The organism is Salinicola sp. 4072, assembly GCF_036663415.1.
Lineage (GTDB): Bacteria > Pseudomonadota > Gammaproteobacteria > Pseudomonadales > Halomonadaceae > Salinicola > Salinicola salarius_A.
Genome location: NZ_JAXOVV010000005.1, coordinates 1 through 57,671 on the forward strand (window position 1 = coordinate 1; position 57,671 = coordinate 57,671).

Genomic DNA, 57,671 nt, shown 5'->3' on the forward strand with positions numbered 1-57,671 from the left:
CTGCTCGAACGTCTCCAGGCGTACGAGGACGACGTGCTGCGTTTCCTCGACGACCCCGCCGCGCCCTTCACCAATAACCAAGGGGAGCGTGACCTGCGGATGACCAAGGTCCAGCAGAAGATTTCAGGCTGTTTCCGCTCCTGGGAAGGTGCCGAGATCTTCTGCCGGATGCGCAGCTTCCTCTCGACGGCGGTCAAGCAGGGCCTGGCAGCGCACACCGCACTGGAACAGTTGTTTGCCGGTGAAGTGCCCGAATTCATGCGTCGGGACGGCCTGGATCAGGCAGCGTGACCTGAATAGTTACCATGAATTTTTCATGACGCATCCAGATGCAATCATTATACTGACGCCGCCACTTCCAACGCATCCAGGCCACGTTATGGTGAGTACCAATCCGTTCTCGGCGCTGTTTGGACGATCGCCGTTCCAGCCGCTTCTGGCTCATATCGTCAAGACCAGCGAGTGCGCCAGCCAGCTGTTGCCCTTTTTCGATGCCGCGCTGGGTGGTGATTGGGAAGAAGCGCGAAAGCACCGCGAAGCGATCACCCGTCTCGAGCACGATGCGGATGAGCTCAAGACGCAGCTGCGCCTCAATCTGCCCAATACCATGTTTCTGCCTGTCTCGCGCTCCGATCTGCTGGAACTGATCAGCGTCCAGGACAAGATCGCCAACAAGGCCCGGGATATCACCGGCATCATGTTGGGGCGGAACATGATCATTCCCGAGCCGCTGGCGGAACCGATGCGCGACTATCTGCGTACCGCCGTGGCCACCGTCGACCAGGCGCGCAAGGCGCTCGAGGAGCTCGAGGACCTGCTCGAGTCCGGCTTTGGCCGCAACGTCTCCGATGTCATGCAGGAACTGATCAAGGAACTGCACGATCTCGAGCATCAGGCCGATGAACAGCAGATCGACATTCGTCGTCAGCTGTTCCAGCTCGAGGCGCAATTACCGCCGGTCGATGTCATCTTTCTCTATAAAATCATCGAATGGATCGGCGAGCTGTCCGACCGCGCCGAGCGCGTGGGCAGCCGCCTGCAGATACTGACGGCCCGCTGATCGCGGGCTTCGTCATTCTACGCCTTCGTCACGCCACTCAAGCGAATAAAAGCCTATGTCCATCATTGCGCAATACGGTGATGTCTTCATCATTCTTGCCTGTGTCTTCGGTTTCTTCATGGCATGGGGGGTTGGAGCGAACGACGTCGCCAACGCCATGGGAACCTCGGTCGGCTCCAAGGCGATCACGATCAAGCAGGCGATCATCATTGCGGTGATCTTCGAATTCCTCGGCGCCTGGCTGGCCGGCGGACAGGTCACCGAAACGATCCGCAAAGGCATCATCGATCCGGCCCTGCTCGAGAACGACCCGCAGATGCTGGTCTACGGCATGCTGGCTTCGCTGCTTGCTGCCGGCTCCTGGTTGCTGATCGCCTCGCTGAAGGGGTGGCCGGTTTCCACCACGCACTCGATCGTCGGCGCCATCGTCGGTTTCGCGGTGGCCGGGCTGGGCGTGCAATCGGTCAGCTGGGGCGCGGTGGGAACGATCGCGCTCAGTTGGGTAACGTCGCCGCTGATCGCTGGCGTGTTCTCCTTCATGCTGTTCCGTTCCGTGCAGGTGCTGATCTTCGACAACCCCGATCCGTTCGCGGCGGCCAAGCGCTATGTGCCGGGCTATATCTTCCTGGTCGGCTTCATCGTCTCGATGGTGACGCTGGTCAAGGGGCTCTCCCACGTTGGCCTGCATCTGACGTTCGGTGAAAGCCTGCTGCTGGCGGTGGCGTTCGGCGTGATCATCATGATGTTCGGCCTGCTGCTGGAAAACCGCATCAACCGTGGTGACCGCCGTGCCCGCAGCAACTATGACTTCTCCAGCGTGGAGCGCATCTTCGGCGTGCTGATGATGTTCACCGCCTGCGCCATGGCCTTCGCCCACGGCTCGAACGACGTCGCCAACGCGGTCGGCCCGCTGGCGGCGGTGATCAGCGTGGTCGAGAACGGCGGCGGCGTTTCCGGCGCTGCCGCCATGCCGTGGTGGGTGCTGGTGCTCGGCGGCGGCGGGATCGTGGTCGGCCTGGTGACCTACGGCCACAAGGTCATCGCCACCGTCGGTACCGGCATCACCGAGCTGACCCCGAGTCGCGGTTTCGCCGCGACGCTCTCTGCCGCGTCGACCGTGGTGCTGGCCTCCGGTACCGGGCTGCCGATCTCGACCACGCACACCCTGGTCGGCGCCGTGCTCGGCGTGGGGCTGGCTCGCGGCATGGCGGCGCTCAATCTGCGCGTGCTCGGCACGATCGTCCTCTCCTGGCTGATCACGCTGCCGGCTGGCGCGGTGCTTTCCATCGCCTTCTTTTTCATGTTCAAGGGCATGTTCGGCTAGGATCTGAAAACTGTCTGCGCTCGGTAATACCGCGTTCAAAATCGGCTTAGAATGCTCATTTACAGCTTGTAAGCTCCGCTTCTGCGCCGATTTCCGCCTTGTCTTGCCTTCGCTCGCCGACTTTTCAGGAAGCAGGATTCTGGGCCAGTGCGTAAAGCTGGTCATGGCTCATGGACGCTCTGGTATAGTTCGAGGCAGGCCCCACGCGGGTCATGCCTCATAGCCAACAGCCGGAGCGTCTAATCCTTGGACTCGCGTTTTCCCTTCGTCGACTGGTTTCGCCATTCATCGCCCTACGTCAACGCCCACCGTGGCAAGACCTTCGTCATCCTGGTGGAAGGCGAAGCGATGGCGTCGTCGCGACGCAGCCAGCTGCTGCAGGATCTGGCGCTGCTGCATACGCTCGGCGTTCGGGTCGTGCTGGTCTACGGCATCCGGCCGCAGGTCGGTGCCTCGCTGGAAGCCGCCGGTATCACGCCGGTGCGCATCGAGGGGCGCTGGGTCGCCGATCGCCAGATCATGGATCACGTCGAACGCATCGCCGCGGTAAACCGTCTCGATCTCGAAGCCCAGCTCTCGCTGGGGTTGCCCAACACGCCGCTGCATGGTGTCGAGCTTACCGCCGTCTCCGGCAATCTGGTGACGGCGAAACCGCTGGGCGTGCGCGGCGGGGTGGATTTCGATCACAGCGGTGAAGTTCGCCGCGTGCGCAGCCAGGCGATCGAGAGCCTGCTCGCCGGCGGCAATCTGGTGATCCTGCCGCCGCTGGGATACTCCCGCACCGGCGAGGTCTTCGATCTCGACGCCTCGGAGATCGCCCAGCATGTCGCGGTGTCGCTCAAGGCGGATAAATTGATTCTGCTGGGAGAGTCGGCCGGGCTGCACGACGACAGCGGCCAGCTCCAGCGCCAGCTGACACCTGATGAAGCCGACGCCCTGCGCGAACGGGAGGCGCCCGGCAGCGAGCTCGCCCGCCATCTGGGCGCGGCCTGCGGCGCGGCCCGCCACGGTGTCGGCCGTACGCACCTGCTTTCCTGGCACGACCACGACGCGCTGCTTGGCGAGCTGTTCACCCGCGACGGGGTCGGCACCATGATCACCCAGAATCGCTACGAGCAGTTGCGGCAGGCGGTACTGGATGACGTCGGCGGCCTGCTCGCGCTGCTCAAGCCGCTCGAGGCCAGCGGCATGCTGGTCGCCCGAACCCGGGAGCGGCTGGAGCACGAGATCGAGGATTACGTCGTGATCGACCGCGACGGCATGGCGATCGGCTGCGCGGCGCTGCATGGCTACGCCGACGCCAGAATGGGTGAGCTGGCCTGCCTGGCGGTGCATGACGACTATCGGCGTGGCGCCCGGGGAGAGATGCTGCTCGCCGAGATCGAGCGTCGTGCCCGGCGACAAGGGCTGACGCAGCTGTTCGCCCTGACCACGCATACCACGCACTGGTTCGTCGAACGCGGCTTCTCCCTGGCCACGCCGGACGCGCTCCCCGCGCTGAAGCGCGAGACCTATAACCAGGCCCGACGCTCCAAGGTCCTGCTGAAGTCGCTCTAGAGCGACACCTCTGACAGCGTATATCGCGCTTTGGCGTATCCAAATGGAGACGCTGTAAACCTCTGATTTTTGGATTTTATTCTGAATTGGGCGAAAAAGTGTCTGCTTATGGAGACATTTTTGAGCCCGTTTTTCCGTTTTTCCGGGGCAGAGACTGGCGGCAACCCGACGTCGAATAATGGTGCGTTTTTAAGTTATTGATTTTATGTGTTTTTAATAAAACTGGCACGCCTGTCGCAATACTGTTTATCGAGAGCGACGAGATGGCCTCTCCGGAAGTCATCTCGCCGGATCTTCTCAGGCCCCCAACTACCCTGTGCAGGGCCTGGCAAGATTCGACAGCGTCTGCTCCACGCGATGTGTGACTTAGGTTGCGATGAGACGGGTGCGGCCCATCGGGCAAGGAGATGCACCATTAGGGCAAGGATGCCCCGGCAAGGATGCCTTCCCCCTCGAAAGAGGGGACCCATTGCGGCCGGGCGCAGCGTTTTCCGAAACGTTTTTCGTAACACGTTTTCGGAAAGCAGGCGACCGGTTCAGACACGAAGCAGGCGGCTCGCCGCCACGGTATTCGAGAGCCCCTGAATGGCCGAATCGAGTACCGGCTTCGGGGCCTTCGGGGCTTTTTAGCCCTTCGGGGCTCTCGGGCCCTTCGGGCCACGGGAGCGATCTCGAATGACTGATTCAGGCAGTGTTTCAAGGTCGTTCTCGACCCTTCAGTTCCCTGCGTACCTTGGGCCGGCTCTGCCGGCCTTCTTTTTTTTGTACGGGTTTCCAGAACCTGCCACTTATGGCCCGAATGGGCATTCAATAATAATGCTATTCTTGCGGAACGATCCATGACCCCGATGGGCATCCTGCATAGAGCCATTTTCATGACCACCAAGCTCTCCCGACGCTGGCGTCCTCGCTCGCTACTGCAACTCGTGTTGCTGGCTTTCGTTGTCGTCATGTTGCCGATAGCGGTGCTGATGTTTCAGGCCGGGCAGGCGCTGTCACAGCTTTCGACGCTTGCCGACCAGAGCGCCCGGGAAGCCGTCGAAGAGACGCGTCGGGCGCGCATGTTGAGTACGCTGGCGCTGCAGATGGAGCGCAGCGCCCGCCAGTACGCAGTCATCGAGGAAGAAGGGCTGCGCGACATCTACGACCAGAAGGTTCGACAGTTCGGCGAGCTGCTGCAACAGCATGAGTCGTTGATGCGCAATAACCCGGATTTCCAGTCGCTGGCCGAGCGCTACCAGCAGTTGCGCTATCTGCCCCAGGCCTCGGTGGAGGATATGAGCGCGTTTCTGGAGCGCTTCTCCGGTTTTGCCTCGGAGTCCGATGCGGTCAGGAAAGCCACCAACGATCTGATCGACACGCGCATCGCCAATATTCGCGAGCAGGCGGATGCGGTCAAGGCGCGGCTGTGGATGCAGACCGCAGCACTGGTTTCCGCCAGCCTGATGCTGATGCTGTTCTTCACCTGGTTGATCACGCGTCCCATCCGCCAGCTCGAACGGCGTATCTTCGGTTTGGGCAGCGGCGAATGCAGCGACACGCCGATCCGTATCCAGGGGCCGGCGGAGCTGGTCCAACTGGGTGACCGGCTAACCTGGCTGTCCGGGCGGCTTTCGGAGCTGGAAGCCCAGAAACAGCAGTTTCTGCGCCATATGTCGCATGAGCTGAAAACACCGCTGACCAGCGTCCGGGAAGGGACCTCGCTGCTGTCCGACGGTGTGGCCGGCGAGCTCAACGAGCGCCAGAGCGAAGTCGTCAGGCTGATCGACGAGAACGGGCAGGAACTGCAGACGTTGATCGAGCAGTTGCTGGACTACAATCTGTTGCAGAACAGCCGCCGAATGAAAGTCACCGCGTTCGATGTCGCGACGGTGATCCAGGAAGTGCTGTCCAAGCACCGGCTGGCGCTCGACAACAAGGGGATGCGCATCAAGAGCCCGCATCATCCGCTGAAATGGCAGGCGGACCGTGAGCGAACGGCGCGCGTGCTGGACAACCTGATCTCGAATGCCATCGCCTATGGCGACGACGGTGGTCAATTGGTGATTCGTGTCTCGAACCAGCATGATTGGTTGGTACTGGATGTCGCCAACAGCGGCGAGCCCATTGCCGAAGCCGATCGCGAGCATCTGTTCGAAGCCTTCTACCAGGGCAGCGTGAGGCGCAAGGGCCCGTTGAAGGGATCGGGCATCGGGCTTTCGGTCGCCGCGGACTGCGCCAAGTTGCAGGATGGCCAATTGGCGCTGGTGGACGATGCCGAACTGCCGGTCTGCTTCCGTCTTACCCTGCCGTGGGCGGATTTCCCGACGCATGGAACGCAATACGAAAATGACGCCGCACCGGACGAGACGCTGCCGGGCGGTGATTCAAGGAAGGAAACATGGTCAGTCAAATGAGAACGACGCTTGCCCTGTTCGGCGTGATGGCGCTGGCAGGCTGTCAGTCCCTTACCAGTGAGCCCGTGCCCTACGGTTGCGGCGAGATCCCGACCTACGCCGATAACGTATGTCTGGTCGATACCTGGGTCGAGTTCGGCCTGCAAGCGCAGCGCGGGGATGACGACTGGCGCGAAGAGACCCTGGCCAGGGTCGGCCAGGGCCGCATGGACCAGAAGGCCGTGCGCGCCGTGGTGCTCTCCTGGGATGGCCCTGGCGAATGGCGGGAAGCCTCCGATCTCTACAAGGCCTCCATTGACGCCGCACCTTCCCGATTGCAGCCGCTGCTTCGGCAATGGCTTAACGGTCTGGAAGCGCGGCGACAGCTCTATGCGCAGCGGGGCGCGAGCCAGGGCGGCCGGCGCGACGACACGCAGGCACTGAAAGACGAAAACGAGAAACTAAAACAACAACTCCAGGAGATGTCGGACAAGCTGGATGCATTGACCGACATCGAGCGGACCATCAACGCACGCGATTGATCTCCGAGGACGCTCGCGACCGATCTTCAAGACAAGATCCCCGCGAATATCAACACACACGTAAAACCAGGCCATCCGTGCGACCCAGGCGATACCGGCGTCGCACGACCGCGTCACATCGAGCGTGACACGCCTTTATCGGCATCGATAAGGTGAAGCGGTGGCAGGAGGTGCCCATCCCATGTCATTGAATATCGAAACACCCAAGACCCGACCGGTGAGAACCCCGGCCATGCAGCCGGGCAAGAGCAGCAACACCGCCCACATTCTCCTGGTCGACGACGACACCAGCCTGCTCAAGCTGCTGGGCATGCGTCTGGAAAGCCGCGGCTTCCGGGTGACCACGGCGGAGAGCGGTCGCGAAGCGCTGACCCACATCGAAGAGACCTCGCCGGATCTGGTGCTTTCCGATCTGCGCATGGACGAAATGGATGGGCTGACCCTGTTCCACGAGCTGCAGCGGCGGGTGCCGGGTATTCCGGTGATCATCCTCACTGCCCACGGTTCGATACCGGATGCCGTCAGCGCCACCCGTCAGGGCGTGTTCAGCTTCCTGACCAAGCCGGTCGATCGCGACGAACTGTTCGAAGCGATCGACGAAGCGCTCAAGCAGACTCCGACCACGCGAGGCGAGGGTGGCGAAGCGTGGCGTTCGAAGATCATTACCCGCAGCCCGCAGATGGAGCGCGTGCTCGAACAGGCCTACATGGTCGCCGCCTCCGATGTCAGCGTGCTGGTGACTGGCCCCAGTGGTACAGGCAAGGAGCTTCTCGCCAACGCCATGCATCAGGCCAGCTCGCGTGCCGACAAGCCGTTCGTGGCGATCAACTGCGGCGCACTGCCCGAGCAATTGCTGGAAAGCGAGCTGTTCGGTCACGCCCGCGGCGCCTTCACCGGCGCGGTCAGCCAGCATGAAGGGCTGTTCCTGGCTGCCGACGGCGGCACCCTGTTCCTCGACGAGATCGGCGACATGCCGCTACCGCTGCAGGTCAAGCTGCTGCGCGTCTTGCAGGAGCGCCAGGTTCGCCCGCTGGGCAGCACCAAGTCGTTTCCGATCGACGTGCGGATCATCTCCGCCACCCACCGCGATCTCGACCGCGCCATGCACGAAGGCGACTTCCGCGAGGATCTCTACTACCGCCTCAACGTGGTCAATCTCAAGCTGCCGCCGCTGCGCGAGCGGGCCGAGGATATCCCGCTGCTGGCCAAGCACATGGTTTCCCAGGTGTCGGCGCGGCATAAACCGTTTGTCAAAGGCTTCTCGCCGGAAGCGCTCAACCTGCTCGCCTCCAGCGGCTGGCCCGGCAACGTGCGCCAGCTCGTCAACGTGGTCGAGCAGTGCGTCGCCCTGACCAGCACGCCGATGATTCCGGAAGCGCTGGTGTCGCAGGCGCTGGCCGCCGAGGAGAACGCGCTGCCCTCGTTCAGCGAGGCGCGCGCCGGGTTCGAACGCAGCTACCTGATCAAAGTGCTCAAGATCACCGAAGGCAACGTCACCCAGGCAGCGCGCATCGCCGGACGCAACCGCACCGACTTCTACAAGCTGCTCGCGCGTCACGATCTCGATCCCGGCTCTTTCAAGCCGAGCGCGATGCCGGATCCGGCTGGCTGACGCCGCTCGCAATCGAGTGCAGGAAAGTCGAAAGCCACCGCCGGCGATGAATGAATTGCCGGCGGTGGCTTTTTGCCGATGGCCTGTCGTCGATTACCGAGCGGCAACCGCGCTGTCTTCTCGATGTATCAGCGCTTCAGCCGCCGCTTCACTTCCAGCTTCAGGCGGCCTTCGCCGAGGCGGGCCGTCAGCGTCTGGCCGGGCTGGGTCTGGCTGGCGGCGCGGACAACCTGGCCGCTGTCGTCCTGCAGGATCGAATAGCCCCGGCCCAGCACGGCCAGCGGACTGACCGCATTGAGCTCGCGGGCGATTCCCTGCAGGTTCTGGCGCTCCTGCTGCAGTTTCCGCCGCTGGCCGGCCTCCAGCCGTTGCCGGAGCTGTTCGACCCGCTCGCGAGCCTGGCGCAGCGTCCGGCTCGGGTCATGCAGCGTGAAGCGTCGGGTGGCGGCATCCAGCCGTTGGCGATCCCGTTGCAGGCGCTGGCGCATCGCCAGTTGCAGCCGGCGATCCAGCCCCGCCAGATGCTGACGCTGCTGGGCGAGGCGTTCGCCGGGATGACGCAGCCGCGCACGCAGATGATCGAGCCGCTGGGACTCGGCATTGGCCCGATGCTGCCAGGCGCGAGCCAGACGCTGGCGCTGCTGGGCGAGGGTCGCTTGCAGATCGCGGCGATCTGGCACCAGCCGCTCGGCGGCGGCGGAGGGCGTCGGCGCCCGGACATCGGCGGCGAACTCGGCCAGGGTCACGTCGACCTCGTGGCCGATGGCGGCCATCACCGGCAACTTCGAATGGAAGATCGCCCGCGCCAGATGCTCGTCGTTGAACGCCCACAGATCTTCCAGGCTGCCGCCACCGCGGGTGATCAGGATCGCATCGAACGGATCTGTCGTCGGATGTTTAATGTCTTTATGAGTCTCGGCATCCTTTCGCGCCTGACGATTGACCAGGGCCAGCGCCCGGATCAGCGCCGGCGGTGCCTCGCGACCCTGAACCGGCGACGGGAACATGCTGACGCGCACCATCGGCCAGCGCGCCCGCAGCACCGCCAGCACATCGCGAATCGCCGCGCCGGTGGGCGAAGTGATCAGCGCCAAATGCCGGGGCGGGTAGGGCAGCGGCCGGGCGTTGGCGAATACGCCCTCGGCGCTCAACTGTCGCTTCAGCCGCTCGTAGGCCGCCATCAGCTCGCCCTCGCCGCTGGGCTGCACGGCATCGACGATCAACTGGTAATCGCCCCGCGGCTCGAAGATCGACACCCGCCCGCGCACCTTGATCCGGTCGCCATCCTTCAACGGCGTGCGGGAAAGGCTCGCCCGGTTGCGGAAGAACGCGCACCTGAGCTGCGCCCTGGCATCCTTCAGCGTGAAGTAGATGTGGCCGGAAGCGGGCCGCGCCAGCCCGGAAATCTCCCCCTCGACCCAGCAGTCGCCGAAGCCTCGCTCCAGCATCTGGCGGGCCTGGCGGTTGAGATCGCTGACGGATAGCGTCGTTCTGCCCGGTTTGTCCATCGCGGACCTCGTTAGATAGAAAGTGCGGCCAGTCTAGCATTCCGCTTCAGCGCCTTGCGTCGAGGCAGACTTCAGCAGCCAGCTCACGAAGATTGCCCCGGCGAGCAGCGCGCCGCCGAAAAGCTGCAGGGCAATCGTGTGTCCAAAGCTATCGATCAGCGCGCCAGTGGTGACGACGGGCAGACTGAAGCCAACGTAGGCGAGCAGAAAAAAGCCGGCGCTGGCACTGGATTGTCGCTCGCTGGTGATAGCGAGGACGCCACTCAAACCGCCCAGGTAGACGAAGCCGTAGCAGGCACTGCTGGCGGCGACGGTGCCGATGAGCACTGCAGACAGTGTCCCGGTGAGTGCCCCCCAGGCGATCACCGCATACGCCAGGGGCAGAATGACCAGGCCCAGTTGGGTCGCGGTGTGGGGCGAGAGCCTCCGCGCCCATGGCTGGAACAGTACGCCACAACTGCAGATGCCGAAAGTGGCGAAACCGGACCAGGCGGTGAGCCCGTGTCGCGCCAGCGTCGACGGTAGAATCGCGATGACTAGCCCGACCGTGGCCCAGGCCAGCAGGATCGCCAGCCCGAACGGGAGCGCTCCGGCCGGGAAGGCCGGCAACCGGAGCATGGTGGCATGCCCTTGGCGTGGCGTTTCATCGGCTAGGCCGATCGTCAGCAGCAAGGCCAGACTTGCAGCACCCAGATACAGCCAGAGACTGGGCGGGGTCAGACTAGGGGCGTTCAGGACGAAGAGACTGGTCACCGCGGCTCCGAGGCCGAAACCCAGTGACGTACTGGCCGTGACCCAGTTCGCCGGCACACGCTTGTCGCGGCCTTGGAACAGCTCGAGCATGTAGGCCGGTGCGACGGCCGAGGTCAGCGCGGTGCCCAGGCCCATCAGGAAGCGAGCAATGCCCAAGGTGACCAGCCCGGGAGACACCAGTGTCAGTGACGTTGCCGCCAGGCAAAGACACAGCGCCGCAACGATCAGCGGGCGCCGCCCGACGCGTTCCGGCAGGCCGTTCAATGTCAGCAGGACCGGCATGATGCCTAGCACGTAGCAGGCGAAAGCCACGCTGGTAGCGCCGACGCCCAACCCGTCTTGCGCGGCCAGAGCGTCGTAGAGCGGCGCCTGCAGATTGACCGCTGTGGTGATCATGCAAAGTGCGAACGCGAGGCGGAGAGGAGAAAGTCCTGTCATGCGATGGCTGCCCGAGTCAGTAAAGGGGTTCCAGCCTGGCACCGGCGCACGGGACCGGTAAGGTACAATGCCGGCGGATAATTCACGCACTGTTCGCGATTATCACAGAACGGTTGCTACCCGGGGGTGTTACCGCGGTGAAGTGGGAAATCGATCAAGATTCGAGCCTGCCTGTGGTGGCTCAGGTGGCCGAAGGCATGCGCGACTGGATTGCCCGGCACGGCGTGGGCAGCCGTCTCCCCTCGATTCGTCGTCTGTCAAACGACATGGGGATCAGCCGCAACACTGCCATCGAAGCCTATGAGCGGCTGGTGGCGCAAGGATTGGTGTGCTCCAGGCCGGGATCGGGGTTCTATGTGACCGATGGCGCGTCCCGGGCGCTCGGCAGAAAGGATCGAGAGGCGCCAAGCCTGGACGACGTTACCGATGAAATGTGGCGTTTGTTTCAGGTTCACGAGCAGACCCTGAAGCTCGGCTGTGGGTGGTTGCCCACGCATTGGCGCGAGGGTGACGACCTGGCCTACGCCATCCGTCATGTGACTCGGCAGAGCCGCTCGGGCCTTTTCGACTACAGCACACCGCTGGGCACTCCGGAGTTGCGCTCGCTAATCCGGGAAAGAATGCGATTGCTGGACATCGAAGCGGATGCCAACCAGATCCTGCTGACGGGCGGTGGCAGTCATGCCCTCGACCTGCTCGTGCGGCTGACTCTCGAGCCGGGTGATACGGTTTTCGTGGAATCGCCGGGCTATTACAACCTGTTCGGCCTGTTGCGACTTCAACGGGTCAAAGTGATCGGCGTACCGCGCCTGAGCGGGGGGCCGGATGTCGAGCGAATGGAATCTCTGCTGAAAACGCATAAGCCCAGGCTGCTGTTCACCAACAGCGTGTTCCAGAACCCGACAGGGACGACGCTGGTGCCAACCGTGGCGCATCGCGTTTTACAACTCGCCGAGAAACACGACTTCCAGATCGTCGAGGATGATATCTACGCGGATTTCCAGCATGCCCCTACGATTCGGCTGGCGGCACTCGATGGCCTGCGAAGGGTGATCTATCTCGGCAGCTTCTCGAAGAGTCTCTCCTGTTCGCTGCGCGTGGGGTTCATCGCCGCCGGGCCGAGGCTGATCAAGCAGTTGGTGGACGTCAAGATGCTTACCAGCATCGCCTCGTCGCGCTTTGCCGAGCAGGTAGTGAAAACCATGCTGGAGAACGGCAGCTACCGAAAGCTGGCCGAGCGCCTGAGCACCAGACTCTCGGAGCAGATGGCCTCGACCCTCGAGCTGGTCGGGACAGCGGGCTGGGAGGTCTTCGCCGAGCCGGCTGGAGGCATGTTCCTGTGGATACGCCACCCTGCCGTGGCGTCCTCCGGCCGGCTTGTCGAACTTGCTCAGCGCGCGGGCATCAGCCTGTCGCCGGGCGATGTCTTTCTGCCTGAAGGCGGGCATTCGCCCTGGACCCGCATCAACGTGGCCTACGCGCGCGACCCCCGAGCGTTGCGCTTTCTCTCTTGTCCTGATGATGATGAACCCGTTGGCGGCGGATAAGCTGGCGTATGCATGGCAGGGAGGACTTAAAACCACCATGCCGCCCCGACCACGCGACCCGCGACCCGCGACCCGCGACTGCCATTGAGCAGCGTCGGCCAAGCGACTATAATGCGCGATTAACTTTTCGCGGCTCCCGGTTCATTGCCGAGTCCACACTGCAAGAACGGTCCCCAGGGGCTTGTCCCAGGGCATTCACCTTCAAGGACCATCGCGGTGCCGCAGGCTGTCACAGGCTCCCCACCACCTGCCAAATTGGGTTTCCGACCATGCTACGTATAGCGCAAGAAGCTCTTACGTTCGATGACGTATTACTCGTACCCCGCTACTCGGATGTCCTGCCCAGAGACGTCGACCTCAAATCCCGCCTGACCCGCAACCTGACCTTGAACATTCCGCTGCTCTCTTCGGCCATGGATACCGTGACCGAAGCGCGTCTGGCGATTGCGATGGCGCAGGAAGGCGGCATCGGCATCATTCACAAGAGCATGTCGATCAACCAGCAGGCCGCCGAGGTCCGCAAGGTCAAGAAGCACGAGAGCGTCATCGTCAAGGACCCGGTCACCGTCGGTCCCAACGCCAAGCTGCAGGACCTGCTGGAGATGGCCTCCGAGTACGGCTATTCCGGCTTCCCGGTGGTCGAGGGCGAGACCCTGGTCGGTATCGTCACCGGGCGTGACATGCGCTTCCAGCCGGATCACAGCGACAGCGTCGAAGCGATCATGACCCCGCGCGACAAGCTGGTCACCGTGCTCGAAGGCACCCCGCTGGACGTGATCAAGTCCAAGCTGCAGGAAAACCGCATCGAGAAGATCCTGGTCGTCGACAAGGACTTCCACCTGCGCGGCCTGGTCACCGTGCGTGACATCGAAAAGGCCCGCACCTACCCGAACGCCGCCAAGGATGCCGATGGCCGCCTGCTGGTCGGTGCCGCCGTCGGCACCGGCCCGGAAACCCCGGATCGTATTGCCGCGCTGGTCGAAGCTGGCGTCGACGTGCTGGTCGTCGATACCGCTCACGGCCACTCCAAGGGCGTGATCGACCGCGTGCGCTGGGTCAAGGAACACTATCCAGATCTGCAGGTGATCGGCGGCAACATCGCCACCGGCGACGCCGCCGTGGCACTGGCCGAAGCCGGCGCCGACGCGGTCAAGGTCGGCATCGGCCCCGGTTCCATCTGCACCACCCGCGTCGTCACCGGCGTCGGCGTGCTGCAGATCACCGCCGTCGCCAACGTCGCCGAAGCGCTGAAGCCGTTCGACATTCCGCTGATCGCCGATGGCGGCGTGCGCTACTCCGGTGATATCGCCAAGGCGATCGTAGCCGGTGCCAGCACCGTGATGCTCGGCAGCATGCTCGCCGGCACCGAAGAGTCGCCGGGTGAAGTCGAACTGTTCCAGGGCCGGACCTACAAGGCCTATCGCGGCATGGGCTCCATGGGTGCGATGTCCCAGACCCAGGGCTCCTCGGATCGCTACTTCCAGAGCAAGGACGAAGGCGTCGAGAAGCTGGTGCCGGAAGGGATCGAAGGCCGCGTGCCCTACAAGGGCCAGATGAGCGCCATCGTTCACCAGATGATGGGCGGCCTGCGCGCCTCCATGGGCTACACCGGCTGCCACAACATCGACGAGATGCGCACCCAGCCGGAGTTCGTCAAGATCACCGGCGCGGGCATTACCGAGTCGCATGTGCATGACGTACAGATTACGAAAGAAGCGCCGAATTACCGCGGCGCTTGATTGACCCGTTAGTCGGAAGAGGGAAGGGAGAAGTGGGAAGTGCATCTTTCCTCTTCGCTCTTTCCTCTTCATTCATTTCCGGCCGTGCTTTTGTCTCGGCAATTGAAACCATTACGGCGGTGGCCCCTTCATGACCGACATCCATTCGCACAAGATCCTGATCCTCGACTTCGGCTCCCAGTACACGCAGCTGATCGCCCGTCGCGTGCGCGAGATCGGCGTTTATTCCGAGATCCGCGCCTTCGATATCACCGAAGAAGAGATCCGCGAATACAACCCCAACGGCATCATCCTCTCCGGCGGGCCGGAGTCGGTCTCCGAGCTGGGCTCGCCGCGGGCGCCCGAGTGCGTGTTCGAGATGGGCCTGCCGGTGTTCGGCATCTGCTATGGCATGCAGACCATGGCCGAGCAGCTCGGCGGCGCCACCGAAGGCTCCAACAAGCGCGAGTTCGGCTACGCCCAGATCAACGTGTCTGGTGAAGACGACCTGCTCGGCGGGATCATGGATCATGTCGGCCACGACGGCGGGGCGCTGCTGGACGTGTGGATGAGCCACGGCGACAAGGTCGCCCGCGCTCCGGCGGAATTCACCGTCACCGCCTCCACGCCGAGCTGCCCGATCGCCGCCATGACCTGGCCGGAAAAGCGCTTCTATGGCGTGCAGTTCCACCCGGAAGTGACCCACACCCTGCAGGGCCAGCGCATTCTCGAGCGCTTCGTGCTGGATATCTGCAAGGCCGAACGCCTGTGGACCCCGGCGCAGATCATCGAAGACCTGACCGAGCGCGTCCGCGAACAGGTCGGCGACCGCCACGTGCTGCTCGGCCTCTCCGGCGGGGTGGATTCCTCCGTCGTCGCCGCGCTGCTGCACAAGGCGATCGGCGATCAGCTCACCTGCGTGTTCGTCGACAACGGCCTGCTGCGCAAGCAGGAAGGCGATCAGGTGATGGAAACCTTCGCCAGCCACATGGGCGTCAAGGTGATCCGCGTCGACGCAGAAGAGGAATTCCTCACCAAGCTGGGTGGCGAGAACGACCCCGAAGCCAAGCGCAAGATCATCGGCAACACCTTCATCGACGTATTCGACCGTGAAGCCGCCAAGATCGACGGTGTCGAATTCCTCGCCCAGGGCACCATCTACCCGGACGTGATCGAATCCGCCGCCAGCAAGACCGGCAAGGCCCACGTGATCAAGTCGCACCACAACGTCGGCGGCCTGCCCGAAACCATGAAGCTCAAGCTGGTCGAACCGCTGCGCGAACTGTTCAAGGACGAAGTGCGCAAGCTCGGCCTCGAACTCGGCCTGCCCTACGACATGGTCTACCGTCACCCCTTCCCCGGGCCGGGCCTCGGCGTGCGCATTCTGGGTGAAGTGAAGAAGGAGTACGCCGACATCCTGCGGGAAGCCGACGCCATCTTCATCGAAGAACTGCACAACGCCGACTGGTACCATAAGACCAGCCAGGCCTTTGCCGTCTTCCTGCCGGTGAAATCGGTTGGCGTGGTCGGCGACGGCCGCCGCTACGAGTGGGTCATCGCCCTGCGCGCCGTCGAGACAATCGACTTCATGACCGCCCGCTGGGCCCACCTGCCGTATGAGCTGCTGGAGAAAGTCTCCAACCGCATCATCAACGAGATCAGCGGCGTCTCCCGCGTGACCTACGACGTCAGCAGCAAGCCGCCCGCGACGATTGAGTGGGAGTGATTGCTGATTAGGGCAGGCAAGAACCGTCTAGCCCCACAGAATCACCCGCTTCATACGAAAGCCTGCCGTTACCGGCAGGCTTTTTTGTTGCAAAACGTTACCAAGCTAAGGCTAACTTGGGTTAAGCCGCTGAGGATACGGCCGATAGAAGAAGAAGAAAACTATGCGTAGGAGGTCGCAGGGAAATGATGTCATCCCCGGGCGGTAGCGTGGCTGGATTTACGAAATTACCGACGCAGGGGAAAGTCGAGAGTGAGAAAACGAAAAACAGATTGAAACTATAAGGTCTGCTTTCGACCCAAAGCGGCCATTGGTGGTGACTTTAGTATGTTGACGGATATATGCCAATAGTGATCATTCAAAGCTTTCAGCGCAAGGGTGATTGAGAGCACATAATCAAAAAAAGCTGAAGGATAACAATGGCTAGGCGATCAAACGGATTAAGAACTGTAATAAAAGTAGCAAAAACCATTGATCGAGCGGCAAAACAAGCGGAGCGGGATAGGCAGCGTCGTAATAGGGAAATCGAACTAGAAGCAAAGACTCGACAGCGCCGTGCCGAACAGGCTGAGCGTGCTCGGGTGAGGGCAGAAGCCCAAGCGATTAGAGACGAATTCCAGACCGCAAAAGAGTGCTTCGAAGACCGGGCCGAGGAGCGCCGTCTCGTCAAAGAAGACATCATCAGTGAATATATGAGGTGAAAACATGGATGTGACGATCATTGGCCTGGCAATCATTGTCTATCTGGCCTCACTGGGTGTGGTGTACATACTGATTACTAAGAGATCAGATAAGAAAATCCGGCAATACGGGACACTTACGGAAGCCATCAACACAGCTATAACCGAGAAACAGCAGGCAGAAAATGCTCTTACAGGAGTGCTTGAGAAGGTTGAACAGGCTAAAGAGGCTTTTAAAAAGCTTGATGCCGAAACTAAAGATCTTCAGGTGCTCCGAACTAATGCTGGTAGCATTGCAGACCAGTTGGCTAAAGATAGAGCTGCTTTAGATGAAGTTGAGGCTCTGATCGCCCAGCACCAGAAATCTGCCGAGGAAAAAGAGACTGCTATCCACGAGATTATGTCAAAGATAGACCTCTACAGCCGCCTGGATGCATTCGTAGAATACGGGCACTTTGAAATGCCAGAATATCTCTATGAGACGGGAGAGCGTTTCTCAGCCGAGATCAAGATCCTTCGGAACAAACAGAAGTCCATGATTAAAGACGGTAGTGCTTTTACTCAGGAAGGAGAAGTCAATCTTACCGGAGATAGCCGTGTCGACAAAAAGATCATCGACGGTCAAATGAAGTTAGTCCTCCGGGCTTTCAATATTGAATGCGATATGCTTATAGGAAAAGTCAGTCCTTCCAACTTTGAGCGCACCTTGGGTCGAATTGAAAAGCTGGCTAATGATCTGGAAAAATTAGTGGCTTCCCTACGATGTGGCATAAGCGTCAATTACGTCACCTTGAAATACGAAGAGTGTGGTATTCAATATCAATACACCCTCAAGAAGAAAGACGAGCAGGAAGAGCAAAAACTCATTAGAGAGCAGATGCGCGAAGAAGCCCGTGCAGAAAAGGAATACCGTAATGCCTTGGATGCAGCAGAGAAAGAAGAGAGGCTTTACCGTGACATTTTGGAAAAAGCTCGCAATGAACTAGATCAGAGCACTGCCGAAGAGCGTGCTCTTATTGAGGCCAAAATTTCAGAACTTGAACAGCGCCTTGCCGAAGCTGAATCTAAGGGAAATCGCGTCAAGAGCTTGGCTGAGCAAACCCGTCGAGGCCATGTATATGTCATAAGTAATGTCGGATCATTTGGTGAACATGTGTACAAAATTGGCATGACAAGGCGTCTAGATCCGATGGATAGAATAAAAGAGCTAGGTGATGCTAGTGTCCCATTCTCATTTGATGTGCATGCCATTATATTTTCTGATGATGCGCCTGCAATGGAAACCTCACTCCATAGGAAGTTTAGCAATAACCGTGTAAATGCTGTCAATCTTCGCAAGGAATTCTTCCGTGTCGAGCTTAATAAAATTCGAGATGCTGTTGAGGAAGTTGGTGGTAGAGAGGCCGATTTCAAGACTACGATTGCTGCGGAGGAATTTTTTGAAACGAATCGGTTACGTGAAAGGTCGGTTGCCTGATACGAAGATGGAATCTGCATTTGACTGCAGTGTCGATAGGATGGCTAAGATGGCTGCTAGCGACCCACAGCGGCCCTTCCGGCAAAGGCAGCAGGCGCGTTTATTGGTGCTATATAGCAGTCGCAAGGAAAGTGCTCAATTAAATTAGCAAGTTGGTGGTACGGTATAAGAACATTGAACGCGCGCACTCGTCCAAGTGGAAAAACGCGGGTGCTGCCTAATACCTGTTCTGCAATGTTCAAACGGGCAGTGGAGTAAGAATGTCGATCTCAACAGTTTCAAGTTTGATTGCCAGGTTGCAAAAAGAAATATCAGACCTCCACCACAAAATGAGCTTGGAGACAAAAAAGGAGTCTGATTGTGGAAATCGGATTGGGCAAATTGAAAGGAGTATTACCAACAGCACTAGCATTAGCACTCTGAAAAGCAAAAGCGCTGAAGTCCAAAGAAAGCAGGCTGAGATAGCTAAGATACAAGTAAATAAAGCTGGCTTTTATAAAAAGCTATCCGACAAAGAAGGGCAGTTGCTCAAGGCCAAGCAAGATCTTCTTAAGGAAGAGGAAAAGGAACGTAAAAAGCAAGCCGTTGCTGACGAGAGAGAAAGGAAAAAATTAGCAGATATAGAAAAGAGGCATCAGAGAGAGCAGCTTGAATACCAGCGCCGGTTGCGAGCAGAGATCAATCAAACTGCGAATATGGCTGCTCCTGTGAAAGAGTTGGCGAACACCCAAAATATTTCACCTACACACATTGTGAAATATGACTTGTTTATATCCCATGCCTCAGAAGATAAAGAAGAATTTGTTCGCCCGCTCGCTGAAACGCTAGAAAATATTGGGGTTAAAGTATGGTATGACGAGTTCACTTTAAAAGTTGGCGATAGCTTGCGAAAAAGTATTGATCAAGGGTTGGTTAATTCGAGATTTGGAACAGTCATTCTATCGTCTGCTTTTTGCTCGAAGAATTGGACACAGTACGAGCTTGACTCGATGGTTGCACGGGAAATGAATGGACATAAAATGATATTGCCGATATGGCACAAAATAACAAAGAGTGAAGTCATCAATTTTAGCCCAGCACTTGCGGATAAAGTCGCGCTAAACACTTCTTTGCAGAGTATTGAGGAAATTGCCGGAGAACTCGCAGAGGTAATTTTGGGCGCAAAGGAATAATAATGCGCTGCTACGGAAAATTTACTCGCTGGCGCTCCCAAATTTCCGCAGAGCGCGGCGTTAGGCAATAAAGATATGCACGTATTCATAGATACAAATATATTTCTTAGCTTTTATCATTACTCGAAGAAAGAGAAGCCAATGCCTGGTCAGGCCATTAAGTTCGCTCCCTTCTGTCTCCAGACCTTGCTTAACTCGGCCGCTTATGGCAGGCGTTAGAAGGAGAGGCATGGATACGGCATTCCGGCACCTTCATATGCCAAGTGAGCTGGCGTGTGAGTTTCTGGCGGTGTTCGCTCGGATGGAGTATTCACTAAAAGCGACAAGATTCGCGGTTCGGAATGGACGCGATGTTTCTGCCTCGTGGGATCAATTTGCCAATGAGGCCCATGAACGGTTCCATGCTGAATCCAGTGAGGAGTTGAAGTCAGCCGTTGACTTTATTTGGAACTGTCCTCCCCGCAAACAGTTCCTTGCTGACGATGAGCGAGTTCGCTTTCGTGATTTCGAAATCGATCCAGCGCAACGCAAACTTCAGCAATTGATACTGATGGTTCGAACCGTGAGAAATAATCTATTTCACGGTGGTAAACACCTCCCAGATGGTGAATCGGAACCAGGGCGGAACGAAAGGCTAGTTCGTTCATCGTTGGTTTTACTGCGGGAATGTGCCCAATTGGTAGATGATGTACGAGAGGCCTATGAGCGATAGCCTCTAACAAGGCCAAGCACCGAGACAGCTTTTCCGTTGCGGCTGCGCCTGTTGGCAGCATTATACTTGCTTTGGCTGAATGACCGCTTCTGGCCGTTAGCTGACCTGCTGGCGGATAAACCAAAGGTGTCGTAACTCGTCGCTTCGTTTACCACCGTAACAATTTGTTGAGCGCTTTACTGCGACGAAGGGTGCCAAGGATCAAGGGTGGTGAGCACCCCATGCCAATTCCACTCTGTACGTAAATCTGCGTAAAAGGGGCGCCTCAAGGGCGCCCGTTTTCGTTATAACTTCACCTTCAGAACCGGTCGACGCGGAATGGTGCCATATCCACTGCGGGTTTTTCGCCATCCATCATTTGAGCGAGCAGTTCGCCGGTGGCCGGGCCCAGGGTAAAGCCCTGGTGGCCGTGGCCGAAAGCGAGCCATAGTCCTGCCTTGTCGGGGGCAGGGCCGATCACCGGTTTCATGTCAGGCAGGCAGGGGCGGGCGCCTTTCCAGGGCTGACTGTCGCGGCGTTTGCCCAGCGGGAACAGCTTGCGTGCCACTTTCTCGGCGGCGCCCAGCTGCTTGTACTGGGGCGGCGATTCCAGGTCGGCCAGCTCGGCGCCGGTGGTCAGGCGAATCCCGGCGCGCATGGGTTCGAGCAGGAATCCTCTCTCGGCGTCCATTACCCAGTGGTTGAGCTTGGCCTCGTTTTCGGCGGAGTAGTGCATGTGGTAGCCGCGTTTCACGAACAGCGGCACTTTCATGCCCAGCCTCGTCAGCAGTTCACCGGTCCAGGGGCCCATGGCCACTACGATTTCCTCCGCCTCCAGATCCCCCTCGCTGGTCTTGACTTGCCAGCCGCCCTCCACCTGCAGCACGTCCTCGACGCTGGCCTGCTTCACCTGGCCGCCCTGTTCGGCAAAACTGCGTGCGTAGGCTTGCACCAGGCCGCCGGGGTCCGAGACCATCCAGGGCTGCGTCCAGTGGATCGCCCCGATCAGCCCCTTGCCCAGATGCGGCTCCTTGGCGTAGAGCGCCTCGGCGTCCAGCATTTCATACTCGACCCCGAAGCGCTCGTGATTCTCCTGGGCCACTTGCTGGCGTTCCTCGAACTCCTTGCGGGTGCGGTAAAGCTCCAGCCAGCCGCCCTTGCGCACCATCGCTTCGGCACCGGCGGCCTCGATCATCGGGGCGTGGGCCTCCTGGCAGCGCATGATCAGCGACGCCCACTCGCGCACGATGCGCGCGTAGCGCTCACCGCTCGAGTTCAGCCAGTAGTCCAATAGCGGGCCCGCCGCACTCATCATGCCGATGGGGCGATAACGGATGTCCACCTCGCGGTTGGGCAGCACCCGCAGCAGGGTGCCGATATCGCGCGGAAAGGCGTAGGGGCGCACTGCCTCACGCTGGATGATGCCGGCATTGCCGAAGGAGGTCTCGAGCCCCGGCTCGCGGCGGTCCACCAGCGTGACGTCATGACCGCGACGCACCAAGTGCCAGGCCACGGATACGCCGACCATGCCGGCACCCAGAACGATAATATTGCGGGCCATGGAAGTCTCCCTGCCGATGGATACGGAAAACTCCGCCGAGAGGCAGAGCCGTCATGCATGGAAGTTTATCAGCGCTTCCCATAAGATCGGCTATGTGCTGTTAATTAAGATTTTTGCTCTATTAATTAAACAATAAGGAGATCATTTATCTGTGAATGGTTAATTTAACAGAATTATCTGTGTACCCGTCTCCTGGGACCTGCGCGCGCCATTATCGAAGTGTTGAGTCAGTGCACTGAGGGCCGCTAGCCTAGGCGTCCTTAGCACGTTGTGAGCTTGGGGCGCGGCTACGCTTCAGTCTGCGAACCATGGTTGGGCAGTTCCTCTCCCTGACGAGTAGCCGCGCGGACAAAGGCGGTCGGGGATTGGCCGAGCGCCTTGCGGAACATGCTGGAGAAGGCGCCGGGGCTGTCGTAGCCGAGTTCCAGCGCGGTTCGGGTAACGGAACTGCCGGAGAGCAGTCTGGGGAGGGCGGCCATCAGGCAGGCCTGCTGGCGCCATACGCCGAAGGACATGCCGGTCTGCTGACGGAACAGGCGATTGAAGGTTCGCTGGCTGCGGTGCAGTTGCCGCGCCCACTCCTCGGGCAAGCTACGGATACTCGGCTGGCCGAGAAAGTTTCGGCACAGGCTGGCCAGTTCGGGATCGTGCGGCAAAGGCGCAAACAGCGGCAGCGACGGCGCCAGTTGGAGCTCGTGCAGCAGAAGTTGGGCGAGGGCACCGTCGCGACCGTTCTCATCATAGAGCGCGGGCATGTTGGCGGAGGCCAGCAGCAGCTGATGCAGCAGCGGCGACACGACCAGCACTTCGCAACCGGGGGAGGGGCGCGGAGCCGCGTGGGGCTCGATATACAGGCTACGGGTACTGACGCCGTTCATCCGCACCCTGTGGCGCTTGCCCGCCGGCAACCAGACGCCACTATAAGGCGGCACCATCCAGGTGCCGTCATCGGTATCCACTTCCATCAAGCCTGTCATGCCGTAGAGAAACTGGGCGCGGCGATGGGTATGAAAGTCGAGAAGGGTGCCGGGACTGTAGTCGGTGCCGATGGCTACGATGGGCCGGGCTACGCGATCCACGTCCGCCAGAGGGATATTGAGCATTGTCGTCAGCGTGGCCGAAATACAACGATTATTGGCCAGGCGACGAATGTCGGCCACCCCTCATCGGAATATCGTTCCTGTCGTTGAGTTCAATCAGGAGCGTTCCGATGTATGGCCTATTGCTTCTCTGCGGCGGGCTGGCCGGTGTGACGACCGTGCTGTTCGGTTTCGGTGGCGGCTTCGTCGTCGTTCCCTTGATGGTTACCTTGTTGATTGCCGTGCACGGGCTGGATAGCGCGACCGGGCAGGCGGCCATGCATATCGCGGTCGCCACTTCGACCGCGCTGATGATCTTCGCTGCCTCCCTGTCGACATGGCGTCACCATCGGCGGCGAACCGTGCAATGGCGCCTGGTGCGTCCGCTGGTGGGTTATATCGCCATCGGTGCCGTGCTCGGGGCGGCCGCGGCGGTGTCGGTGAGTGGAGAGTGGGTGCGCTGGATGTTCATCGGCTATCTGGCGATCACGATTGCAGACGCCATTCTGCGGCCGGGCTTCCTGCACCAGGCGAGTGGAGAGGTGCGCCCCATGGGTCGTCTGATGACGGCGGTGACAGGCTTGTTCATCGGTATCGTTGCGGCCTTTCTGGGGGTTGGCGGGAGCGTGATGACCGTGCCGCTGATGCGCCGCAGAGGGGCCAGCATGACGGCGGCCACGGCGATGGCCAATCCGTTGTCGTTGCCGATGGCGATCAGTGGCACCGCCACCTATGTGCTGTTGTCGGCCGGCGATGCCCCTCTGGGCGCCTGGTATGCGGGGTATGTGGATCTGCGCGCCTTGCTGGCACTGGCGGTGGGGTCGTGGTTCGGCATCCGCCTGGCATCGCTGGGGATCGGGCGCATTCCCGATCGCGTTCATGCCGGGGTGTACCTGTTACTGCTGACGGTAGCGCTGGCGGTGATGGTCGTCATGCACTGAGGCGATTCGGATTTTCACGACGGCGGCTGAGCGAATACGTTCCATAATCAGGGGGTCCCTTGGCGTAGGCGGCAAGTGGCCAGCCGGCAGGCTGCCAAAGCTTTCAATGTCGTCGCGCCAGCTGCAATGCTTGGGATTATTCATAATCATCTATATTTGATGTAAAAAATCCAATAAATGTTCAAATATGGCATATTGGTATAGCGTTGCGCTTGATTTGTTTCTGTTGAGGTGGTCAAATTTGAATCTTAAAAAGAATCTATAGTTCATATTTGGATGGTTTGGGTATGGTGTCTTCAGGTTCCAATCGCTCTGGCAGCCAGGTTGCAATGCCGCCTCCCGTGGCGCGTGCCCTGAGTAATCTCGGCCATGATCTATCAACGGCTCGCCGCATGCGTCGATTGACGCAGGAAGACCTGGCGCAGCGTATGGGGACATCACTCAGTACGGTCCGACGCATGGAAGATGGTTACCCTGGGACCGCATTGCACACGTTCCTACGCGCCCTGCATGTGCTTGGTCGCCTCGAGGATGTGGTCAGGGTCATGGCGCTGGAACAAGACACATTAGGCCTGGAACTGGCGCAGGAACAGTTGCCCCAACGGGTACGGGCAGCCGGTGGGAAAAAACAGAAGGCAAGGCCATCGGAGGAGTCGGGGAGAGAAGGCGGTGCCACTGGTGGCGATGAGCTCGAGGGCTTTTGATGGCGACCAGGAAAGCACAACGCCAGGATCTCGACATCCATCTCGGTACGGATGGCAAACTTATCGGACGCCTGTACCTGGGCAGCGGAAAGCGCAGCGCCTTCCGCTACGACGAACGCTGGTTGCAGGACCCGCGGTTCTTTACGGTATCACCAGACCTGCAGCCGGTTCCCGGAGTCCAATATCCACAGGGCGTGTTTTTCCGGGCGTTGGAAGACACGGCGCCGGATTCCTGGGGGGAGCGGGTTATCCGCCGCGCGCACGCCAAGTCGCGTCAGCAGGGGCGTGACGTCCCGCCGTTGGCGCCGGTCGATTTTCTCACCTGGGTCGACGATGAAGCACGTGTCGGGGCCTTGCGCCTTTTCGATCCTCAGCGCGGTATCTATCTGCACACTGAGGGCGTTCATCGTCATGTTCCGCCGCTGGTGGAGCTGGACAAGGTTCTTCATGCTGCTCGGGCACTGGAAGAGGGTGTGGAGAGTACTCAAGATCTGCAATATCTACTCGGGCAGGGAACATCGTTGGGCGGCGCGCGTCCGAAGTCGACGGTCCTTGATACCGATGGCTGGTTGGCTCTAGGCAAGTTCCCGAGTCAGGCGGACCAACGTGACGTGATTCGGGGGGAGGTGCTGGCCATGAACCTGGCGACTCGGGCAAACATTCGTGCCGCGCCGGCGCGTGTGGAGCTCATCCAGGACACGGCTGTGGCGGTGATTCGCCGATTCGACCGTACCGGTGGTGGAGGGCGCATCCCGTACGTGTCGGTCGCTACCATGCTGCAGACGAGCGGACGCGACGAGGATCACGCCTACACCGAGCTCGTGGACATATTATTGCAGTCCGGCTCCGATCCTATCGCCGACATTCACGAGCTGTGGCGACGTCTGGTTTTTAATTTCCTCATTTGCAACACGGACGACCATCTGCGTAATACAGGGCTGCTTTATGACGCTCGGCGTCGTGGTTGGCGTCTCGCTCCGGCATTCGATCTCAATCCCATGCCGGGCGATCATCGCGAAAGCAAGACATGGTTGACCGAAGACTCTGGCCCGATCGATAGTCGGCAAATACTCATGGAGGGGGCGCCGTACTTTAGGTTGAACAAGCAGGAGGCGGTGGCAGTCTGGAATGAAGTGGTAGAGGCCGTAGAAACATGGCGCTCCTTGGGGAAGAACATAGGTATGAGGAGTCGGGATTTGACCGATTTTTCGCCCGCTTTTGAGTCTGGTTTGTGAACTGTGCTGTGGATTATGAAGTGATTTTTATAAAACTATGCCTGATCTTGATGACCTGTGGCTCTATTTTCTAGGCCTCGTCTGAAAAGTCGGCGAGCGATGATTAGACAAGGCGCAACGACCGTAGGGAGTAACAGCCGAAGGCTGGCCCGAAGGGTGAGCGTAGCGAATCAAAATTGGCGAAAACGGACCGGGCTGGCGTACCAGTTTACAGGTCGTAAATGAGTACTTTGAGCCGATTTTTAACGCCGTATGGCCGAGCGCAGGCAGTTTTCAGACAAAGCCTAGGCATTTAAAGATAGTTACCCATGATGTTGATGACTCTGTGTTTCCATTCACCGATGCCTCCAGGTACTGCAACGCTCTCCGAGGGTTCCTCGCGAACCATTGCATGATCGCGGCGCACGTGATTGGTGACTTCTGCAGCGAGCTCTTCGTTATTACTTTGGCAAAGAGATCCGGTGGCTTGATAGCGTTCATGATCGCTGGTTCTATATCGTAATCGTGCTTGTCGGACTCGTCGATTAGCGCAGGTATGCCGTATCGCTCGAGCGGGCGTGTTACCGTCGGTTGATAGTGAAATTACTCGAACAAAACGGATATGGGCGAACAACCACAAATCCTGATCTATGAAGATGCCGAGAAGGCGGTCGACGTGCGTCTGGACGAAGGCCGCGAGACGGTATGGCTGACGCAGCGACAGATGGGCGAGGTATTCGAGACCACGCCCGAGAACGTGCTGATGCACCTCAAGAACATCTTCAACGATGAGGAATTGACCGAGGAGGCAACTGCTAAGGATTTCTTAGTAGTTCGACAGGAAGGTCGCCGTCAGGTGCGCCGCAATATTCAGCACTACAATCTCGATGCCATCATCTCCGTTGGTTATCGCGTCAATTCTCGCCGGGCTGTTCGCTTCCGCCAATGGGCTACGCGTGTCCTCCGAGAACATCTGACTCAGGGCTGGACGCTGCACCAGCAACGCTTCGAGGCCAACGCGCGGGAGCTGGAGGCGGCGATGGGGCTGGTGCGCAAGGCGGCGCACAGCTCGGCGTTGGATCTGCCGGGCGGCCGTGGGCTGGTGGATATCGTGGCGCGTTATGCGCAGACGTTTCTGCTGTTGCAGCGCTATGACGAAGGGCTGTTGAGCGACCCTGACGTGCAGGCGGGCGGTCAGCTTCCTTCGTTGGAAACGGCGAGATCGGCGCTGAACGAACTGAAAGCGGAACTGATGGGGCGGGGAGAGGCAACCGAGCTGTTTGCGCGGGATCGTAGCGATGGGTTGGCCTCACTGCTCGGCAATCTGGACCAGTCCGTCTTCGGCGAGCCGGCCTATCCGAGCATCGAGTCGAAAGCGGCGCATCTGCTCTATTTCGTGATCAAGAATCATCCGTTCGCCGACGGCAACAAACGCAGTGCGGCCTTTCTGTTCGTCGATTTCCTGCATCGCAACGGGCGTTTGTTATCGGGGACGGGAGAGCCGGTCATTAATGATGTCGGTCTCGCGGCGTTGACGCTGCTGGTCGCGGAATCCGATCCAGCCAACAAGGAGACGATGATTCGCCTGATCATGAACATGCTCGCCAACGACTTCTCGTCCACCTGACGATGCTCGCCGCCAATCCCAAAAAACCGTCGCTCGTCCACTCTAGTGTCGCATCATGAATCCTCTTCATGATGAGCTGAAATCATATCGCTTTTCATGCATCTACAGGCTCTGGCATAAAGAGCGCATCCGCTTCGACGACAGGCGCTGTAGCGCCTGTGGTCGATACGCCAGACAGGGTATTGGCAAACACGTGCTGGCAAACATTGCATTGAGGGGCGCTGGGCCTTCTGACGGTGCCAGCGCCTCTCTCGATTAACAGGGTGCTTGTTCGCGATGAGTCACGATTTCACATTCGATATCAAGAGCGTGCGGTTCGACGAAAACTATCGCCCGGCCGAAAACACGCGCACCACCACCAACTTTGCCAACCTGGCAAGAGGGGAGCGTCGCGAGGATAACCTGCGCAATGCCCTGACAATGATCGACAACCGTTTCAACACCCTGGCGCATTGGGACAACCCCAAGGCGGATCGCTATGCCGTCGAGCTCGACATCATCACCGGTGAGCTGAGCGTGGGGGCCGAGGACGAGGACGACACCTTCCCGGCGATCGAAATGCTCAAGACGACGATCATCGACAAGCACGCTGGCAAGCGCATTCCGGGCATGGTGGGGAACAACTTCTCGTCCTACGTGCGCGACTACGACTTCAGCGTCTGGCTGTCGGAGCACAACCGGGAGCGATCCGAATTCGGTATCCCCGAAGGGTTCGGCGACCTGCACGGCAAACTGTTCAAGCTATTCGTCAATTCCGATGCCTATCGGGCGTTTTTCGGCAAGCCACCGGTGATCTGTCTCAGCGTCTCCAGCAGCAAGGTCTATCGCCAGACCGACAATCGCCACCCGGTGCTGGGCGTGGAGTACGAAAACGACGAGTCCTCGCTGACGGATTTCTACTTCGGCAAGATGGGGCTGAAGGTGCGCTACTTCATGCCGCCGCATGCCGTCGCGCCGCTGGCGTTCTATTTCTCCGGCGATCTGCTCTCCGACTACACCGATCTCGAGCTGATCAGCGCCATCAGCACCATGGAGACGTTCCAGAAGATCTACCGCCCCGAGATCTACAACGCCAATTCGGTGGCCGGCAAGATCTACCAGCCGAGCCTCGAGCATCAGGACTACTCGCTGACGCGCATCGTCTACGACCGCGAAGAGCGCGGCCAGCTGGCCGTCGAGCAGGGCAAGTTCACCGAGCGGCACTTCATCAAACCCTACCGCCATGTGCTCGAGCAGTGGTCGGCCGATTATTCCCTTTGATCGCCCGTTCCAACGACATCCTTTGATCAACCCGTTATTAAGGTCACTTTTGCATGAAGACTTTGTTGCCCACGTCGACGGCCGGTAGCCTGCCCAAGCCCGCCTGGCTAGCCCAGCCCGAGACGCTCTGGTCGCCGTGGAAACTGCAGGACGAGGAGCTGGCCGAGGGCAAGCGGGACGCGCTGCGGGTCTCCCTGCACGATCAGCAGCGGGCCGGTATCGACATCGTCAGTGACGGCGAGCAGACCCGTCAGCACTTCGTCACCACCTTCATCGAGCACTTGAGCGGTGTCGACTTCGAACAGCGCGAGATCGTCAAGATTCGCGACCGCTACGACGCCAGCGTGCCCTCGGTGGTCGGCCCCGTGGCGCGCGAGAAGCCGGTCTTCGTGGACGATGCCAGATTCCTGCGCCAGCAGACCGACCAGCCCATCAAGTGGGCGCTGCCGGGGCCCATGACCATGGTCGATACGCTCTATGACGGCCACTACAAGAGCCGCGAAAAGCTGGCCTGGGAATTCGCCAGGATCCTCAACCAGGAAGCCCGCGATCTGGCCGCCGCCGGCGTGGACATCATTCAGTTCGATGAGCCCGCCTTCAACGTCTTCTTCGACGAGGTGAACGACTGGGGCATCGCCGCCCTGGAGAAAGCCATCGAAGGGGTCGAGTGCGAGACCGCGGTGCATATCTGCTACGGCTACGGCATCAAGGCCAACACCGACTGGAAGAAGACCCTGGGGTCGGAGTGGCGCCAGTACGAGGAGATCTTTCCCAGGCTGCAGGCTTCGAACATCGATATCGTCTCGCTGGAGTGCCAGAACTCCCACGTGCCGATGGAGCTGATCGAACTGATCCGGGGCAAGAAAGTAATGGTCGGGGCGATCGACGTGGCCACCAACACCATCGAAACCCCGGAAGAGGTCGCCGAGACCCTGCGCAAGGCGCTCGAGTTCATCGATGCCGACAAGCTCTACCCCTGCACCAACTGCGGCATGACACCCTTGTCCCGCCAGGTCGCACAAGGCAAGCTGAAGGCTTTGAGCGCTGGTGCGGCCATCGTGCGCCAAGAACTCGCCCGCTAGGCTTGGTCGCGTAGCGGCGAGTTCGACCACAGCAGCACCGTGTCGACATCGCGTCGGCGGGCCGGCAGCGGCCCGTCGGCGCGTCCGGGCTCGCGTGATGCGCCGGCGCTCGACCACTCTGGAAATCCTGCCCCATGACCAGCGTCGCGATCTTCGTCGACACCCAGAACGTCTACTACACCGTGCGTGAAGCCTACGGCAAACACTTCGATTACCGTCGGTTCTGGGCGAAAGCGACGACGAACCGTGAGGTGCTAACTGCCCGCTGCTATGCCACCGACAAGGGCGACCCGAAGCAGCGCGGTTTTCAGAACACGCTGCGAACGATCGGCTTCGAGGTGAAGTTGAAGCCGTTCATCCAGCGTGCGGATGGTTCCGCCAAGGGCGACTGGGATGTAGGTATTACGCTCGATGCCATCGAGTATGCGGCGCAGGCGGATGTGATCGTACTGGCCTCCGGCGATGGCGACTTTGATCTGCTGGCGCAGAAAATCCGCGAGGTGCATGGCAAGCGCGTCGAGGTCTACGGCGTGCCCAAGCTCACCGCGAACTCCCTCATCCAGGCCGCGAGCCAGTTCATTCCCATCGAGGGCGATCTGCTGCTGGGTTGACGCCTCGGGCGTTCAGTATCAAGGAGTGTGGCGAGTGAGCGAGGCGCCGACGGCGCCCCATAGCGCGGTTGGGACGGGCGATGATCGCTAGTCGCCTTGAGTAATGGATATTTAAAGTTTCATTTCATGATTTTGTGGGTAGTGAAGTGCTCATTTTCTTGCGGTCTCACGCAGGCCGCATCATAGTGAGCATCTGAATACTCACAATCCGTCTAATGAGTCTTGAAATGCCCAATTTGACGAGATGGCAATGAAGCGGCCGCGCAGCTACTCCCGCGTCACCAGGCAGGCACTTTCGATCCTCGGCAAGCTGATCAAGGCTGGCCGTTTGGAGCGGGAGTTCACCGCTGCCGAACTGTCTGAACGCGCAGGCATCTCGCGTAAGACCCTCCGCAACATCGAAAATGGCGAAGCCGGCACCGAGATCGGCATCGTCTTCGAGGTCGCCACACTCGTTGGCGTGCGGCTGTTCGATGTCGACGACCGGGCAGGTGCGATACATGGCGCCCATCTCGAGGAAAAACTGACGCTGCTGCCGAAGCGGGTTCGCCCGAGCAGGCAGGAGGTCGATGATGACTTCTAGGCTGACGCAGCCACGAGAGATCTATGTCTGGATCTGGTTGCCGGGAGAGACACAACCCGTGGTGGCCGGTCGCGTCACGCAGCACGGCGATCGCTATAGCTTCAACTATGGCGCCAGCTACCTGGCGCGTGATGGTGCGATCCCGATCTATGATCCCGAACTGCCCCTGCGCCGCGGCCTGATCGAGCCGACCGCTGGCCTGTCGATGGCCAGTTGCTTGCGTGACGCCTCGCCCGATGCCTGGGGGCGCCGGGTGATCATCAATCGTCTGATGGGGGGCAAGGCCGACGCCGCTGACGACATCTCCGAACTCACCTATTGGCTCGAATCGGGATCGGACCGGATCGGCGCCCTCGACTTTCAGCATTCCGCCACAGAATACGTGCCTCGCCTCAAGGCCGAGGCGTCTTATGAAGAGTTGCTGGAAGCGGCTGAACGGATCGAGAAGGGCGCTCCGCTGACGCCAGCCCTCGATCAGGCGTTGAACCACGGCACCTCGATCGGCGGCGCCCGCCCGAAGGCCCTGATCGACCATGGCGATCGCAAAATGATCGCCAAGTTCTCGTCGAGCACGGACATTTACAGCGTCGTGAAGGCGGAATTCATCGCCATGAAGCTGGCATCTGCATGTGAGCTCGATGTCGCCCCGGTCTCGATGACCGCGGCGGCTGGCAAGGATGTGCTGCTCATCGACCGCTTTGATCGCATCAAATCAGGGGCTGGCTGGCAGCGAAAAGCGATGGTGTCAGCGCTGACGATGCTTGGCCTTGATGAAATGATGGCGCGCTATGCGTCTTACGAAGACCTTGCCGAAGTCATCCGTCACCGCTTTACCGACCCGAAGCAAACGCTGCGCGAGCTCTACGCTCGGATCGTATTCAATATCCTGTGCGGCAACACGGACGATCATGCCCGCAACCATGCCGCGTTCTGGGACGGCAGGATGCTCTCGTTGACCCCGGCCTATGACATTTGCCCGCAGGGGCGAACGGGCAACGAAGCGACTCAGGCGATGCTGATCAAGGGCGAAAACCGTATGAGTACGCTGCACAGCTGCCTCGCGGCCGCCCCGGACTTCCTGCTCAATGACCAACAGGCCCAGGCCATCATCGAGAACCAGATCGTCACGATAGCCCGTGAATGGGACGGGGTCTGCGAGCAAGCCAAACTGACCGAGACTGACCGCAGGCTTTTTGCCGGCCGACAGTTTCTGAACAGCTACTGCGTCGAAGGCCTCGGGGCTGCGCATAGCACGATTCTTGATGGCTTTGCTGCCGCACGCGCGCATTTACTCGGCTAACAAGGCGGCGAGGGTCAATCCCGCCGGTTCGAGCAGCACGACCAGCGCCATCTCGGCGAGATGATTGTCTTTGACAGCACTGAGCCCCGCCCGGTCGGCGGCGCTCAGTATCATGAGGGGCGAGTTCACGAATCGGGGTAGGCCATGTCGCGTGTATGGGTTCGCTTCCACAGCCATGCCTGCACGCCCACGCCTAATAGCGCCACGAGGCCGGCGACGATGGAGAGCGCGTCGATAGGCATCTGCAGTGGCCAACTGACAGCCTACGCCCGAAGTTGGACGGTAGGAGGCTGGACCTCGTGAAAATAGTTCTGTCCCGGTTTCACCGATGCCGCCTTGCTTTCGATCCACCTCTCGCTATACTGAAATTTTAAGCTTCTCCTGGGCTCTGCCCCCCTCCCAAGTTTCACTGGGCTCCGCCCCCTCTCCAAGGCTTAGCCGTTCCTATACGCAACGGTGCAACGGAGGCAATATGGGCCAGAGCGCGGAACAATCACCCCAAGTATCATGCGATATCTGCCGGCAACGCCCTGCGGCTCTGCAGGTCACCGTTTCACAAGCCGGTCGAAGACGCACCCTCAACGTATGCCAAACGGATTATTTGCGCCTGAGAGCACGAAGCGCCTCTCCATTTGAATCCTGTTTGGCAGCGGGTTACTCGCCGACGATTTCTTCGAGCGGCTGGCGCGAGACGAGGATTTCGGCTTTGGCAGTGTCGCCGGTCGAGAGAACGGCCGGCCGCAGGATAGCGAATCGGTCGCCCTCGGTGACTTACTTAGCGAGCAAAGCGAGCAGATTCTGCAGCAAGCCGCGGCTACCGCGACGGAGTGGGGTTCGCAGCTGATTGATACCAGCCACCTGCTTTACGCGCTGGCCGATAACGATGTGGTGCAGGCGCTCCTCAAGCGATATCAGCTATCGGCCAAGGACCTCAAGGCCCAGATTGAGCAACTGACACCCAAAGCTGCGAGCGAACCTGAAACGGACGGGCCTACAAAGATCGGAGTTTCCCCACGGGTGAAAGCCGCGCTACAGCGCGCCTTCCAGGCGTCGAGAGACCTCGGGCATGGCTATATTGGTCCCGAACACCTTCTGATCGGTCTGTCCGAGGAGGAGGGGCTGGCCAGCGACTTGCTGAACCGTTATGGCCTCTCTGCACACGGTCTTCGGCAGAAGGCCGTGCAGGTGGTCGGAAAGGGGGCGCAGGAGGGGCGGCTACCGGAGCAAAGCGACACGCCCACCCTGGACAAGTACAGTCGGGATCTTACGGCATTGGCTAACGAGGACAAGCTGGATCCGGTGATCGGGCGAGCGGCCGAGGTTGAGACCCTGATCGAGGTTTTTTCCCGTCGCCGCAAGAACAACCCTGTTCTTATCGGTGAGCCGGGGGTCGGCAAGACCGCCATCGTCGAAGGGCTGGCGCAGCGAATTGTTCACAACGAAGTGCCGGACCTGTTGCAGAACAAACGGGTGGTTGAGCTAAACATCAACTCGCTGGTGGCGGGTTCCCAGTATCGTGGTCAATTCGAGGAGCGGATCAAACAAGTCCTCGACGAGATTACGTCCCACCAAAACGAGATTGTGCTGTTCATCGACGAGCTGCACACCATTGTCGGCGCCGGATCGACCGGGGGCGAAGGCGGGCTGGACGTCGCGAATACCCTCAAGCCCCAACTGGCACGTGGCGAACTGCATTTGGTCGGTGCGACCACGCTGGCCGAATACCAGAAGCACATCGAAAAAGACGCAGCGCTGGAGCGGCGGCTGCAACCGGTGTTCGTCGCCGAACCAACGATTGACCAGACCATCAATATACTCAGGGGGCTCAGGGATCGACTGGAGGCCCACCACAAGGTGACGATCACCGACGAGGCGATTGTCGCCGCCGTGGAGATGGCCGACCGCTACGTCACCAACCGGTTCCTGCCGGATAAGGCCATCGATCTGATCGATCAGGCGGCTGCTCGGGTACGAATCGGTGGCACCTCAAGACCGCCGGAGCTTCACGAGCTTGGTGCGCAGATCGATCAATTGCGGTGCGAGCGTGACTACGCATCCAACCGCAAGAATTTCGAGCGCGCGAACGCGCTGGAAGCTCGTATCGAAGAACACCAGGGCAACTATGATCAAGGCCTGGAGGAATGGAACACGACCCGAAGCACTAGCGCCAATCAGGTGGGCGTCGAGGATGTGGCACAGATCGTTTCGCGTCTGACCGGAGTTCCGGTGGCAGAGCTCACCACCGAGGAGCGCACCAGGCTGATGGAGATGGAACAGCGTCTGCATCAGCGGGTCGTCGGTCAGGACGAGGCGGTAAGAGCCGTATCCGATGCCGTGCGTTTGTCTCGCGCCGGGCTGGGCGACCGCCGCCGTCCCATCGCAACCTTCTTCTTCCTCGGACCCACGGGCGTGGGAAAGACGGAATTGACCAAAGCCCTTGCGGAAACAGTATTTGGTGATGAGGAGGCGATGATCCGCGTTGACATGAGCGAGTACATGGAGCGGCACACGGTCGCGCGCCTTATAGGGGCGCCTCCCGGGTACGTCGGGTTCGAGGAGGGGGGGGGGGCAGCTTACCGAAAGGGTACGGAGAAAGCCGTACAGCGTCGTTCTGCTTGACGAGTTCGAGAAAGCACATATGGATGTCCAGAGTCACTGTTCCGAACCTGCAAATATCGGCCGGACTGGCCATCAGCAGGCTTTAAAAGCCTTGATGAAGCAAGGGGATGGGTGCTGAAGTTTACGCGGTGGTACAACTACGAGCATAAGCACAGTAAGTTGCGGTTCGTCACGCCACATCAGCGCCATACAGGGCAGGATGTTGCGATACTGGCTCAATGCAAAGAACGAATTGAAGCCGCTAAAGCAGCTAACCCAAGTCGTTGGGGAAACCGCGAGGTTAGGAACTGCACACCAGTGGGACCGACAACGCTGAATCCTGAAAAACAGCAGACTAAACAGATAGAAAAAAAGGCCGCTTAAAACGGTCAATGGTGACAACTAACTTGAAAAACGCCGCTCAACTAGCCAAGATAGTTGTCATAAACAGGTCATCCTAATTGTCGCAAGCACCCAAATGGCCTGAACATTTGGCGAACTAAGCTACTCGGCCCGCGCTAACTCCCGTGCCAGGAACGGAGCGGTTCGGCTGCCAGACTTTCGGGCCACCTGCTGAGGGGAGCCCGCCACCACGATGCTGCCGCCGGCAGCGCCCGCGCCTGGCCCTACGTCGATCACCCAGTCGGCTTGGGCCACCGCACGCATGTCGTGCTCGATCATCACTACGGTATTGCCGGCATCGACCAGGCGCTGCAACTGCACCAGCAGCCGGTCGGCATCCGAGGCGTGCAGCCCGGTGGTCGGCTCGTCGAGCACGTACAGGCTTCGGCCGCGCTGGCTGCGCTGAAGCTCGGTCGCCAGCTTGATGCGCTGCGCCTCGCCACCGGAAAGCTCGGTGGCCGGTTGCCCCAGGCGCAGATAGCCCAGTCCGATGTCGCGCAGCAGTTGCAGGGGCCTTGCCACCGCGTCTTCACCCGCGAAGAATTCGCTGGCCTCGTCCACGGTCATCTGCAGCACCTCGGCGATGTTGCGCCCGTTCCACTGCACCTTCAGCGTGGCCTCGTTGTAGCGCGCGCCATGGCAGGTCGGGCACGGCGCGTACACGCTGGGCATGAACAGCAGTTCCACGCTAACGAAACCCTCGCCCTCGCAAGTCTCGCAGCGCCCCTTGGCGACGTTGAACGAGAACCGTCCGGCATCATAGCGGCGGCGTCGGGCATCGGGCGTGGCGGCGAACAGCTTGCGCACATGGTCGAACAGACCCGTGTAGGTAGCCAGGTTCGACCGCGGCGTGCGCCCGATCGGCTTCTGGTCCACCTGCACCAGGCGCTGTATGGCGTCCACGTCGCCCGCCAGATGGCCGCCGGTCGCTTCGACCACTGCCGGCCCTTCGCTGGTGGCGCTTTCGGCGGCATCGTCTTCAGGCTCGTGGCCCAGGTGCAGCAGCACCAATTCCGGCAGGGCCTGCGCGATGAGGCTGGATTTGCCGGAGCCAGAGATGCCGGTAACGGCTGTCAGCACGCCCAGCGGAATGCGCGCATCCACGCCATACAGGTTATGGCGGTGGATGCCCTGCAGCTCCAACCAGCCGGTCGCTTCGCGTGCTCGGCTTCCGGGTGCGGGAATTTCGTCGAACAGGTAACGTGCAGTACGCGATTCGGCAATCTTGCGCAGGCCATCCGGCTCGCCGCTGTAGAGCACGCGGCCGCCACGCTCCCCGGCATCCGGCCCGACATCCACGAGCCATTGCGCGCGGCGCATCAGGTCCAGGTCGTGCTCCACCACAAACACCGAGTTGCCCGCGTCGCGCAGCCGGTCGAGTGCATCGTACAGGGCCTGGCTGTCGGAGGGATGCAGGCCCGCCGAGGGTTCGTCGAGTACGTACACGACGCCGAACAGCAGGGAACTTAATTGCGTGGCCAACCGCAAGCGTTGCAACTCGCCGGCCGAAAGCGTCGGCGTGGCCCGGTCCAGCGTCAGGTAGCCCAGGCCTAGCTCGCGCAGTTGGTGCAGGCGCGCCATCACGCCTCCAGCCAGGCGCTGTGCGGCGAGGCGCTTTTCTTCCGACAGCGCGGAGGTATGGCGCACGTCGGGCGATACCGCATGGACCGCATGGCCGGTGGCAGCGCGTTCGGCACGCTCGCGCCGGGTCGCTTCCTTGTCTGTAGCCGCACCCGCTGCATGGGCGCGGAAATCGCCCTGTGCGATGGGTTCGAGCAATGCCGCCAAGTGGTCCAGCGGCATCTGCATAAACGCGCCGATGTCCACCCCAGCGAAGGTGACCGACAGCGCTTCGGGCTTGAGCCTCTTGCCGTGGCAGGTAGGGCACGGTTTGCCCTCCATGAACCGGGATACGCGCTTTCTCATCAGCGCGCTCTGGGTATTGGCAAAGGTGTGCAACACATACCGCCGGGCGCCGGTGAAGGTGCCCATGTAGCTCGGCTCCATCTTGCGTTTGAGCGCGGTGCGGGTTTCGGCAGGCGTGAAACCGGCGTACACCGGCACCGTTGGTGTTTCCTCGGTGAACAGAATCCAGTCGCGATCCTTTTTTGGCAGGTCCTTCCACGGCCGGTCAACGTCATAGCCCATGCTGACCAGGATGTTGCGCAGGTTCTGGCCCTGCCAGGCGGGTGGCCAGGAAGCAATCGCCCGCTCACGGATGCTCAGGGAGGGGTCGGGCACCATGTTCGCCTCGGTCACCTCGTACACATGACCCAAGCCGTGGCAGGTCGGGCACGCCCCCTGCGGCGTGTTCGGCGAAAAATCCTCGGCGTAGAGCATCGGCTGGTTGGCGGGATAGGCGCCGGCGCGCGAATACATCATCCGCACCAGGCTGGACAGGGTGGTCACACTGCCCACGGAGGAACGCGCATTGCTGGACCCCCGCTGCTGCTGCAGCGCCACTGCTGGTGGCAGGCCGTCGATCGCATCTACGTCCGGCACGCCCGCCTGGTCGATCAGGCGCCGTGCATAGGGGGCCACCGACTCAAAGTAGCGTCGCTGCGCCTCGGCATAGATGGTGCCGAAGGCCAGCGAGGACTTCCCGGAGCCGGAGACACCCGAGAACACCACCAGCGCATTCCGCGGGATAGAGACGTCCACCTCTTTGAGGTTGTTCTCACGCGCGCCACGCACCTGCACGAGGCCGCTGGCCGCAGCGGTACAAGAGGATTCACCGAAAGAATTGCTTGGCATGTTGTTCTCCTCTGTTCAAACGGACGGCGCAGCTATCGCGTGCCAGGACGGCAGCTCGTCAGGAGGGTTTCTCTTCCGCCGCCGTGTCGCTGTGGGCGTGTCTTATCCTGCGGACGATCCACCAGATCGTCAGCATCACCGCAGGTACCAGAACCGCCATCACCTGCGCCACGCTGTCGTGAACGAGCGGAATGCCCTTGAGCAGGTAGCCGAGAAGACTCACGACGTAATAAGAAATTGCCGCGACCGACAGGCCTTCGACGGTTTGCTGAAGGCGCAATTGCAACTTGGCCCGGTTATTCATCGAAGCCAGCAGATCGCGGTTCTGGCGTTCAAGTTCGACGTCGATCCACGAACGCAGCAACGCGATGGCTCGGGTCAGTTTGTCGGAGAGCTTGGCCTGGCGCTCCTTTATGGATTGGCACTCCCGCATGGCTGGAGCGATGCGACGCTGCAGGAAATCCGCCCAGGTGCTGTATCCGGATACGGCCACTTCTGAAAGCGCAGCCAGCCTTTCCTCGACGATCTCGTAGTAGGCACGGCTGGCGCCGAAGCGATAGAGATTTGCCGCGACGCCAGCTTCCAGTTCGGCGGCCAGACCTGTCAATTCGGAAAGCAGCACGTCGCTATCGCGGCGTTCTACCAAATTCGTACACATCTCGTCAGTGATCGCAGCAAGGCGCGACTCCATGTGTCGCAGCTCCGACGTCATCGATCGCGTCAACGGCAGAGACAGCAACGCCAAGGTACGGTACGTCTCGATCTCCAATAGACGTTGAGCCAGCGCACCTGCCCGCGCCGGGGTCAAATCACGAGCAAGGATGAGGATCTGCGTCAGGCCATCCTCATCCTGTCAGAAGTCGGTCAAGATGGCGGCAGAGCCGTTCTCTACCAACGAGTAGCACAGGCTGGCAGGATCGAAGCGATCAGCCTCCTTCTCCGTTTCTGGTATCCACGGAAGAAGTCTCAAGCGGATGCCGGATATGACCGGGCCCGGAGGAACAAATCCATGTTTGAAGGGATTTTCTCCGCAAGGCTCTCCCGTCTTGGAATCCAGCGAAGCGCACCAGAGATACGTAGAGAACTCGGTGTACTTTTCACAGTGAAGGTCTCCCTCATCCCATGTCATGCCGTGTAGCGGCGTAGCGTGGTCGGGCTCGGCAACGCCGAAGCGATGAGACAACTCGCTCATCGCCATCTGATCCCTGGTCTGGTCACCTTCGGTCATGAAAGCGAGCTGCAAAATACCGCGCGGGGCCTCAAGCAACAGATGCGGGCGCGCATGCACTTCACCCACGGCTGCAGCACGATCGGCGTAAGCCGGCATGCCGTACACGGTGGCGGTTGGGGTGGGTTGTACGGTCGTCGTATTGATATTGGCCGGCTCTTTCATAACGACCTCATTTCTCATTGGTTGAAAAGCACGCTTCAAAACAAATGCCCGCAGCCATGTGTTTCGCACATGGCTACGGGCCGATCTTCATGAGCATGCACCGCGTTACACAGTCCGTCAAATAGGATCGCCGTATATCAGAGGCTTGTGCTTACCCTGTCAAAACGCCCTCATTTACAGCGAATCAGTTACGTTGCTCACCGCTTTTCACTCCAGATAAGCGGGGCCTGACGCCGAAGAGACAGGCCCTCAACTCATTAGAATTCCTGTACGGTTGGGCGCAGAACGATCTCGTTAATATCCACGTCAGCAGACTGCTCAATTGCGAAGGCAATAGCTCGAGCGACCGATTCGGCGGGAATTGCATGCTTGTAGAAGTCCACCACGAAATCGCGGCTCTGTTGGTGGGTGCTGCCGAATTTCAGTTCGGAGTCCACGGCGCCCGGTTCGATAGTCGTGGTGCGGATGCTGCCACCGACTTCGTGACGCAGTCCTTCGGAGATAGCCCGCACAGCAAACTTGGTGCCGCTGTACACGGTGCCACCTGGGCTGAACACCTTCAGGCCTGCAACCGATGCGATGTTGATGAAGTGACCACTGTTTTGTTTCTGGAAGACTGGGGTCTGTTGACGTTTCACATGGGCAGCCATAAAAAACCACAAGCTAAGGCCACCATGCTTTCGTAGTTTCGCTTGAGCTTGTCGTAACGCGTCGCTATGGCGCGATACGGCTTCAACCGAGCAAAGGCATTCTCTACAAGATGGCGATAGCGATATAACCCTCTGTCTAAACTGCTATTTCCTGTCTTTGAGTTGCGCTTGCGTGGGATCACTGAGTCCATCCCCTTGGCGTCGACCTGCTCACGGATACGCTCACTGTCATACCCCTTGTCAGCCACTAATGCCCCACCTATTGGCAACTCATCAATCAGCGCCTGTGCCTCAGTGCTGTCGTGTACGTCACCTCCGGTGATCCTGAAAGCAATCGGTAGTCCATAAGCGTCAACAGCTAGGTTTTGTCTGAAAAGTCGTCGAGCGAAGGTCAGACAAGGCAAAAATCGTTGAAAAGACGGAGTTTACGCGGTGTAAATGAGTACTTTGAGCCGATTTTTAACGCCGTATGGCCGAGCGCAGGCAGTTTTCAGACAAAGCCTAGGTGTATCTTGCTTGTGTTGCCCGCACGGCTTTTGCCAATGGCTTCTACTTCCTCTGTGGCAGCCCCTGTGCAGTCTTGATGCGCCTTGATATAGGAGCCATCAATGAAGAGCCATTCCGTATCTGGATCTTCCACTAACCGATTAAAAACAGTCATCAATTTGCCTGCGGCCGACCAAGCGTTAAAGCGCTTATAGACCGTATTCCAGTGCCCAAAGTCGTCGGGTAAATCACGCCACTGGCAGCCGGTACGGATTCGGTAAAGTATGCCTTCTACCGTCATCCGCAGGTCAGCCTTGTCATAGATACGTTGTTGAAGCAGGATAGGTTTTAGCTTCGACCAGTGTTCATCCGTGAGCATCAGTCGGGGCATGGCAAGCTCGCAGTTTGTTGGTGTCGGAACCTGTATTCTGCGAGTTTGCCCCTATCCTGCCAATGCTATCCCTCAAAACGTCAACAGGCCCTAGACGACGTGGCGCGTCTTCACCCAAACGATGACGCCGCTGGCTTTCAGCGGCCGCCGTCGCTCCGCCGGACTATGATGAGAGGGCGAAGTCGTCCCCCCATCCAGTGGCCACAAACGGCGCTTGCCGTGTCATGACGGCGGGAGGGTAAGGGAACCTCGGCCGGATAGCCGACTCCGATATCCGTCTGCTGTCTTGATTCGCACGAGTTGTCTTGATTCGAATGATAGACGCTTGATTCGGATGAAAGACGCACTCCGGCAGAGGCGGCATGATCCCCCGGATGGTATACAAGGACGATCCACTGGACCGGTGAAGCACGGATGAAAAGAATGGACTCATGGCGGCGATGGTTGCTGGCCGCAACGATAGGGTTGGTCTCCAGCCTATGTCTGGCGCAGACCCAGGAGGAGGGTGGCGAGAAGGATTGGTATCCCCTCGATTCGTTGAACACCGGGCTTGGCGAGGCGCCGGAATCCGTCAACCTCAGGACGCCGCGGGAGTCGATGCGAACGTTTCGGGACATGACCGACCGGGGCGACTTCGAGGCGGCGGCGCATATCCTCAATCTCGCCGATCTGACCCCGGCGGAACAGCGCGAGCGGGGTGCCGAGCTGGCCCGTCAGCTTTCGGAGATTTTCCAGCGCGGCGAATCGATCCGCATTTCCCGTCTCTCCGGCCGGCAGGACGCCGTCGTCGAAGACCCTACCGGGAAGTCGCCCTACGCCGGTGAGCCGCGCCGGGACATCGAGCTGGCCTCCCTCGAGGCCGACGGAGATGCCTACGATATTCGCCTCGGGCGATATCGGGTCGGGGAAGCGGAGCCGATCTGGCTGATCATGCCGGAGAGCGTGGCCGCGATTCCGGCACTCTACGAGGAGTACGGTCCGGCGGCTTTCGAGCGCCACATTCCCGATAGCCTAAAGATGCCCTTCGGCCTGTTGCGGGTCTGGGAGTGGATCGCCATTCCGCTGGTGCTGCTGGTGGTGGGGTTGATCGGCAAGGGGGTCTATCGGCTGATCGAGGTCATGACCCGCTGGCTGCCTTCCGGCTCGCCGAGCATCTTCGCCACCCAGATTCGCGGCCCGGTGGCGCTCATCGTCATGTCGCTGTTGACCCAGGCGCTGCTCGATTACGTCGTCTCCTTCTCGGCGGTCGCGACCACGACGCTGCGAGTCGTTCTGATCGCCATCCTGGCCTGGGGGACCGGCGCCGTCGCGCTGCGCCTGGTCGATACCATGATGCTGAAGATGACGCGGCGTCTCGCCGGGCAGATCGACGACTCCAAGCCCAAGGACGACCGCAAGCTGCTGACCACGCTCTACGCGGTGCGTCGGATCATCATCCTGATCATGGTGACGGCGGTCACGATCTACGTGCTGGGACAGATCCAGCTGTTCGAGACGCTGGGGCTGTCGATTCTGGCATCGGCGAGCGTGCTGGCGGTGCTGGTGGGCGTGGCGGGGCAGGCCGTGCTGGGCAACATCCTGTCGTCGTTCCAGCTGTCGCTGGCGAAGCCGATACGGGTCGGCGATCTGGTGATGTTCGAAGGGCAGTGGTGCTACGTCGAAGGCATCTTCTATACCCATATTCGGCTGCGACTCTGGAACGAGCGGCGGCTGATCGTCCCGGTCACCTATTTCGCCTCGAAAGCTTTCGAAAATCTTTCCTCCAAGAGTACCAAGGAGTATCGGAGCGTGGTGCTCACGCTACACCTGAGCGCGGATGTCCCGCTGTTGCGGGAGAAGTTCCTCGAGTTTGCCAAGGCGGAGGATAACGTCATCGAGCATCACAAACTGCTCTGTGCCGTGACCGACCAGACCGGCCCGGCGCAGACCGTGACCTGCTACCTGATGACGGTCGACCCGCTCTCGGGGTGGGCCGCCGAAGTGAGTGTCAGAGAAAAACTGCTGACGTTCATTCGCGACAACCACCCGGAATGGTGGCCGAGGGAGGTGGTGGTGATCAGTCACCGGGATGTCGCCCGAGGCCACGCGACAGGAGACGACGGCGAAATGTCCCAGTAAACGGCGGGGTTCGTTCGCTGTCGGTTCAGCTCGTTGAGGGTTTCGTTCGTTGACGGTTTCGTTCGATCACGACGTCTTTCGTCGACAGGGATTGGCCTCGTTTCGACGCCTCGAGATGGGAGGCTTAAGATGGGAGGCTTAAGATAAGAGGCCGGTCATCGGTTTCCCCGGTGACCCGGCTCCCTCACAGCGTCTCTTACCTACAGTTTCTCTCACATAAAGCCTCTCTCACATGAGTATCGGCCATGAGCAACTCTGGAAAGCGCGGCGGCAATAAGGAGATATCGGGGCTGCAGATCTATCTACATGGGCTGGGCATTTCGGTGCGCGACAATGCGCAGGCCTTTGGCTTCTCGATCCTGATCACCGTGAGCTACGGCATCGTCTCGGGGGCGGCCGGCAAGCCGTCTTCGCTCGAACTGGTCGGCTTCGCCCTGTCGGCGGTTGCCGGCATATCGCTGTTGAACGTGCTGGTTACCCTGCTCAAGGCGGAGGGGCCGGACGACTCCGAGCGCTCCTACGTGGTGCTGGTCGGGACGGCCACCGATTTCCTCTCGGTGGGCGCCGGTCTCGGCGTCGTGTTCGCGGCCAGCATGCTGGGAGGATGGCTGCCCTGGGTTATGGCGCCCTTTCTGGCAGGGGTGACCTACTGCCTGGTGCAGGGGATGCAGATCGCGCTGGCGAAGTTCGGTTCCGACGAAGAAGAGAAGAAGTAAGCCTTCGAGCGGATGCGGCGCTGGTGACGTCGAATCTGCGGCGCCGCCAGGGCAACGAAGCACGAGGACGAACGGCACGAGGACGCAAGCGGCACAAGAGAGCAAGAGCAGACGGTGCAAGAACACTGGGGCAAACGAAACGAGCTCAGGCGATGAATTCGAGCGGCGATGCATTCGAGTGAAGATAGATCGAGTGAAGATAGATTCGAGCGGCGATAGTTTAGAGCGATGAGGATGACGGCATGAAACACGAATTCTGGCAGGCGCGATGGGAGAACGACCAGCTCGGCTTTCATCTCGCCTTTGTACACCCCATTCTCAAGCGCAACCTGGCGGGGTTCGGGCTGGCGGCCAACGCACGCATCTTTCTGCCGCTGTGCGGCAAGACGCTGGATATCGGCTGGCTGCTCGAGCAAGGCCATCGCGTCGTCGGGGCGGAGTTGAGCGAGATCGCGGTGGCGCAGCTGTTCGAGTCGCTCGGCGTCGAACCGTCGATCGATGAGTGGCGCGGTGGCCAGCGTTGGCAGCATGCGGGGCTGACCGTCTTTCAGGGCGATATCTTCGCATTGACCGCCGCCGAACTGGGCCCGGTCGACATGATCTACGATCGAGCCGCGCTGGTGGCGTTGCCGTCCGCCATGCGCCCCGGCTATGCCGAGCAGATTCTGGCGTTGGCCGGCGCCGCGCCGCAGCTGCTGATCACTTTCGAATACGACCCCGCCGAGAAGGACGGCCCGCCGTTTCCCGTGCTGCCCGCCGAAATCGAGCAGCACTACGCCACTCGCTACACGCTCGAAACCTTATCGAGAAAGGACGTGCTCCAGTCGTCGCTCAACTTCCGCGACGCCGGCGTGACCCGGTTCGTCGAGGTGGCGTGGAAACTGTTGCCAGAACCGGCCGGCTAGACTGCCGGTGTTCATCCCGCCAGCGCCTCGTCGATGATCTCGAGCCCTCGCCGGGCCTCGCTCGGGCTGATGATGCACGGCGGCACCACATGAATGCGGTTGGCGACCACGAACGGCAAAAGCCCCCGATCGATCATCCCCTGCTTGAGCCGGGCGACCTCGGCAGCCGGCAGCGGGGCGCGGCTCTGCCTGCTCTCGACGAGTTCGATGGCGTGAAAGACGCCCAGGCCGCGCACTTCACCGATGATGTCGTGCTTGTCCCGAAGCCGCTCCAGCCCAGGCGTCAGCACGGATTCACCGATACTGGCCGCGTTGCCCACCACGTCTTCCTGTTCCATTACCTCGAGCGTGGCGCAGATCGCGGCCATCGCCAGCGGATGCCCGGAGTAGGTCAGCCCGCCGTAGAACATCTCCTCGTCGAAATGGCTGGCGATGCGCTCGCTAATGATCACGCCACCGGCCGGGACGTATCCCGAGTTGACGCCCTTGGCGAAGGTGATCAGATCCGGCACCGCGCCGAAATGCTCCAGCGCCAGCCATTTGCCGGTGCGGCCGAAGCCTGCCATCACTTCGTCCAGAATCAGCACGATGCCGAACTCGTCGGCCAGCGCGCGGACGCCCTTGAGATATCCTCGCGGCGGCACCAGAACGCCCGCGGTGCCGGGGATGGTTTCCAGCAGCAGGCCGGCGATGCTCGCCGGTCCTTCGCACTCGATCACCCGACGCAGGTGGTGCAGCGCGCGCTGGCATTCCTGCTCTTCGTTACCGGCCCAGAACTCGCTGCGATAGAGAAACGGGTTGAAGAACCGGACGTGGCCGCGTGAGAACTCGTTGGGAACGCGACGAAAATCGCCGGTCGCGGCGATCGCCGACCCCGTACCGCCGTGATAGGAGCGATAGGCGGAGAGGATCTTCTCCCGGCCGGTCACGGCACGCGCCATGCGGATGGCGTTCTCGTTGGCATCGGCGCCGGCGTTGGTGAAGAACACCTTGCTGAACCCTGCGGGCGCCAGGCCGAGGATCTTCCGGGCGGCACGCCCTCGGGCCAGGTTGGCGTGAGCAGGGGCGATGGTGGCGAGCTCGTCGGCCTGGGCCTTGATCGCCTCGACCACGCGGGGATGCTGGTGGCCGATGTTGGTATTGACCAGCTGGCTGGAGAAGTCGAGATAGTCGCGGCCGTCGTAGTCCCACAGGCGGCACCCCTCGCCACCCTTGAACACCATCGGCTGGAGCGCACCCTGGGCGGACCAGGAGTGGAAGACGCCGGCGCGGTCCAGCGCCCTGACGTGGTCGTTGTTCACCGTTCCGGTTCGTGAAGTGTCGCGGTTGGTCATGATCGGATCGCCGTATCAGAGAGTGGGCATGGTGTACTGATTGGTCGCCTCGCGCAGCCCGGATGGCCAGCGGGCAGTGACGGTCTTCATGCGGGTATAGAAGCGCACGCCGTCCGCGCCGTGGACATGCAGCGCGCCGAACAGCGAGCGCTTCCAGCCGCCGAAACTGTGGAACGCCATGGGCACCGGGATCGGCACGTTGACGCCGACCATGCCGACCTGGATCTGCTCGCAGTACTGGCGGGCGCTGTCGCCGTCCCGGGTGAAGATGGCCGTGCCGTTGCCGAACTCGTGATCGTTGACCATCTTCACCGCGGCATCGAAGCTCTCGGCGCGGGCGATGACCAGTACCGGGCCGAAGATCTCCTCGTCGTAGATGCGCATGCCGGGCCTGACGTGGTCGAACAGGGTGCCGCCGATGAAAAAGCCATCCGTGCCGTGGTCCAGGCGACGGCCATCCCGCACCAGCTCGGCGCCTTCCTTGACGCCCTGTTCGATGTAGCCGCTGACCTTTTCCAGATGCTGGCGGGAGACCAGCGGCCCCATGTCGTGATCCGGGCCGTCGGTGATGCTTTCGCCCACACGCAGCTCGTCCAGTCGGGAGAGAATCTTCTCGCGCAGCGCCTCCGCCGTCTTTTCGCCCACCGGCATGGCGACCGAGATCGCCATGCAGCGTTCGCCGGCGCTGCCGTAGGCTGCGCCCATCAGTGCGTCCGCAGCCTGATCGAGATCGGCATCCGGCATGATCACCATGTGGTTCTTGGCCCCGCCGAGCGCCTGGACCCGCTTGCCGTGGGCCGAGGCGGTGGCGTAGACGTACTCGGCGATGGGCGTGGAGCCGACGAAGCTGACGGCCTGGACCCGCGGGTCGGTCAGCAGCGTGTCGACGGCTTCCTTGTCGCCGTTGACGACGTTGAGCACGCCGTCGGGCAGGCCGGCTTCGCTGAACAGCTCCGCGATGCGCAGGGTGGAAGACGGGTCCTTCTCCGAGGGCTTGAGCACGAAGGTGTTACCCGCCGCGATGGCGATCGGAAACATCCACAGCGGCACCATGGCGGGGAAGTTGAACGGCGTGATGCCGACGCACACGCCCAGCGGCTGCATCATCGAATACGAATCGATGCCGGGGCCGACATTGAGCGAGTGCTCGCCTTTCTGCAGATGCGGCATGCCGCACGCGAATTCGACCACTTCGAGACCGCGAGTCAGCTCGCCCCTGGCGTCCGAGAGCACCTTGCCGTGCTCCTGCGCAATCAGCCGGGCCAGTTCGTCGGCATGGGCTTCCAGCAGCGACTTGTACTTGAACAGCACCCGGGCGCGCTTGAGCGGGGAGAAAGCCGACCACTGCTCGAACGCGGCCTGCGACGAGGCGATGACCCGCTCGGCATCGGCTTTCGATGCCAGCAGAACCTCGCCGGACTGCCGGCCGGTGGACGGGTTGAAAATCGGACTGGTGCGCGTCGAGTCCAGTGCGGCACGCTTGCCGTCGACGAAGTGAGTCAGTTGCTCGGACATGGGAAATCGATCCTCTTGTTCGTCAATCGACGATGGAAACTCTTGTTCGTCAATCGACGATGGAAATCTCGGAAACGGCGCGACGCCGAGCGATGACCCGGCCGGCCTTTGCCCAAGAGTGAGCCAGGGGGATAGCGTCAAACAATCCCGGTATGCTTAATTTCACTAAAGCGAATGCTTAACTTTATCGGCCGTTTCCGGCGGCGTGGGCTGAGTGGTAAGCAGCGGGCAGTGACGAGGGCGAGGGCCTTGATGAATCAACGCAAGATAACGCTGATGGGGCAGCTGGGAGACGTCGATCTGCGGCTGCTGCGCATTTTCCGCAAGGTGGTCGAATGCGGCGGCTTCTCCTCGGCGGAGGTCGATCTCAACATCAGCCGGGCCGCCATCAGCATGGCGATGAGCGACCTGGAGGCGCGGCTCTCCATGCGGCTCTGCCAGCGAGGCCGCAGCGGCTTTCGGCTGACCAGCGAGGGGCAGGCGGTCTTCGACGCCACCATGCAGTTGCTGGCGGCGGTGGAGGACTTCCGCACCCGCGTCAACGGGCTGCACTCCCAATTGACCGGCGAGCTCAACATCGGCATCACCGACAACCTCGTCACCATGCCCAACATGCACATCACGGAGGCGTTGAGAGCCCTCAAGGCGAGGGGCGACAAGGTGCACATCAACATCCGCATGGCGCCTCCCGGCGATATCGAGATGGCGGTTCTCGAAGGCAGCCTGCATACCGGGGCCGTCCCCAGGCTCAAGGCGATTCCAGGCCTCGATTACGTGCCGCTCTACGAGGAGCGGTCGGCACTCTACTGCAGCAACCGGCATCCCCTGTTTCGGGACCGAACCGCCGAGCCCGATCGAATCGCCGAATACGACGCCGTCGTGCCGTCCTATGCGCAGACACCGGAGATCCGGAAGGCGTACGAAAGCCTCAAGCCGATGGCGTCGGCCACCGATCGGGAAGGCGTCGCCTTCCTGGTGCTGACGGGGAGCTACATCGGCTTCCTGCCGACCCATTTCGCCCAACGCTGGATAGAACAGGGCGAGATGAAGCAGCTCTACCCTGACGATTTCGGCTACGAGACGAGCTACTGCCTGATCACCCGCAAGGGTCGCCCGCCCAACCTGGTGCTGGAAAGCTTCTTCGAGGAGCTGGATGACCTGATGGACGAATGGCGCCGCGCCGGACCGGCGTCCGGCTGAGGTTCACGCTACAGTTGATTCGTTCAGCTCAAGGAAATGCCAATACTGCCTCTCGCTGGCCTGGTGGAGGCGACGACAAGGCATTGCTCGCCGGGCACTCGCTTCGCACCTGCCGATCCATCGAATTAGACAAGGAGTCAACCCATGACGAGTACTGAACAGAAAGTCGCGCTGGTTACCGGCGCCTCTCGCGGCATCGGCCGCGCCATCGCCCTGCAACTGGCCGCCGACGGCTTTGCCGTGGTGGTCAACTACGCCGGCAACACGGCACTGGCCGAGGAGGTCGTGGCGGATATCGAAGCCAAGGGCGGCCGCGCCCTGGCGGTCCAGGCCGATATCGCCGATGGCGACGCCGTGGTGCGCCTGTTCGAGCAGACGCTGGCGACGTTTGGCCGGCTCGATGTCGTGGTCAACAACGCCGGCATGATGCAGATGGCGAAGATGACCAGCGACAACGTCGCGATTCTCGATCGGACGCTCGAGATCAACCTGCGCGGCAGCTGGCTGGTGATGGCGAAAGCCGCCGAGACCCTGGGCGAAGGCGGTCGCATAATCGCGGTTTCCTCCTCGGTGCTGGGCAAGTCTTTCCCGGGGTATGGCGCCTATATCGCCAGCAAGGCGGGTGTCGAAGGGCTGGTGAAAGTGCTGGCCAACGAGCTTCGCGGCCGCGATATCGCCGTCAACGCCGTGGCGCCGGGGCCGGTGGGCACCGAGCTTTTCTTCGAGGGCAAGAGCGAGGAGCAGATCCAGTCGATCGCCAACCTGGCGCCGTTCGAACGCCTGGGTCAACCGGAAGAAATCGCCGGCGTCGTCTCGTTTCTGGCCGGGCCGCAGGGCCGCTGGATCAATGGCCAGATCCTGCGCGCCAACGGCGGCATGGTGTGACGCCTGATCCCCGGAGAAGGAGATGCCGAGCCGCCGCCGGTACGAAGCCGATGGCGCCCAGTGGCCTGCTGCCGCGTTGTGAGCGTCAGCGCTGCGCAGCCAGCGTCGGCGTCCGGTCGAGCAGGCGGATCAGGAACGCGCCCAGCGCCGATACCGTTGCCAGCGCGATCACGCCCGGCCAGCCCCACGCACCGAGCAGCAGACTTCCCAGTGCGGAACCCGCCGCCATGCCGATGAAGATCAGCGTGAACATCACTGCGTTGAGACGGCTGCGGGCGGCGGGATCGAGCCCGTAGATCAAGGTCTGGTGGGAGACGAGCGTGGCCTGTATGCCGAAATCGAACCCCAGCGCGCCGATCACGATTAGCCCCAGTGCCATCGGTGGGGAAAGCCAGGATTCGGCCGCCATCGCCAGGAAGGAGAGCACCACGATCGCGCTGCCGATCCGCGTGACCTGATGCGGGCCGCGTCGATCGGCCATGCGCCCGGCAAGCGGCGCAGCGAGCGCACCGGCGGCGCCAGCCAGTCCGAACGCGCCGGAGACCGCGCTACCGAGCTGGTAGCTCTCGAGCAGATGAATCGAGAGTGTCGACCAGAACGCACTGAAAGCGACCGAGAGCAGCGCCTGCGCCGTGGCGGCGCGGCGCAGTTCCGGCTGATCGCGCCACAGGTGGTACAGCGTCGCCAGCAGGGCGCGATAGCTGAGCCGGGAGGTCGGTTCGAACCGGGGCAGTCCGCGCCACAACGCTACGCTGATGAGCGCGATGAGCCCCATGGCAATGAAGAACATGGCGCGCCAGCCGAACGCTTCGGCGACCAGGCCGCTGACGACACGCGACAGCAGAATGCCCAGCAGCAGGCCGGTCATGACGGTGCCGACGACCTTGCCGCGCTCGCGATCGGCGGCCAGCACGGCGGCGGCGGGCACGATGTCCTGCGCGATGGTCGCGGTCAGGCCGACGGCGAGGCTCGCGACCAGCAGGGTGGTGATCGACGGTGCCAGCGCGGTCGCCAGCAGTGCCAGGGCCAGCAGAATGGCCTTGATCACGATCAGGCGGCGGCGATCCACCCGGTCGCCCAGCGGGATCAGCAGCAGAATGCCCAGGGCGTAGCCGAGCTGGGTCAGCGTCGGGATCAGGCCGGCCGTGCGGGCATCGATGTCGATATCCGCCGCCAGAATGCCGAGCAGCGGCTGCACATAGTAGAGCGAGGCGACGCTGAGCCCGGCGCTGGTCGCCAGCAGTAGTATCAGCCGGCGGGGTAGCGCGGGTGGCGCCGTCGCGCTTGAGGAGGCACTGTTCATGACAAGTTCCTGAATGCGGGGTTTGAGATGCCGTGCATTCTGATGGTGTATGACCATCGCGTGTAGTAGCGTGCTTCGCACAACGCCTATGCACAGGATGAATGACACGCCATGGATGACGCCCGCTTCGGCTCCGCCGATCGCCTCGAACTGTTGCAGACCTTCATGCGTATCGTCGAAACCGGCAGCCTGTCCGCCGCCGCCCAGCGCCTGGATGTGAGCCAGCCCACCGTCAGCCGGCGGCTCAAGGCGCTGGAGAGCATGCTGGGGCTGCGGCTGGTGCAACGCTCGACCCATCGTCTCAGCCTGACCGATGACGGCGAGCGCTGCTTTCGCCATGCCCAGGGCGTTTGCGAGCGCTGGGACTCGATGGCCCAGGATCTCCAGGGATTGACCGAGACGCCGCGTGGCAGGCTGCGCGTGCTGGTGCCGCATGCCTTCGGCCAGGAGCAGCTGCTGGAACTGCTCGAATCCTACCTTCGAGACTGCCCGGAGGTCAGCGTCGAGTGGCTGCTGCACGATCGCTATCCGGACTTCATTGCCGAAGGCATCGACTGCGTGATTCGTGTCGGCAAGGTAGAGGACCCGGCGGTCGTCGCCGTGCCCGTAGCGGAGGTGCCGCGTATCGTGGTGGCCGCGCCGGAAGTGGTGGCCGGGATCGAGATCGACGATATCGATGCCGTGGCTTCGCTACCCTGGCTGGCGCTGCGCACCTTCTACCGCGATCGCGTCTCGCTGACACACGCCGTCGACGGTCGCGAGCAGCACTTCGCCATTGCCCCGCGGGTGAGCACCGACAACCTGGCGGCCATCCGCCGGCTCGCGGTTTCCGGCTTCGGCGCCGCCATCGTCTCGGCCTGGCGGGTTGCCGACGATTTGGAAGAGGGGCGGCTGATCCAGCTGGTGCCGAGCTGGTATGCGTCGCCGCTGCCGGTCTATCTGGTGTATCCCTACGCCGACGACTACCCGCCGCGTCTGCGTCGCTTCATCGAGCTGATGCGCGAGCAGGCCCCCGGCATGTCCGGCATGACGATGCGCCGGGAGAACCCGCCTGCCGCCCGATGAGGCGCTGCTAGCCGGCGGATGCCTGACGCCGCCTTTCGTGCACGATCAGCCTGGCGGCGACGGCCGCCGCGATCAGGCCGGAGGCGGCGGCCACCATCATCGCCCAGCGCGGCCCCGCATGGTCGGCCAGCCAGCCGACGATCGGGGCGCCGAGCGGCGTGCCCCCCATGATCACCGCCATTCGTAGCGCCATCACGCGGCCGCGCATGGCGGGATCGGTGGTCAGCTGCATCAGCGCGTTGGACGCCGTATTGAAGGTCAGCGCCGAGAACCCGGTCACGGTCAGCATCGCGGCGAACACGATGACATGGGGCGCGACGCCGGCCAGCGTGCAGAAGACGCCGAAGGCGAGCGTCGACATCGCCAGCAGTGGCAGGTCGGGTCGTTCGCGACGGGCAGCCAGGAGCGCGCCGCCGACCGAGCCGATCGCCAGTGCCGAGGTCAGAAGGCCGTACTGGTCGGCGCCGCCGTGGAAGATGGTGACCGACATGGTGGAGATATAGATCGGGAAGTTGAAACCGAAGGTGCCAATCAGAAACAGCATGACCATCATCGCTTTCAGGTCGGGGCGTCTCCACACGTAACGAAAGCCTTCCAGCAGGCCGCCGGCGCGCCGGCCCGACTTGAGCGACGTGTAGAGCTGATCGGTCCGCAGCAGGAACAGCGAACCGAGCACCGCCGCGAAGGAGGCCGCGTTGACGAGGAAGACCCAGCCGGTGCCGATCGCGGCGATCAGCACGCCGGCCACCGCCGGGCCGATCATCCGTGCGCTGTTGAACGAGGTCGAGTTGAGGGCGACCGCGTTGGCGAGATAGCGCTCGCCGACCAGGTCGTTGACGAAGACCTGGCGGGCGGGGCCGTCGAAAGCGGTCACGCAACCGAGACCGAGCGCGAACGCATAGACCTGCCACAGCGTCACCACGCCGGTCACCGTGACCAGGCCGAGCCCCAGCGCCAGCAGGCCCAGCAGCGCCTGGGTCAGCATGATCAGCCGGCGGCGGTCGAAGCGATCCGCCGCGTAGCCGGTAAACGGCAACAGCAACAGTTGCGGGCCGAACTGCAGCGCCATGGTGATGCCCACGGCGCTGGCGTTGTGGTCGGTGAGAATGGTCAACACCAGCCAGTCCTGGGCGACGCGCTGCATCCAGGTGCCGATATTGGAGACCAGCGCGCCGATAGCCCAGACCCGATAGTTGTAGAGCCGCAGCGAGCGGAAGAGGCGGGTATCGCTCATGGCGCGCGGGCCGGCCCGCGGCAGGGCACGACTATCGTGGGCAAGGTCGTTGTGGAGACGGTCATTGAGGAGACGGTCGTTTTGGAGATGACCGTTGCGGAAACAATTGCTGTAGAAACCGTCGTTGTGGAGACAGGTGTTGTGGGAAAAGTCGTCGTCATGCGAAGTTCGAAGGTTCCTTGTCCATGAAGCCGAAGCCGGCCGGGATCCCTGGTCGGCGTCGCCCGTTGCCACGGGCGAGTGCAGCCCTCTAGGCACTGTCTGAAAAGTACTGCGCTCGCCCATGCGGCGTTAAAAATCGGCTGGAGCGCCAGCCCGGTCCGCTTTCGCCGATTTTTGCCTTGCCTGGCCTTCGTTCGTCGACTTTTCAGACAGCACCTAGTGTAGCGCGTCGGTGGGGCAGGGGGCTCTAGATCCAGCAGAGCGGACGCTAGAATGACGGGCTCTAGAAGGGCGGTGCGCGATGCGTGCGCTGACGTTTGCCCGCCTCGGTCCACCAGGCCAGGTCGTCGGCAAACCGGTCGAAAGCACGCTCGAAGGAAGCGCCGGCATCGCCGAGGGGCGTGCCGCTTTCATCCAGCGTCTTGCCGATCTGCCCGACGGCGACCGTGCTGGAGATCACCACCATGCCCATCTCGGCCAGCGTGCCGCGCCAGGCCATGTTGGCATGGGCGCCACCGAGGCGGCCGGCCGAGTAGCTGACGATCCCGGCCGGCCGCCAGAACCACTCTTCCAGGAAGTGATCGGTCAGGTTCTTGAGTCCCGGCTGCATGCCCCAGTTGTATTCGCCGGTGACGAAGACGAAACCGTCGGCGTCGAGAATCTTGCCGGCCAGGGCTTCCATCGCCTCCGGCGCCTCGCCCTCGGGATACTCCTTGTACATGCGGTCCAGCATGGGAAGATCGATCGCCCTGGCATCGATCAGTTCGGCGTCGACACCACGGACAGCGAGCGTACGCACCGCATAGTCGGCCAGGCGGATACCGGCACGGTCGGATCGGTAGGAACCGTAGAACACCAGGATGCGATCGGTCATGGGAAGCTCCGTGAAAGCAGCGAGTCGGGATTGTCGTCTCGGTCAGGTTAGCGCCACGACGGGAAAGCTGCCACGAGCACGGCGGGCGGGGACTGCCGGGAAACTGTGAGCCGTCACGAATCTGTGCCAGATTAGGTCGAGCCCCGCCATTCGGTGCCGGGGAACGACCGGAGATCGAACCGATGAGCCGTCTCACCGCGAAAGACTTCCCGCCGCAACTGCTCGAGCTCTACGACTACTACGCGCATGGCCGCATCACGCGGCGTGATTTCCTCGACCGTGCCGCCCAGATCGTCGGTGGCGCCGCGGCGCTCTCCATGCTCGCCGCGTTGAGCCCGAATTATGCGCTGGCGGAGCAGGTGCCGTTCACCGACCCCGACATTCTGCCCGAATACGTCATCTATCCCTCCCCCAACGGCCACGGCGAGGTGCGTGGGTATCTGGTGCGCCCCACGGGCGTGGATGGCCCCGTTCCCGGCGTGGTGGTCGCGCACGAGAACCGTGGTCTCAACCCGTACATCGAGGATGTTGCCCGCCGCGTCGCCAAGGCGGGATTCGTCGCGCTGGCGCCCGATGGCTTGAGTTCCGTCGGTGGCTATCCCGGCAACGACGACCAGGGGCGCGAACTGCAGCAGCAGGTCGACCCCGAGAAGCTGATGAACGACTTCTTCGCGGCGATCGAGTTTCTGATGGCGCACGATGCCACCACCGGCAAGGTCGGCATCACCGGCTTCTGCTATGGCGGCGGCGTTGCCAATGCCGCCGCCGTGGCATATCCGGAGCTGGGCGCGGCCGTGCCGTTCTACGGTCGTCAGCCCGCCCCCGAAGACGTGGCCCGAATCCAGGCGCCGCTGCTGATCCACTACGCCGAGCTCGACACGCGCATCAACGAGGGTTGGTCCGCCTACGAGGCAGCGCTGAAAGCCAACGACAAGGTCTACGAGGCTTACATCTATCCCGGCGTCAATCACGGCTTTCATAACGACTCGACGCCGCGCTACGACGAACAGGCCGCCGAGCTCGCCTGGTCCCGAACGATCGAGTGGTTCCGCCGCTATCTGGCCTGAGACGACCGTTGCTGGCGCTCGTCTCGCGCCGGGCATGACGTCAACGGGAACCCGATAGAGGCAGCGGCGGGGTTGGTTTTCGCCCGAGGGGTCGCAAGATAATCCTTAACAGGCTACCTTCCTTGGTAACCCTTACGACTCGCCATGCGCTTTTTGGTCATGCGGGGTCGAGTCTTCATCGAGAGGACATTTCATGAGTCAGCAAAACGAGTACGTGCCGCCGAAAGTCTGGACGCCCAACAAAGAAAGCGGCGGCAAGTTCGCCAGCATCAACCGTCCGGTCGCCGGGCCGACCCACGACAAGGCGCTGCCGGTCGGCAAGCATCCGTTCCAGCTCTACTCGCTGGCCACGCCCAACGGGGTCAAGGCCGGGGTCATGTTCGAGGAGCTGCTGGCGCTGGGCAAGGATGCCGAGTACGACGCCTGGCTGATCAATATCGGCGACGGCGATCAGTTCGGCAGCGGCTTCGTCGAGGTCAACCCGAATTCCAAGATTCCGGCGCTGATGGATTACAGCGGCGACAAGCCGGTTCGCGTGTTCGAGTCCGGCTCGATCCTGCTGCACCTGGCCGAGAAGTTCGGGGCCTTCCTGCCGACCGATCCGGCCAAGCGGGTCGAGACCATGAACTGGCTGTTCTGGCAGATGGGCAGCGCACCGTATCTGGGTGGCGGCTTCGGCCACTTCTATGCGTATGCGCCGGAGAAGATCGAATACGCCATCGATCGCTTCACCATGGAAGCCAAGCGGCAGCTCGATGTGCTCGACCGGCGGCTGGCCGAATCACGCTACCTGGCGGGCGACGAGTACACCATCGCCGACATCGCCACCTGGTCCTGGTATGGGCAACTGGTGCTGGGACGGCTGTACGAGGCCGCGGAGTTCCTGGACGTGGAAAGCTACGAGAACGTCCAGCGCTGGGCCAGGGAGATCGACGCCCGCCCGGCCGTGCAGCGTGGCCGCATGGTCAACCGCACCTTCGGCGAGCCGGAAACCCAGCTTCACGAACGCCACGACGCCAGCGACTTCGAAACACGAACGCAGGACAAGATCGGCGGCTGATATCGCGTATTTGCCGCCCAGAGCCCGGCTACGTGCCGGGCTTTTTGCGTTAGGCTTTAGCTTTGGTCATGAGCTTTATCTTTGGTCATGAGCTTTATCTTTGGTCATGAAGAGAAGATCCGACAGAGCCATTCCGCCTACTGTTTTCGATAGGGCATCTCCATGAAAACGCTATTTCGAGGCTACCTCGACGCTTCCCTGATCCTGCGCGTGACCATCGCGCTGGTGCTGGGCGTGGTGGTCGGGTTGATCGGCGGTGAGACGGTCGCGAGCTGGCTGGCGCCGTTCGGCGATCTGCTGCTGCGATTGCTGCAGTTCCTGATCGTGCCGATCGTGCTGTTTACCTTGATCGTGGGCATCAATCAGGCCGATTTCGGCCGTATGGGGCGCATCGGTGGCAAGGTGTTTGGTTATTACGTGGCGACCTCGGCCATGGCGATCGTGGTCGGGCTGGCGGTGGCGTCGCTGTTCTCGCCGGGCAGCGGCATGACGCTGGACGACGGCGCCAGTATCGACGTGCCGGAAAACCCGGGGCTGGTCAGCGTGCTGTTGAGCATCGTGCCGGACAATATCGTCGGCGCGCTCGCCGAGCCCAATCTGCTGGGGATCATCTTTACCGCTTTCGTGTTCGGCATCGCGCTGCTGAAGATGCGTCACAGCGAGGGGCAGGGCGAGCTGGGCGAGAAGCTCTACGGCGTCATCGAAGGCTTGAATGCGGTGACCATGAAGGTGATGGCAGGCGTGCTCCAGTACGTGCCCATCGGGGTGTTCGCCATCGTGGCCGGTACGGTGGCCAGGCAGGGCAAGGATACCATCCTGTCGTTGGGCACCATGGTGATCGTGCTCTATCTCGCGCTGGCCATGCATCTGGTGCTCTATTGCGTATTGATGAAGGCGTTCGGCGTGCGCCTGGGAGCGTTCTTCCGCGAGGCGCGTACGCCAATGGCGACGGCCTTCGCGACCCAGAGCAGCACCGGTACCCTGCCGCTGACCCTGAACGCGGCACAGCGGCTGGGCATCCCGCAGAGCCTTTACGGCTTCAGCCTGCCGCTCGGCGCGACGATCAACATGGACGGCGCGGCGATCCGAATCGCGATCTCGGCTGTCTTTGCCGCCAACGTGGTCGGCATCCCGCTGGACTTCATGACCATGGTCGAGATCGTGCTGATCGGCACGCTGACCTCTATCGGTACGGCGGGGGTGCCCGGCGCGGGTATCGTGATGATCGCGACGGTCTTCGCTCAGGTCGGGTTGCCGATCGAGACCGTGGCACTGTTGACCTCGATCGATGCGCTGGTCGGCATGGGCTGTACCGCGCTCAACGTGACCGGCGATCTGACCGGCACCGCCATCATTGCCCGGAGCGAGGACAAGCAGGCGGATGCGCAACCCACTGAAGCCTCGACGGCCTGATATC

General features: G+C 61.3%; 43 protein-coding genes and 6 pseudogenes. 34 read left to right on the plus strand and 15 right to left on the minus strand.

The genetic code is table 11. From position 1 onward, the window contains the following. From R3F72_RS05500 to glrR, 7 genes are all read left to right on the plus strand, one after another. On the plus strand, positions 1–291 hold a 291-nt coding region (locus tag R3F72_RS05500), incomplete at its 5' end, for an IS66 family transposase (protein ID WP_332778557.1). Positions 292–379: 88 nt separating this feature from the next. Then, positions 380–1,060, plus strand: coding sequence for a TIGR00153 family protein (locus R3F72_RS05505; RefSeq protein WP_303855217.1), 681 nt, complete (start codon positions 380–382; stop codon positions 1,058–1,060). 55 nt (positions 1,061–1,115) lie between these two features. Then, entirely contained in the window at positions 1,116–2,384 is a 1,269-nt protein-coding gene (locus tag R3F72_RS05510) for an inorganic phosphate transporter (RefSeq protein ID WP_087718141.1), read from the plus strand. Between the two features lie 246 nt (positions 2,385–2,630). Beyond that, entirely contained in the window at positions 2,631–3,941 is a 1,311-nt protein-coding gene (gene argA / locus R3F72_RS05515; RefSeq protein WP_332779118.1) for an amino-acid N-acetyltransferase, read from the plus strand. A gap of 875 nt (positions 3,942–4,816) precedes the next feature. Continuing rightward, on the plus strand, positions 4,817–6,337 hold the full coding sequence (locus R3F72_RS05520) for a sensor histidine kinase (protein ID WP_332779119.1): 1,521 nt from the start codon (positions 4,817–4,819) through the stop codon (positions 6,335–6,337). Next, positions 6,334–6,858, plus strand: coding sequence for a hypothetical protein (locus R3F72_RS05525; RefSeq protein WP_071230681.1), 525 nt, complete (start codon positions 6,334–6,336; stop codon positions 6,856–6,858). The genes R3F72_RS05520 and R3F72_RS05525 overlap by 4 nt, the downstream gene beginning before the upstream one ends. A gap of 232 nt (positions 6,859–7,090) precedes the next feature. Next, positions 7,091–8,470, plus strand: coding sequence for a two-component system response regulator GlrR (glrR, locus tag R3F72_RS05530; protein ID WP_071230692.1), 1,380 nt, complete (start codon positions 7,091–7,093; stop codon positions 8,468–8,470). Between the two features lie 128 nt (positions 8,471–8,598). On the opposite strand, the gene xseA is transcribed toward glrR, so the two are convergent. Together xseA and R3F72_RS05540 are read right to left on the minus strand one after the other, a co-directional pair. Then, entirely contained in the window at positions 8,599–9,978 is a 1,380-nt protein-coding gene (xseA, locus tag R3F72_RS05535; RefSeq protein WP_332779120.1) for an exodeoxyribonuclease VII large subunit, read from the minus strand. A 33-nt stretch (positions 9,979–10,011) separates the two neighbouring features. Further along, on the minus strand, positions 10,012–11,169 hold the full coding sequence (locus tag R3F72_RS05540) for an MFS transporter (protein WP_087718137.1): 1,158 nt from the start codon (positions 11,167–11,169) through the stop codon (positions 10,012–10,014). 137 nt (positions 11,170–11,306) lie between these two features. On the opposite strand from R3F72_RS05540, the gene R3F72_RS05545 reads away from it, so the two are divergent. The 6 genes from R3F72_RS05545 (at position 11,307) to R3F72_RS05570 (ending at position 20,201) form a co-directional block, all read left to right on the plus strand. Further along, entirely contained in the window at positions 11,307–12,716 is a 1,410-nt protein-coding gene (locus tag R3F72_RS05545; RefSeq protein ID WP_332779121.1) for an aminotransferase-like domain-containing protein, read from the plus strand. A gap of 269 nt (positions 12,717–12,985) precedes the next feature. Then, the gene (guaB, locus tag R3F72_RS05550; RefSeq protein ID WP_332779122.1) at positions 12,986–14,455 is read left to right on the plus strand and encodes an IMP dehydrogenase; all 1,470 of its coding nucleotides are present in this window, start codon (positions 12,986–12,988) and stop codon (positions 14,453–14,455) included. A 130-nt stretch (positions 14,456–14,585) separates the two neighbouring features. Beyond that, positions 14,586–16,160 carry a glutamine-hydrolyzing GMP synthase gene (gene guaA, locus R3F72_RS05555; protein WP_332779123.1) on the plus strand — a complete coding sequence of 525 codons (1,575 nt, stop codon included), beginning with the start codon at positions 14,586–14,588 and terminating at the stop codon, positions 16,158–16,160. 705 nt (positions 16,161–16,865) lie between these two features. Then, a complete protein-coding gene (locus R3F72_RS05560; RefSeq protein WP_332779124.1) occupies positions 16,866–18,317 on the plus strand; it encodes a DUF4041 domain-containing protein in 1,452 nt (483 codons plus the stop codon). A gap of 260 nt (positions 18,318–18,577) precedes the next feature. Beyond that, positions 18,578–19,489 (plus strand): toll/interleukin-1 receptor domain-containing protein, encoded by a 912-nt coding sequence (locus R3F72_RS05565; protein WP_332779125.1) that lies wholly within the window; start codon positions 18,578–18,580, stop codon positions 19,487–19,489. 229 nt (positions 19,490–19,718) lie between these two features. Further along, complete coding sequence (locus tag R3F72_RS05570) at positions 19,719–20,201, plus strand: hypothetical protein (protein WP_332779126.1); 483 nt, start codon at positions 19,719–19,721, stop codon at positions 20,199–20,201. A 298-nt stretch (positions 20,202–20,499) separates the two neighbouring features. Here the strand turns inward: R3F72_RS05570 and R3F72_RS05575 are convergent, their stop codons facing one another. Then, on the minus strand, positions 20,500–21,741 hold the full coding sequence (locus R3F72_RS05575; RefSeq protein WP_332779127.1) for an NAD(P)/FAD-dependent oxidoreductase: 1,242 nt from the start codon (positions 21,739–21,741) through the stop codon (positions 20,500–20,502). Between the two features lie 287 nt (positions 21,742–22,028). Beyond that, a complete protein-coding gene (locus R3F72_RS05580) occupies positions 22,029–22,844 on the minus strand; it encodes an AraC family transcriptional regulator (RefSeq protein WP_332779128.1) in 816 nt (271 codons plus the stop codon). Between the two features lie 107 nt (positions 22,845–22,951). On the opposite strand from R3F72_RS05580, the gene R3F72_RS05585 reads away from it, so the two are divergent. From R3F72_RS05585 to R3F72_RS05620, 9 genes are all read left to right on the plus strand, one after another. Beyond that, complete coding sequence (locus tag R3F72_RS05585) at positions 22,952–23,761, plus strand: sulfite exporter TauE/SafE family protein (RefSeq protein WP_332779129.1); 810 nt, start codon at positions 22,952–22,954, stop codon at positions 23,759–23,761. 329 nt (positions 23,762–24,090) lie between these two features. After that, positions 24,091–24,465, plus strand: coding sequence for a helix-turn-helix domain-containing protein (locus R3F72_RS18630; RefSeq protein WP_087721062.1), 375 nt, complete (start codon positions 24,091–24,093; stop codon positions 24,463–24,465). Further along, a complete protein-coding gene (locus tag R3F72_RS05590) occupies positions 24,465–25,700 on the plus strand; it encodes a type II toxin-antitoxin system HipA family toxin (protein ID WP_332779130.1) in 1,236 nt (411 codons plus the stop codon). The genes R3F72_RS18630 and R3F72_RS05590 overlap by 1 nt, the downstream gene beginning before the upstream one ends. 601 nt (positions 25,701–26,301) lie before the next feature. Continuing rightward, entirely contained in the window at positions 26,302–27,306 is a 1,005-nt protein-coding gene (locus R3F72_RS05595; RefSeq protein ID WP_332779131.1) for a virulence protein RhuM/Fic/DOC family protein, read from the plus strand. A 276-nt stretch (positions 27,307–27,582) separates the two neighbouring features. Then, positions 27,583–28,566 (plus strand): DUF1852 domain-containing protein, encoded by a 984-nt coding sequence (locus R3F72_RS05600; protein ID WP_087721056.1) that lies wholly within the window; start codon positions 27,583–27,585, stop codon positions 28,564–28,566. Between the two features lie 53 nt (positions 28,567–28,619). Continuing rightward, positions 28,620–29,648, plus strand: coding sequence for a methionine synthase (locus R3F72_RS05605; RefSeq protein ID WP_087721055.1), 1,029 nt, complete (start codon positions 28,620–28,622; stop codon positions 29,646–29,648). Positions 29,649–29,782: 134 nt separating this feature from the next. Then, positions 29,783–30,259: a LabA-like NYN domain-containing protein gene (locus R3F72_RS05610; protein WP_110647476.1), complete on the plus strand. Its 477-nt coding sequence runs from the start codon at positions 29,783–29,785 to the stop codon at positions 30,257–30,259. Between the two features lie 250 nt (positions 30,260–30,509). Then, positions 30,510–30,842 (plus strand): helix-turn-helix transcriptional regulator, encoded by a 333-nt coding sequence (locus R3F72_RS05615; protein ID WP_087721024.1) that lies wholly within the window; start codon positions 30,510–30,512, stop codon positions 30,840–30,842. Next, a complete protein-coding gene (locus R3F72_RS05620; RefSeq protein ID WP_087721023.1) occupies positions 30,832–32,142 on the plus strand; it encodes a type II toxin-antitoxin system HipA family toxin in 1,311 nt (436 codons plus the stop codon). Before R3F72_RS05615 ends, R3F72_RS05620 begins: the two co-directional genes overlap by 11 nt. Here the strand turns inward: R3F72_RS05620 and R3F72_RS05625 are convergent. Next, complete coding sequence (locus R3F72_RS05625; RefSeq protein ID WP_275425955.1) at positions 32,131–32,256, minus strand: hypothetical protein; 126 nt, start codon at positions 32,254–32,256, stop codon at positions 32,131–32,133. The genes R3F72_RS05620 and R3F72_RS05625 overlap by 12 nt on opposite strands. Before the next feature lie 684 nt (positions 32,257–32,940). Here R3F72_RS05625 and R3F72_RS18635 point away from each other — a divergent pair. The 3 pseudogenes from R3F72_RS18635 to R3F72_RS05635 form a co-directional block, all read left to right on the plus strand. Beyond that, positions 32,941–34,224: pseudogene (locus R3F72_RS18635) on the plus strand (Clp protease N-terminal domain-containing protein); the annotation flags it as partial. A 165-nt stretch (positions 34,225–34,389) separates the two neighbouring features. Beyond that, positions 34,390–34,789: pseudogene (locus tag R3F72_RS18640) on the plus strand (AAA family ATPase); the annotation flags it as partial. Positions 34,790–34,791: 2 nt separating this feature from the next. Next, positions 34,792–35,124, plus strand: a pseudogene (locus R3F72_RS05635) (integrase core domain-containing protein); the annotation flags it as partial. A 120-nt stretch (positions 35,125–35,244) separates the two neighbouring features. Here the strand turns inward: R3F72_RS05635 and R3F72_RS05640 are convergent. From R3F72_RS05640 to R3F72_RS05660, 5 genes and pseudogenes are all read right to left on the minus strand, one after another. Beyond that, positions 35,245–37,896: an excinuclease ABC subunit UvrA gene (locus R3F72_RS05640; protein WP_332779132.1), complete on the minus strand. Its 2,652-nt coding sequence runs from the start codon at positions 37,894–37,896 to the stop codon at positions 35,245–35,247. Between the two features lie 58 nt (positions 37,897–37,954). Continuing rightward, positions 37,955–39,307, minus strand: a pseudogene (locus R3F72_RS05645) (DUF3422 family protein). Between the two features lie 239 nt (positions 39,308–39,546). Continuing rightward, on the minus strand, positions 39,547–39,927 hold the full coding sequence (locus tag R3F72_RS05650) for an SDR family oxidoreductase (protein WP_442978331.1): 381 nt from the start codon (positions 39,925–39,927) through the stop codon (positions 39,547–39,549). Next, positions 39,924–40,301: pseudogene (locus R3F72_RS05655) on the minus strand (IS5 family transposase); the annotation flags it as partial. The gene R3F72_RS05650 and the pseudogene R3F72_RS05655, both read right to left, overlap by 4 nt. A 143-nt stretch (positions 40,302–40,444) precedes the next feature. Beyond that, a pseudogene (locus R3F72_RS05660) lies at positions 40,445–40,816 on the minus strand (IS5 family transposase); the annotation flags it as partial. Between the two features lie 414 nt (positions 40,817–41,230). On the opposite strand from R3F72_RS05660, the gene R3F72_RS05665 reads away from it, so the two are divergent. From R3F72_RS05665 to tmpT, 3 genes are all read left to right on the plus strand, one after another. Continuing rightward, positions 41,231–42,934 (plus strand): mechanosensitive ion channel family protein, encoded by a 1,704-nt coding sequence (locus R3F72_RS05665; RefSeq protein WP_332779133.1) that lies wholly within the window; start codon positions 41,231–41,233, stop codon positions 42,932–42,934. 245 nt (positions 42,935–43,179) lie between these two features. Next, positions 43,180–43,650 (plus strand): hypothetical protein, encoded by a 471-nt coding sequence (locus tag R3F72_RS05670; RefSeq protein WP_087718349.1) that lies wholly within the window; start codon positions 43,180–43,182, stop codon positions 43,648–43,650. 242 nt (positions 43,651–43,892) lie between these two features. Beyond that, a complete protein-coding gene (gene tmpT, locus R3F72_RS05675) occupies positions 43,893–44,555 on the plus strand; it encodes a thiopurine S-methyltransferase (RefSeq protein WP_087718350.1) in 663 nt (220 codons plus the stop codon). A gap of 11 nt (positions 44,556–44,566) precedes the next feature. Here the strand turns inward: tmpT and R3F72_RS05680 are convergent, their stop codons facing one another. Continuing rightward, on the minus strand, positions 44,567–45,889 hold the full coding sequence (locus R3F72_RS05680) for an aspartate aminotransferase family protein (protein ID WP_332779134.1): 1,323 nt from the start codon (positions 45,887–45,889) through the stop codon (positions 44,567–44,569). 15 nt (positions 45,890–45,904) lie between these two features. Beyond that, positions 45,905–47,404 (minus strand): CoA-acylating methylmalonate-semialdehyde dehydrogenase, encoded by a 1,500-nt coding sequence (locus R3F72_RS05685; RefSeq protein ID WP_332779135.1) that lies wholly within the window; start codon positions 47,402–47,404, stop codon positions 45,905–45,907. Between the two features lie 252 nt (positions 47,405–47,656). On the opposite strand from R3F72_RS05685, the gene R3F72_RS05690 reads away from it, so the two are divergent. Both R3F72_RS05690 and R3F72_RS05695 read left to right on the plus strand, forming a co-directional pair. After that, positions 47,657–48,604 (plus strand): LysR family transcriptional regulator, encoded by a 948-nt coding sequence (locus R3F72_RS05690; protein WP_332779136.1) that lies wholly within the window; start codon positions 47,657–47,659, stop codon positions 48,602–48,604. Between the two features lie 144 nt (positions 48,605–48,748). Then, complete coding sequence (locus tag R3F72_RS05695; RefSeq protein ID WP_332779137.1) at positions 48,749–49,489, plus strand: SDR family oxidoreductase; 741 nt, start codon at positions 48,749–48,751, stop codon at positions 49,487–49,489. 85 nt (positions 49,490–49,574) lie between these two features. Here R3F72_RS05695 and R3F72_RS05700 read toward each other — a convergent pair whose 3' ends face one another. Then, positions 49,575–50,792 carry an MFS transporter gene (locus R3F72_RS05700; protein WP_332779138.1) on the minus strand — a complete coding sequence of 406 codons (1,218 nt, stop codon included), beginning with the start codon at positions 50,790–50,792 and terminating at the stop codon, positions 49,575–49,577. 111 nt (positions 50,793–50,903) lie between these two features. Here R3F72_RS05700 and R3F72_RS05705 point away from each other — a divergent pair, with 111 nt between their 5' ends. Continuing rightward, on the plus strand, positions 50,904–51,857 hold the full coding sequence (locus R3F72_RS05705; protein ID WP_332779139.1) for a LysR family transcriptional regulator: 954 nt from the start codon (positions 50,904–50,906) through the stop codon (positions 51,855–51,857). Positions 51,858–51,864: 7 nt separating this feature from the next. On the opposite strand, the gene R3F72_RS05710 is transcribed toward R3F72_RS05705, so the two are convergent. Next, complete coding sequence (locus R3F72_RS05710) at positions 51,865–53,091, minus strand: MFS transporter (RefSeq protein WP_332779140.1); 1,227 nt, start codon at positions 53,089–53,091, stop codon at positions 51,865–51,867. A gap of 445 nt (positions 53,092–53,536) precedes the next feature. Then, positions 53,537–54,127 (minus strand): NADPH-dependent FMN reductase, encoded by a 591-nt coding sequence (locus R3F72_RS05715; protein ID WP_087718358.1) that lies wholly within the window; start codon positions 54,125–54,127, stop codon positions 53,537–53,539. Between the two features lie 182 nt (positions 54,128–54,309). On the opposite strand from R3F72_RS05715, the gene yghX reads away from it, so the two are divergent. The 3 genes from yghX to R3F72_RS05730 all read left to right on the plus strand — a co-directional run bounded on the left by yghX (position 54,310) and on the right by R3F72_RS05730 (position 57,667). Further along, a complete protein-coding gene (yghX, locus tag R3F72_RS05720; protein WP_087718359.1) occupies positions 54,310–55,194 on the plus strand; it encodes a YghX family hydrolase in 885 nt (294 codons plus the stop codon). Positions 55,195–55,387: 193 nt separating this feature from the next. After that, on the plus strand, positions 55,388–56,254 hold the full coding sequence (gene yghU / locus R3F72_RS05725; RefSeq protein ID WP_071229859.1) for a glutathione-dependent disulfide-bond oxidoreductase: 867 nt from the start codon (positions 55,388–55,390) through the stop codon (positions 56,252–56,254). Positions 56,255–56,416: 162 nt separating this feature from the next. Next, positions 56,417–57,667 carry a dicarboxylate/amino acid:cation symporter gene (locus tag R3F72_RS05730; protein ID WP_087718361.1) on the plus strand — a complete coding sequence of 417 codons (1,251 nt, stop codon included), beginning with the start codon at positions 56,417–56,419 and terminating at the stop codon, positions 57,665–57,667. Positions 57,668–57,671 lie beyond the last annotated feature (4 nt).

Bases quoted from the DNA above. Each gene is read 5' to 3' on its own strand.
- R3F72_RS05505 (WP_303855217.1), top strand. From the start codon at position 380: ATGGTGAGTACCAATCCGTTCTCGGCGCTGTTTGGACGATCGCCGTTC.
- R3F72_RS05510 (WP_087718141.1), top strand. From the start codon at position 1,116: ATGTCCATCATTGCGCAATACGGTGATGTCTTCATCATTCTTGCCTGT.
- R3F72_RS05520 (WP_332779119.1), top strand. From the start codon at position 4,817: ATGACCACCAAGCTCTCCCGACGCTGGCGTCCTCGCTCGCTACTGCAA.
- R3F72_RS05525 (WP_071230681.1), top strand. From the start codon at position 6,334: ATGAGAACGACGCTTGCCCTGTTCGGCGTGATGGCGCTGGCAGGCTGT.
- glrR (WP_071230692.1), top strand. From the start codon at position 7,091: ATGCAGCCGGGCAAGAGCAGCAACACCGCCCACATTCTCCTGGTCGAC.
- xseA (WP_332779120.1), bottom strand. From the start codon at position 9,978: ATGGACAAACCGGGCAGAACGACGCTATCCGTCAGCGATCTCAACCGC.
- R3F72_RS05540 (WP_087718137.1), bottom strand. From the start codon at position 11,169: ATGACAGGACTTTCTCCTCTCCGCCTCGCGTTCGCACTTTGCATGATC.
- guaB (WP_332779122.1), top strand. From the start codon at position 12,986: ATGCTACGTATAGCGCAAGAAGCTCTTACGTTCGATGACGTATTACTC.
- guaA (WP_332779123.1), top strand. From the start codon at position 14,586: ATGACCGACATCCATTCGCACAAGATCCTGATCCTCGACTTCGGCTCC.
- R3F72_RS05560 (WP_332779124.1), top strand. From the start codon at position 16,866: ATGGATGTGACGATCATTGGCCTGGCAATCATTGTCTATCTGGCCTCA.
- R3F72_RS05565 (WP_332779125.1), top strand. From the start codon at position 18,578: ATGTCGATCTCAACAGTTTCAAGTTTGATTGCCAGGTTGCAAAAAGAA.
- R3F72_RS05570 (WP_332779126.1), top strand. From the start codon at position 19,719: ATGGATACGGCATTCCGGCACCTTCATATGCCAAGTGAGCTGGCGTGT.
- R3F72_RS05575 (WP_332779127.1), bottom strand. From the start codon at position 21,741: ATGGCCCGCAATATTATCGTTCTGGGTGCCGGCATGGTCGGCGTATCC.
- R3F72_RS05580 (WP_332779128.1), bottom strand. From the start codon at position 22,844: ATGCTCAATATCCCTCTGGCGGACGTGGATCGCGTAGCCCGGCCCATC.
- R3F72_RS05585 (WP_332779129.1), top strand. From the start codon at position 22,952: ATGTATGGCCTATTGCTTCTCTGCGGCGGGCTGGCCGGTGTGACGACC.
- R3F72_RS18630 (WP_087721062.1), top strand. From the start codon at position 24,091: ATGCCGCCTCCCGTGGCGCGTGCCCTGAGTAATCTCGGCCATGATCTA.
- R3F72_RS05590 (WP_332779130.1), top strand. From the start codon at position 24,465: ATGGCGACCAGGAAAGCACAACGCCAGGATCTCGACATCCATCTCGGT.
- R3F72_RS05595 (WP_332779131.1), top strand. From the start codon at position 26,302: ATGGGCGAACAACCACAAATCCTGATCTATGAAGATGCCGAGAAGGCG.
- R3F72_RS05600 (WP_087721056.1), top strand. From the start codon at position 27,583: ATGAGTCACGATTTCACATTCGATATCAAGAGCGTGCGGTTCGACGAA.
- R3F72_RS05605 (WP_087721055.1), top strand. From the start codon at position 28,620: ATGAAGACTTTGTTGCCCACGTCGACGGCCGGTAGCCTGCCCAAGCCC.
- R3F72_RS05610 (WP_110647476.1), top strand. From the start codon at position 29,783: ATGACCAGCGTCGCGATCTTCGTCGACACCCAGAACGTCTACTACACC.
- R3F72_RS05615 (WP_087721024.1), top strand. From the start codon at position 30,510: ATGAAGCGGCCGCGCAGCTACTCCCGCGTCACCAGGCAGGCACTTTCG.
- R3F72_RS05620 (WP_087721023.1), top strand. From the start codon at position 30,832: ATGACTTCTAGGCTGACGCAGCCACGAGAGATCTATGTCTGGATCTGG.
- R3F72_RS05625 (WP_275425955.1), bottom strand. From the start codon at position 32,256: ATGATACTGAGCGCCGCCGACCGGGCGGGGCTCAGTGCTGTCAAAGAC.
- R3F72_RS05640 (WP_332779132.1), bottom strand. From the start codon at position 37,896: ATGCCAAGCAATTCTTTCGGTGAATCCTCTTGTACCGCTGCGGCCAGC.
- R3F72_RS05665 (WP_332779133.1), top strand. From the start codon at position 41,231: ATGAAAAGAATGGACTCATGGCGGCGATGGTTGCTGGCCGCAACGATA.
- R3F72_RS05670 (WP_087718349.1), top strand. From the start codon at position 43,180: ATGAGCAACTCTGGAAAGCGCGGCGGCAATAAGGAGATATCGGGGCTG.
- tmpT (WP_087718350.1), top strand. From the start codon at position 43,893: ATGAAACACGAATTCTGGCAGGCGCGATGGGAGAACGACCAGCTCGGC.
- R3F72_RS05680 (WP_332779134.1), bottom strand. From the start codon at position 45,889: ATGACCAACCGCGACACTTCACGAACCGGAACGGTGAACAACGACCAC.
- R3F72_RS05685 (WP_332779135.1), bottom strand. From the start codon at position 47,404: ATGTCCGAGCAACTGACTCACTTCGTCGACGGCAAGCGTGCCGCACTG.
- R3F72_RS05690 (WP_332779136.1), top strand. From the start codon at position 47,657: ATGAATCAACGCAAGATAACGCTGATGGGGCAGCTGGGAGACGTCGAT.
- R3F72_RS05695 (WP_332779137.1), top strand. From the start codon at position 48,749: ATGACGAGTACTGAACAGAAAGTCGCGCTGGTTACCGGCGCCTCTCGC.
- R3F72_RS05700 (WP_332779138.1), bottom strand. From the start codon at position 50,792: ATGAACAGTGCCTCCTCAAGCGCGACGGCGCCACCCGCGCTACCCCGC.
- R3F72_RS05705 (WP_332779139.1), top strand. From the start codon at position 50,904: ATGGATGACGCCCGCTTCGGCTCCGCCGATCGCCTCGAACTGTTGCAG.
- R3F72_RS05710 (WP_332779140.1), bottom strand. From the start codon at position 53,091: ATGAGCGATACCCGCCTCTTCCGCTCGCTGCGGCTCTACAACTATCGG.
- R3F72_RS05715 (WP_087718358.1), bottom strand. From the start codon at position 54,127: ATGACCGATCGCATCCTGGTGTTCTACGGTTCCTACCGATCCGACCGT.
- yghX (WP_087718359.1), top strand. From the start codon at position 54,310: ATGAGCCGTCTCACCGCGAAAGACTTCCCGCCGCAACTGCTCGAGCTC.
- yghU (WP_071229859.1), top strand. From the start codon at position 55,388: ATGAGTCAGCAAAACGAGTACGTGCCGCCGAAAGTCTGGACGCCCAAC.
- R3F72_RS05730 (WP_087718361.1), top strand. From the start codon at position 56,417: ATGAAAACGCTATTTCGAGGCTACCTCGACGCTTCCCTGATCCTGCGC.